53 protein-coding genes and 1 rRNA gene are annotated in these 50,709 nt (G+C 63.3%); 12 read left to right on the top strand and 42 right to left on the bottom strand.

Annotation, left to right across the window (positions count from 1 at the left end; genetic code table 11):
* Both I8J29_RS27170 and I8J29_RS27165 read right to left on the bottom strand, forming a co-directional pair.
* Window positions 1-306, bottom strand: a 16S ribosomal RNA gene (locus tag I8J29_RS27170); the annotation flags it as partial.
* A gap of 335 nt (window positions 307-641) precedes the next feature.
* Window positions 642-1,508: a nucleotidyltransferase-like protein gene (locus I8J29_RS27165; RefSeq protein WP_338113296.1), complete on the bottom strand. Its 867-nt coding sequence runs from the start codon at window positions 1,506-1,508 to the stop codon at window positions 642-644.
* A 145-nt stretch (window positions 1,509-1,653) separates the two neighbouring features.
* On the opposite strand from I8J29_RS27165, the gene I8J29_RS27160 reads away from it, so the two are divergent.
* Window positions 1,654-2,031, top strand: a complete 378-nt coding sequence (locus I8J29_RS27160; protein ID WP_208850495.1) for a YgzB family protein — start codon at window positions 1,654-1,656, stop codon at window positions 2,029-2,031.
* Between the two features lie 72 nt (window positions 2,032-2,103).
* Here I8J29_RS27160 and I8J29_RS27155 read toward each other — a convergent pair whose 3' ends face one another.
* The 6 genes from I8J29_RS27155 to gatC all read right to left on the bottom strand — a co-directional run bounded on the left by I8J29_RS27155 (window position 2,104) and on the right by gatC (window position 9,823).
* On the bottom strand, window positions 2,104-3,840 hold the full coding sequence (locus I8J29_RS27155; protein WP_338113295.1) for a glycosyl hydrolase family 18 protein: 1,737 nt from the start codon (window positions 3,838-3,840) through the stop codon (window positions 2,104-2,106).
* 142 nt (window positions 3,841-3,982) lie between these two features.
* Window positions 3,983-4,420, bottom strand: a complete 438-nt coding sequence (locus tag I8J29_RS27150) for a Fur family transcriptional regulator (RefSeq protein WP_090644375.1) — start codon at window positions 4,418-4,420, stop codon at window positions 3,983-3,985.
* Window positions 4,421-4,500: 80 nt separating this feature from the next.
* On the bottom strand, window positions 4,501-6,438 hold the full coding sequence (locus I8J29_RS27145) for a DUF4097 family beta strand repeat-containing protein (protein ID WP_208850494.1): 1,938 nt from the start codon (window positions 6,436-6,438) through the stop codon (window positions 4,501-4,503).
* A 130-nt stretch (window positions 6,439-6,568) separates the two neighbouring features.
* Window positions 6,569-8,011, bottom strand: coding sequence for an Asp-tRNA(Asn)/Glu-tRNA(Gln) amidotransferase subunit GatB (gatB, locus tag I8J29_RS27140; protein WP_208850493.1), 1,443 nt, complete (start codon window positions 8,009-8,011; stop codon window positions 6,569-6,571).
* 30 nt (window positions 8,012-8,041) lie between these two features.
* Window positions 8,042-9,499 carry an Asp-tRNA(Asn)/Glu-tRNA(Gln) amidotransferase subunit GatA gene (gene gatA, locus I8J29_RS27135; protein ID WP_208850492.1) on the bottom strand — a complete coding sequence of 486 codons (1,458 nt, stop codon included), beginning with the start codon at window positions 9,497-9,499 and terminating at the stop codon, window positions 8,042-8,044.
* Window positions 9,500-9,535: 36 nt separating this feature from the next.
* A complete protein-coding gene (gene gatC, locus I8J29_RS27130) occupies window positions 9,536-9,823 on the bottom strand; it encodes an Asp-tRNA(Asn)/Glu-tRNA(Gln) amidotransferase subunit GatC (protein ID WP_208850491.1) in 288 nt (95 codons plus the stop codon).
* Between the two features lie 376 nt (window positions 9,824-10,199).
* On the opposite strand from gatC, the gene I8J29_RS27125 reads away from it, so the two are divergent.
* Entirely contained in the window at window positions 10,200-11,024 is an 825-nt protein-coding gene (locus I8J29_RS27125) for a hypothetical protein (protein ID WP_208850490.1), read from the top strand.
* Window positions 11,025-11,271: 247 nt separating this feature from the next.
* Here I8J29_RS27125 and I8J29_RS27120 read toward each other — a convergent pair whose 3' ends face one another.
* The 14 genes from I8J29_RS27120 to I8J29_RS27055 all read right to left on the bottom strand — a co-directional run bounded on the left by I8J29_RS27120 (window position 11,272) and on the right by I8J29_RS27055 (window position 22,683).
* The gene (locus I8J29_RS27120) at window positions 11,272-11,652 is read right to left on the bottom strand and encodes an ATPase (RefSeq protein ID WP_208850489.1); all 381 of its coding nucleotides are present in this window, start codon (window positions 11,650-11,652) and stop codon (window positions 11,272-11,274) included.
* 88 nt (window positions 11,653-11,740) lie between these two features.
* Entirely contained in the window at window positions 11,741-12,523 is a 783-nt protein-coding gene (locus I8J29_RS27115) for an ABC transporter permease (RefSeq protein WP_208850488.1), read from the bottom strand.
* Window positions 12,520-13,497: an ABC transporter ATP-binding protein gene (locus I8J29_RS27110; protein WP_208850487.1), complete on the bottom strand. Its 978-nt coding sequence runs from the start codon at window positions 13,495-13,497 to the stop codon at window positions 12,520-12,522. Before I8J29_RS27110 ends, I8J29_RS27115 begins: the two co-directional genes overlap by 4 nt.
* Window positions 13,498-13,511: 14 nt before the next feature.
* The gene (locus I8J29_RS27105) at window positions 13,512-13,715 is read right to left on the bottom strand and encodes a PLD nuclease N-terminal domain-containing protein (protein WP_208850486.1); all 204 of its coding nucleotides are present in this window, start codon (window positions 13,713-13,715) and stop codon (window positions 13,512-13,514) included.
* Between the two features lie 87 nt (window positions 13,716-13,802).
* On the bottom strand, window positions 13,803-14,048 hold the full coding sequence (locus I8J29_RS27100; protein WP_208850485.1) for a sigmaY antisigma factor component: 246 nt from the start codon (window positions 14,046-14,048) through the stop codon (window positions 13,803-13,805).
* A complete protein-coding gene (locus I8J29_RS27095; protein WP_208850484.1) occupies window positions 14,045-14,383 on the bottom strand; it encodes a DUF5345 family protein in 339 nt (112 codons plus the stop codon). The genes I8J29_RS27100 and I8J29_RS27095 overlap by 4 nt, the downstream gene beginning before the upstream one ends.
* The gene (gene sigY / locus I8J29_RS27090) at window positions 14,370-14,921 is read right to left on the bottom strand and encodes an RNA polymerase sigma factor SigY (RefSeq protein WP_208850483.1); all 552 of its coding nucleotides are present in this window, start codon (window positions 14,919-14,921) and stop codon (window positions 14,370-14,372) included. Before sigY ends, I8J29_RS27095 begins: the two co-directional genes overlap by 14 nt.
* Before the next feature lie 177 nt (window positions 14,922-15,098).
* Window positions 15,099-15,881, bottom strand: a complete 783-nt coding sequence (locus I8J29_RS27085; RefSeq protein WP_208850482.1) for an SDR family oxidoreductase — start codon at window positions 15,879-15,881, stop codon at window positions 15,099-15,101.
* Window positions 15,882-15,912: 31 nt separating this feature from the next.
* Window positions 15,913-16,851 (bottom strand): AraC family transcriptional regulator, encoded by a 939-nt coding sequence (locus tag I8J29_RS27080; protein WP_240546525.1) that lies wholly within the window; start codon window positions 16,849-16,851, stop codon window positions 15,913-15,915.
* Between the two features lie 34 nt (window positions 16,852-16,885).
* Window positions 16,886-17,962 carry a Gfo/Idh/MocA family protein gene (locus I8J29_RS27075; RefSeq protein WP_208850500.1) on the bottom strand — a complete coding sequence of 359 codons (1,077 nt, stop codon included), beginning with the start codon at window positions 17,960-17,962 and terminating at the stop codon, window positions 16,886-16,888.
* Between the two features lie 8 nt (window positions 17,963-17,970).
* Complete coding sequence (locus tag I8J29_RS27070; RefSeq protein WP_208850481.1) at window positions 17,971-19,116, bottom strand: Gfo/Idh/MocA family protein; 1,146 nt, start codon at window positions 19,114-19,116, stop codon at window positions 17,971-17,973.
* The gene (locus I8J29_RS27065; RefSeq protein ID WP_208850499.1) at window positions 19,113-19,988 is read right to left on the bottom strand and encodes a sugar phosphate isomerase/epimerase family protein; all 876 of its coding nucleotides are present in this window, start codon (window positions 19,986-19,988) and stop codon (window positions 19,113-19,115) included. Before I8J29_RS27065 ends, I8J29_RS27070 begins: the two co-directional genes overlap by 4 nt.
* A gap of 13 nt (window positions 19,989-20,001) precedes the next feature.
* Window positions 20,002-21,048, bottom strand: a complete 1,047-nt coding sequence (gene uxuA / locus I8J29_RS27060) for a mannonate dehydratase (RefSeq protein ID WP_208850480.1) — start codon at window positions 21,046-21,048, stop codon at window positions 20,002-20,004.
* Window positions 21,049-21,453: 405 nt separating this feature from the next.
* Entirely contained in the window at window positions 21,454-22,683 is a 1,230-nt protein-coding gene (locus tag I8J29_RS27055) for a M24 family metallopeptidase (protein ID WP_338113294.1), read from the bottom strand.
* Between the two features lie 325 nt (window positions 22,684-23,008).
* Between I8J29_RS27055 and uraA the strand changes: the two genes are divergently transcribed.
* Complete coding sequence (gene uraA, locus I8J29_RS27050) at window positions 23,009-24,319, top strand: uracil permease (protein WP_208850479.1); 1,311 nt, start codon at window positions 23,009-23,011, stop codon at window positions 24,317-24,319.
* A gap of 76 nt (window positions 24,320-24,395) precedes the next feature.
* On the opposite strand, the gene I8J29_RS27045 is transcribed toward uraA, so the two are convergent.
* From I8J29_RS27045 to I8J29_RS26975, 15 genes are all read right to left on the bottom strand, one after another.
* Window positions 24,396-24,878, bottom strand: a complete 483-nt coding sequence (locus I8J29_RS27045) for a hypothetical protein (RefSeq protein WP_208850478.1) — start codon at window positions 24,876-24,878, stop codon at window positions 24,396-24,398.
* A 27-nt stretch (window positions 24,879-24,905) separates the two neighbouring features.
* Window positions 24,906-25,337, bottom strand: coding sequence for a hypothetical protein (locus I8J29_RS27040; protein WP_208850477.1), 432 nt, complete (start codon window positions 25,335-25,337; stop codon window positions 24,906-24,908).
* Window positions 25,334-25,480 carry a hypothetical protein gene (locus tag I8J29_RS27035; protein ID WP_208850476.1) on the bottom strand — a complete coding sequence of 49 codons (147 nt, stop codon included), beginning with the start codon at window positions 25,478-25,480 and terminating at the stop codon, window positions 25,334-25,336. Before I8J29_RS27035 ends, I8J29_RS27040 begins: the two co-directional genes overlap by 4 nt.
* A 31-nt stretch (window positions 25,481-25,511) precedes the next feature.
* Window positions 25,512-25,664, bottom strand: coding sequence for a hypothetical protein (locus I8J29_RS27030; RefSeq protein ID WP_208850475.1), 153 nt, complete (start codon window positions 25,662-25,664; stop codon window positions 25,512-25,514).
* Window positions 25,665-25,677: 13 nt separating this feature from the next.
* On the bottom strand, window positions 25,678-26,568 hold the full coding sequence (locus I8J29_RS27025) for a hypothetical protein (RefSeq protein WP_208850474.1): 891 nt from the start codon (window positions 26,566-26,568) through the stop codon (window positions 25,678-25,680).
* A gap of 18 nt (window positions 26,569-26,586) precedes the next feature.
* Entirely contained in the window at window positions 26,587-27,534 is a 948-nt protein-coding gene (locus I8J29_RS27020) for a type II secretion system F family protein (protein WP_338113293.1), read from the bottom strand.
* On the bottom strand, window positions 27,519-28,994 hold the full coding sequence (locus I8J29_RS27015) for an ATPase, T2SS/T4P/T4SS family (protein WP_208850473.1): 1,476 nt from the start codon (window positions 28,992-28,994) through the stop codon (window positions 27,519-27,521). Before I8J29_RS27015 ends, I8J29_RS27020 begins: the two co-directional genes overlap by 16 nt.
* A complete protein-coding gene (locus I8J29_RS27010; RefSeq protein WP_208850472.1) occupies window positions 28,994-29,857 on the bottom strand; it encodes a CpaE/TadZ family protein in 864 nt (287 codons plus the stop codon). Before I8J29_RS27010 ends, I8J29_RS27015 begins: the two co-directional genes overlap by 1 nt.
* The gene (locus tag I8J29_RS27005; protein ID WP_208850471.1) at window positions 29,854-30,579 is read right to left on the bottom strand and encodes an SAF domain-containing protein; all 726 of its coding nucleotides are present in this window, start codon (window positions 30,577-30,579) and stop codon (window positions 29,854-29,856) included. Before I8J29_RS27005 ends, I8J29_RS27010 begins: the two co-directional genes overlap by 4 nt.
* Window positions 30,580-30,752: 173 nt before the next feature.
* A complete protein-coding gene (locus tag I8J29_RS27000; protein WP_208850470.1) occupies window positions 30,753-31,424 on the bottom strand; it encodes a hypothetical protein in 672 nt (223 codons plus the stop codon).
* Window positions 31,425-31,440: 16 nt separating this feature from the next.
* A complete protein-coding gene (locus I8J29_RS26995) occupies window positions 31,441-32,133 on the bottom strand; it encodes a hypothetical protein (protein ID WP_143089048.1) in 693 nt (230 codons plus the stop codon).
* A 193-nt stretch (window positions 32,134-32,326) separates the two neighbouring features.
* Complete coding sequence (locus tag I8J29_RS26990) at window positions 32,327-32,677, bottom strand: type II toxin-antitoxin system PemK/MazF family toxin (protein ID WP_090644310.1); 351 nt, start codon at window positions 32,675-32,677, stop codon at window positions 32,327-32,329.
* 2 nt (window positions 32,678-32,679) lie between these two features.
* A complete protein-coding gene (locus I8J29_RS26985; RefSeq protein WP_090644307.1) occupies window positions 32,680-32,961 on the bottom strand; it encodes a CopG family ribbon-helix-helix protein in 282 nt (93 codons plus the stop codon).
* A gap of 374 nt (window positions 32,962-33,335) precedes the next feature.
* Window positions 33,336-34,526 carry an alanine racemase gene (gene alr, locus I8J29_RS26980; protein WP_208850469.1) on the bottom strand — a complete coding sequence of 397 codons (1,191 nt, stop codon included), beginning with the start codon at window positions 34,524-34,526 and terminating at the stop codon, window positions 33,336-33,338.
* 165 nt (window positions 34,527-34,691) lie between these two features.
* On the bottom strand, window positions 34,692-36,056 hold the full coding sequence (locus tag I8J29_RS26975) for a DUF4367 domain-containing protein (protein ID WP_208850468.1): 1,365 nt from the start codon (window positions 36,054-36,056) through the stop codon (window positions 34,692-34,694).
* Window positions 36,057-36,500: 444 nt separating this feature from the next.
* Between I8J29_RS26975 and I8J29_RS26970 the strand changes: the two genes are divergently transcribed.
* The gene (locus tag I8J29_RS26970) at window positions 36,501-37,418 is read left to right on the top strand and encodes a Rossmann-fold NAD(P)-binding domain-containing protein (protein ID WP_208850467.1); all 918 of its coding nucleotides are present in this window, start codon (window positions 36,501-36,503) and stop codon (window positions 37,416-37,418) included.
* Window positions 37,419-37,556: 138 nt separating this feature from the next.
* Here I8J29_RS26970 and I8J29_RS26965 read toward each other — a convergent pair whose 3' ends face one another.
* Window positions 37,557-37,976: a DoxX family protein gene (locus I8J29_RS26965; protein WP_208850466.1), complete on the bottom strand. Its 420-nt coding sequence runs from the start codon at window positions 37,974-37,976 to the stop codon at window positions 37,557-37,559.
* 309 nt (window positions 37,977-38,285) lie between these two features.
* Here I8J29_RS26965 and I8J29_RS26960 point away from each other — a divergent pair, with 309 nt between their 5' ends.
* From I8J29_RS26960 to I8J29_RS26950, 3 genes are all read left to right on the top strand, one after another.
* Window positions 38,286-39,815, top strand: a complete 1,530-nt coding sequence (locus I8J29_RS26960; protein WP_208850465.1) for an MDR family MFS transporter — start codon at window positions 38,286-38,288, stop codon at window positions 39,813-39,815.
* A 452-nt stretch (window positions 39,816-40,267) separates the two neighbouring features.
* The gene (gene trpS, locus I8J29_RS26955; protein ID WP_208850464.1) at window positions 40,268-41,254 is read left to right on the top strand and encodes a tryptophan--tRNA ligase; all 987 of its coding nucleotides are present in this window, start codon (window positions 40,268-40,270) and stop codon (window positions 41,252-41,254) included.
* A gap of 239 nt (window positions 41,255-41,493) precedes the next feature.
* Entirely contained in the window at window positions 41,494-41,805 is a 312-nt protein-coding gene (locus tag I8J29_RS26950) for a putative quinol monooxygenase (protein ID WP_208850463.1), read from the top strand.
* Window positions 41,806-41,894: 89 nt separating this feature from the next.
* On the opposite strand, the gene I8J29_RS26945 is transcribed toward I8J29_RS26950, so the two are convergent.
* Window positions 41,895-42,935, bottom strand: a complete 1,041-nt coding sequence (locus tag I8J29_RS26945) for an ABC transporter substrate-binding protein (protein WP_208850462.1) — start codon at window positions 42,933-42,935, stop codon at window positions 41,895-41,897.
* A gap of 151 nt (window positions 42,936-43,086) precedes the next feature.
* Window positions 43,087-43,617, bottom strand: a complete 531-nt coding sequence (locus I8J29_RS26940) for an SgcJ/EcaC family oxidoreductase (RefSeq protein ID WP_208850461.1) — start codon at window positions 43,615-43,617, stop codon at window positions 43,087-43,089.
* A 74-nt stretch (window positions 43,618-43,691) separates the two neighbouring features.
* Here I8J29_RS26940 and I8J29_RS26935 point away from each other — a divergent pair, with 74 nt between their 5' ends.
* From I8J29_RS26935 to I8J29_RS26920, 4 genes are all read left to right on the top strand, one after another.
* On the top strand, window positions 43,692-44,801 hold the full coding sequence (locus I8J29_RS26935; protein WP_208850460.1) for an undecaprenyldiphospho-muramoylpentapeptide beta-N-acetylglucosaminyltransferase: 1,110 nt from the start codon (window positions 43,692-43,694) through the stop codon (window positions 44,799-44,801).
* A gap of 273 nt (window positions 44,802-45,074) precedes the next feature.
* Window positions 45,075-45,356 carry a chorismate mutase gene (locus I8J29_RS26930; RefSeq protein WP_090644287.1) on the top strand — a complete coding sequence of 94 codons (282 nt, stop codon included), beginning with the start codon at window positions 45,075-45,077 and terminating at the stop codon, window positions 45,354-45,356.
* Window positions 45,357-45,530: 174 nt separating this feature from the next.
* The gene (locus tag I8J29_RS26925; RefSeq protein ID WP_208850459.1) at window positions 45,531-46,403 is read left to right on the top strand and encodes an AraC family transcriptional regulator; all 873 of its coding nucleotides are present in this window, start codon (window positions 45,531-45,533) and stop codon (window positions 46,401-46,403) included.
* A gap of 90 nt (window positions 46,404-46,493) precedes the next feature.
* Complete coding sequence (locus tag I8J29_RS26920; protein ID WP_208850458.1) at window positions 46,494-47,900, top strand: ADP-ribosylglycohydrolase family protein; 1,407 nt, start codon at window positions 46,494-46,496, stop codon at window positions 47,898-47,900.
* Between the two features lie 136 nt (window positions 47,901-48,036).
* Here I8J29_RS26920 and I8J29_RS26915 read toward each other — a convergent pair whose 3' ends face one another.
* Together I8J29_RS26915 and I8J29_RS26910 are read right to left on the bottom strand one after the other, a co-directional pair.
* On the bottom strand, window positions 48,037-48,567 hold the full coding sequence (locus tag I8J29_RS26915; protein ID WP_208850457.1) for a hypothetical protein: 531 nt from the start codon (window positions 48,565-48,567) through the stop codon (window positions 48,037-48,039).
* Window positions 48,568-48,685: 118 nt separating this feature from the next.
* Window positions 48,686-49,828 carry a CobW family GTP-binding protein gene (locus I8J29_RS26910; RefSeq protein ID WP_208850456.1) on the bottom strand — a complete coding sequence of 381 codons (1,143 nt, stop codon included), beginning with the start codon at window positions 49,826-49,828 and terminating at the stop codon, window positions 48,686-48,688.
* A gap of 182 nt (window positions 49,829-50,010) precedes the next feature.
* Here I8J29_RS26910 and I8J29_RS26905 point away from each other — a divergent pair.
* Window positions 50,011-50,709, top strand: a 699-nt coding sequence (locus I8J29_RS26905; RefSeq protein ID WP_276316340.1) for a GTP-binding protein, incomplete at its 3' end; no start/stop codon positions are given.

Raw genomic sequence — 50,709 nt, 5'->3', positions numbered from 1 at the left:
TCACCCTCTCAGGTCGGCTATGCATCGTCGCCTTGGTGAGCCGTTACCTCGCCAACTAGCTAATGCACCGCAGGCCCATCTGCAAGTGACAGCTTGCACCGTCTTTCCCAGTCTCCCCATGCGAGGATACTGCGTATCCGGTATTAGCATTCGTTTCCGAATGTTATCCCGGTCTTGCAGGCAGGTTGCCTACGTGTTACTCACCCGTCCGCCGCTAACCTTCCCCGAAGGGAAGATCCGCTTGACTTGCATGTATTAGGCACGCCGCCAGCGTTCGTCCTGAGCCAGGATCAAACTCTCCATAAAAGTGATCAGCCGAAACCGATCAGTTTCAGGATGGCTTGTTAGCTCATCGCTGACTTACTCGTTAAAACCTTTTGACAGGTCGCTCATTGTTCAGTTTTCAAGGAACAAATGTTTCTTGCTCGTTCGCCTATGTCTCAGCGGCGACTTGATTAATATATCACATCCGGCGACTTCGATGCAAGCTTTTTTTAATCTTTTTTCGAGCTCGCTTGGCAGCTTTATGCTGGTTTACCGTATCCCGGACGCGGTAATAAAGAATTTAGCATACGCTCAGCCAACGCGTCAAGCACTTTTAGCAAACAAAAAAACGCATGCTTCTCGCATGCGCGTTATCATCAATGATACCGAAGTTCTAAGAATTCCATATCCCCGGCAGTGGGCATGTAGGCGACTTCTTTAATATATCCCCGCATGACCAGCTTCTGCAGCAGCAGCGACAAATCCACATGAAGGTCCGCAAGCATCGGATGACGCCGAAGTTCCATGACGCTCCACGGTTCTTCACGGCTTTCCAAGATCGAAAGCAGCAGTCCGCACGAAGATTTCATTTTGCTCATGACCGAGAATTCGCAGGCCAGCAGAACCAGCTGGACTCGTTTCTCCAGCGACTCCGGCGATACGGTCAGTTCTTCGTAAAGCTTGTATATGCCGGGATTGAACCGCCGCATTTGGCGCCAAACCGTCAGCTCGGGATGCACGCCTTCCTCGATAAAGGCGATATGCGCCCAATGGTGAAGCGCGGCCAGCACGTTACTGTACGCGTCGAGCAGGTTGTTGTCCTGCAGATCCTGCTTGGCCTGCAGGTACGTCCGGAGGAACCCGGAGAATTCCACCAGTTCTTTCTGTTCGCGGAGCACGGTCGGAAACGCAAGCAGTTTGTCGCGCAATTGCGCCAAATAATTATCCCGGTCCAACAGGATTTCCCCCCGAGCAAGCCATTGTATGATGCTACGGTTCTCGCCGCCGGCCGTCCATTGCTCCAGCAGCTCCGGCGTGACCGTTCTGATCTGAACCCGTTCGCCGCCGGCGCGGATATGCTCGGTTCCCTTGTCGGGCTCCAAGCGCTCCGTCACGGCGAGCACTAGAAGGTCCAAACCGTCGATCAGCGGATTGTAAGGAAACGGATTCTCGATGGCCGCCAGGCTGATTAAGCGCTCGTCGCGCTCGTATACGGCTTTGAATTGCGATTTTATATGGTCCACGTCGGTCCCCCGTATAGCTTCAGGCATTTGTTTAAGCTATAATAATTTGGCAGTTGTCTATTTTATTTGTTCGACAATGTCCGTGCATTTTCCTGCCTAAAGTCTTAAGAAACAACTGGGAAGCTTCAGAAAGGACTGAATCGCCATGTTCGGGAAATCAAGTAAAATCAATGAATTTCGGCTTTGGGGACTACTCTTCACCCTGTTCGGGATGGGTCTAATGATATTGGGCACGGCCGGGATCGTCTTTTGGGGACAAGCCGGCAAAGTATTCGCCGCCATCTTCATGGTCATCGGCATGATCGCCATGCTGGTCAGCGTCGCCGTGTATTTTTGGGCGGGCATGCTCTCCACCAGCGCGACGATCCTGATCTGCCCGGAGTGCAACCGGCATACGAAGATACTCGGTAAAACCGACCGCTGCATGTACTGCAAAACGAAACTGACGCTGGATCCCAAACAGGCCACGGACCTCGGCGACGATGAATCCGCGTCGGAAGAAGTCGGCCAACCTCAAACGTAATCGAGCGGTCGCAAAAAAGCCAGTCCAACGGATTCGCCGTTCGGACTGGCTTTTTTCGGCCATTTTCGGTCATTAAGGAAGACTCGTTAAAGATTGATGAATGATGCCCCAAATATCGTCGGATTGGAACTGGCGCTGCCACGTCGCGGCCCCGGCCAGCTTGTACTTCTTCACTAACGCGACTCTCGCCTTCATGGACAACGAGTCTTCGATCCAGATGCGCTGCCGCGCGCCGTCCTGTTGGAACTCCACGTAACGCTGTCCCGCTTGTTCGTCGTAGGTCGGCTTCAAGCCCCGCTGCCGGATGAGGTTCTGCACGGCTTCCATGCCGAGCGTCTTGGAGGTGACGACGGTCTTGCCGTTCTGGTCCTTCTTCTCCGTCCATTGCCTCGTGTACAGCGGCATCCCCAGCACGACCTTGCCCGGAGGCACCCGATCCTCGGTCAAGATCTTCTTGACCGATTGCTCCGTCCACGGCAGCGAAGCCACCGAGCCCGCATCCGGACTCGACGCCCAATGCTCGTCGTAGGCCATGATCATCATGTAATCCACGACTTTGCCAAGCGCCTCCCGGTCAAAATACAACGACCACATCTCGCTGTTCGACTTCGGCGTCACGTCGATGGAGACCACGACGCCCATTTCGTGCATGTACGGGGTCAACTCGCGCACGAATTGAACAAGATTGGCTTTGTCGGCCGTATAGATGTTTTCGAAGTCGAGGTTGATGCCCTGAAGCTTGTACATCTGCGCGAAAGCCGCCAGCTGCTGGATCATTTTCAGGCGGGTCGCCGCGCTCGCGAGCGCCTTCGTCGTTCGGTCCGGTTCGAAGCCGTTGCTGAATACGGCCCATACCTGCATGTTCTGTTGGTGCGCCCGGCTGACGTAGGCCATGTCGGCCTTGCCCTTGATGCTGCCGCTGCCATCCAAGAGCTCGAACCAGGTCGGCGCCACGACATTGACGCCGTTCAGCGCATCGACTACCGCGGGATCCGGGGCTTTGGCATAGACGGCCTCCCACGTCAGATTGATCTTGGAGCCGATGGCCTTCCAAGCCGGAAAGACGGGCTCGTCCTTCAGCGGCTTGATCTGCTCCCGCTTGGTCAGCGCGATCGCGGATTTGTCCGCGTACCCGACGGTGCCGTCCGGGCTCTGAACGAGGTACCAATGCTTCTCCTCGCCCCAAATCCGGACTTCCGCCCCGGCGGCGACGCGCTCATAGATCGGCTCCTTGATCGACGGCCCGCGACGTATCGTCAATTCGCCCTTCGGCTTGGCGCCGAGCTGAATCGCATCGCCCGCGGTGAGCACGGTCACGAGATTTTGCGCCGCGTCGTGCTCGATCTGAAGGCCGAACAGCTCCTTGAGCGGCTCGACCGGAATATAGGCAACCTTGTCCACGACCTGAGCGGCGACGCGGAGCTGATAGGGCTGCTTGTTCAACTTGGCCGTCAGCGCGTTCGTCTGCATGCGCAGCACCTTGTTCGCCGTCGTAAGCACGATGGACCCCGTCTTGCTTTCGTAATAGACCTCTTCCTTCAACCCGAGCTGGTTCTGCACGAACGCGATGGGAATGCGGATCCGGTCTCCGTCCACCAGGGCGCCGTTCCGCACGGGCTTGCCGTCGTACAGCAGCGGATGCTCCGCCCCGTAATCCGGCTTGACGACTGTATCGTTCGGCGCGAGCCGCTGCCAACCAACCCAAATGACGATGATCATCGCGGCCAATCCGCTGGCGACGACGAGCCCTTTCAAGCCGCCGCCACCGCCCCGGCGTCTGGGCCGATAGCGTACCGTTTCCACGTTCACGATGTAAAACGACTCCTTTCCATAAGACAAGCTATGCGCGCGGACAAGCAATCATTCAAAATAAAAAACGCGCAGCCGGTGAGCTTCCTCCACCCTCGCGCGTTCGTTCGGTCCTGGTATCGGTCATCCGGTCCGGTCTCGATCAATTGGCTCTATGCCGGGTTGCGCAGTTCGCGCACTGCCCGTAAATTTCCATGCGGTGCCCTTCCACCTTGAACCCCGTCTCCTTGGAGGCCGCGTCTTCCACGTCCGTCAGCGGCGGGTAATCAAAGTCGACGATCGTCCCGCACGTGCGGCAGATCGCATGGTAATGCTCCGACATGTCGGCATCGAACCGGCTGGAATCGTCGCCGTACGTCAATTCCTTGATCAATCCCGCTTCGACGAACAGCCGAAGGTTATTATATATGGTCGCCACGCTCATGCTCGGGAACGATGGCGAAAGCGATTTGTAAATTTCGTCCGCTGTCGGATGAGTCATGGAGTGCATGAGAAAACTTAGGATGGCGTGACGCTGCGGGGTCATACGGACGCCGGTGCTTTTCAATTGTTCCAAGGCCTGTTCCACGGACGTTCCCATGCCCAACACGTCCTTTCCGCGTAGTTTAGAACCATTGTACGTGGATCGTTTTCAATTTGTCAATGAAAGAGGCAATCATTCTACGGCTTGTAACGATTTACCGCGATGCTGCTGTTGGCGTCGATGTTGATGCGGTACGCGCCTTCGCCGATGCTGCCCCGGATCGTTTTTTTGTTGATCGCGAGCGGCAAATCGCTGCTGATATCGCCGAACGTGACGGAGCCGTTCACCGAATAATTGCCGGCCTCCGGAATCATGACTTGAATCTCGCCGATGGAGCTGTCGATGTCCCAGTCGCCGCCGACAGCGCCGCTCGCGACGCGTATGTCGCCGTTCAGCGTGTCGGCCCGAACGGCTCCAAACGCTTCCTGAATGCCGATCTGCCCGTTCTTCGTATCCGTGTCCACGTCGCCCGAAACGCGCTTCAAATCGATGCTGCCGCTCAGCGTCGAACCGTCGAAGCCGCCGCCGATGTCGGACGCTTCGATATCGCCGTTGTACGTGCTCAGCTTCACGTCGCCTTCCATGGTCCGCGCGGTGATGCTGCCGTTCTTCGTCTCGGCGTCGACAGGACCGCGGATCTGGCGGACGGAAATCTCGCCCGTCGTCACCTTGACGGTCAACCCGCCGGTCACAAGGAGGTCCGCCGCGTCGACGGAGCCGTTCACCGTACTGATGTAAAGCACGGTTTTCGGCGTCTCCGTATGATTAGACGAATCATGTCCCGCCGAAGTTGCGGATTCGTTCGCGGCGCCTGCTGTTCCGTTCCCCGAAACGGCATTTCCCGAGCCGGCATTCCCCGCTCCGCCGTTAGCGGGAACGGCGTTCCCCGCGGTCTCTTCGCCTTCCGTCCCGCCGGCCTCCGGCTGCATGCCCGGGCCGGGCGGCTGCGCGGCCATGCCGAACGCGGAATTCTCCGGAATCGTGACTACCATATTCATACGCGGCTTGCGTTCCCCGTTAGTACCGTAGGGCTGGCCCTGCGCTTTGATTTGCACTTTCTGTCCGCCGTTCACGTCGACGGCCGACTTCTCGGCCGTCTTATCCGCTTCGGCCTTATCCTCCGCATCCACCCATACGACCGTCTCGATGACGAGCTCGTTCACGCTGCCCTTCTTGACCGTCACGTTCCCGTTCAGGTTATCGATCGCGATGCTCGTCGTCTCCGGCAGCAGCGGCTGATGAATCGCGTCTTTGGCGTAATGGAAACCTTTCTCCTCGCCGAGCTCGCTCGTCCCGGTGAGATTGACCTTGAACTCGTCGAGCCACTTGAACGGCATGGCGGCGTACTGCGTCACCGCGAACGCCGTCACCGCGACGACCGCCGCGATAAACGCGCCGCCGACGTCGAACGACGGACGACGGGCGGCCCGCCGGTACGCGAGGCTGGAAACGACGACCTCGATGCCCAGCAGGACGAAGGCCGCGGGCCACCATTGCCCCAGCAGCCCGATGTCGTTGCGCCCTTTCAGCTGGTCCCAGAGCAGCAAGGCGCCGACCCCGACGAGCACCGCCGCCGCCGTAAACCGGCCGATCTTAAACATAGCATTCTTCCTCCTTAACGCGATCGCGAGCGCAAGCGCCATCAGCAGCGGCCCCGGCGCGTAAGTTCCGAACGATTCGATGAGCGTGGAGAAATCCGCGGACGTCTGCACGAGCACCCAGAGCACGCAGGCCAGCGCGATCGTGGCCATGCCCTGCGCAACCGCCAACAGCCCGCCTGACCGTTCGCTCTCCTCCGACATTCCTTCCCTGCGAATTCGCGCGGCCAACTGCAGCGCCCCGAAGACGCTGTAAAACCAAAACGCCGGCAGCCCCAGGCCGAGCAGCAAAATGAAAAGCGCAAACTTGCCGCCGCTTTCGTCCGCCAGCCGAATCATCGCCGCGATGTCCGTCAGCGTCCCAAGCAGCAGCAGCAATCCCGGTCCCGGCCTGCCGAGCAGCAGATGCCCGCCGCCGGGAACGAGAAACGCGAGCAAGGGCGCGACGGTCGTCTTGAATCTCGATGGTTCGCGCATAGGCACCCTCCTGCCGAAAATGAGTCGTTATCCATATTGTAACATAATCCGGATACGACAAAGAGGCATGTCCGCCGATGACGGCGGGCATGCCTCCCTGGAAAGCGATATCGCGAAACTCCGCTTGCGCTTATTGGTTAAGACGGGCGAGCAGCAGCTTGTTGACCAGCGCCGGATTCGCCTTGCCCTTCGTTTCCTTCATGACTTGGCCGACGAGGAAGCCGATCGCCTTCTCCTTGCCCGCCTTGAAATCTTCGACCGATTGCGGGTTCGCGCCGACGATCCGGTCGACGACTTCCGCGATCGCGCCTTCGTCGCTGATCTGGACGAGTCCTTGCTCCTCGACGATTTGCTGCGGAAGCTTGCCGGTCTCGAGCATCGTCTTGAAGACCGTCTTCGCGATTTTGCTGCTGATCGTGCCTTTCTCCATCAGACCGATCATCTCGCCAAGGCCTTGACCCGTCAGCTTGATGTCGTCGAGCTCCAGCCCGCCCGCGTTCAGGTAGCCGAGCAGGTCGCCCATGATCCAGTTGGACACCGCTTTGGCATCTTTCGTGTAGGCCAGGCTCTCTTCGAAGAAGTCCGCGAGCTTCTTGGACGACGTGATGACTTCCGCATCGTAGGACGGCAGGCCGTACTCGGACGTGTACCGCGTTTTGCGGGCATCCGGCAGCTCCGGGATGGACGCGCGGACGCGTGCCTTCCATTCGTCGTCGATGTGGATCTGCACGAGGTCCGGATCCGGGAAATACCGGTAGTCGTGCGCTTCTTCCTTGCTGCGCATCGTAAACGTCTTGCCCTGGGTCTCGTCCCAGCGGCGCGTCTCCTGCACGACCTTGCCGCCGCCGTCCAGCACGTCGGCCTGGCGCATCTCCTCGTATTCCAAGCCGCGCTGCACGCCGCGGAACGAGTTCATGTTCTTCAGCTCCGCGCGGGTGCCGAATTCCTGCTGGCCGAACGGCCGGATGCTGATGTTGGCGTCGCAGCGAAGCGAGCCCTCCTCCATCTTCACGTCCGACACTTCGCAGTACAGCATGATCGCCTTCAGCTTCTCGAGGTAAGCTTTCGCTTCTTCCGGCGAGCGGAGATCCGGCTCGGACACGATCTCCACGAGCGGCGTCCCGACGCGGTTGAAGTCCACGAGCGACCCGAAGCCGCCGTCGATGTGCGTCAGCTTGCCCGCGTCCTCTTCCAAATGAAGGCGCGTGATGCCGATGCGCTTCGTCTGCCCGTTCACTTCGATGTCGATCCAGCCGTGCTCGCCGACCGGCTTGTCGAACTGGGAAATCTGGTACGCCTTCGGCGAATCGGGATAGAAGTAGTTTTTGCGGTCGAACTTGCTGACGTCCGCGATCTGGCAGTTAAGCGCCATCGCCGCCTTCATGGCGAACTCCAGCGCCTGGCGGTTCAAGACCGGCAGCACGCCGGGGTGTCCGAGGCAGACCGGACAGGTATGGGAATTCGGCGGCGCGCCGAAGGAGGTCGAGCAGCCGCAGAAGATTTTGCTCTTCGTGTGCAGCTCGACGTGGACCTCCAGGCCGACGACCGTTTCGTATTTATTCGGTTCAAACATGGTTTCGCCCTCCTGCTTCCTGACCGTCCGCTACAGCCGCGGACGCTGGTTGTGGTGCTCCGTTTGCTGCTCGTACGCATGCGCGGCGCGCAGCACCGTGCGCTCGTCGAACGCCTTGCCGATGATTTGCAGGCCGACCGGCAGACCGTCCGCGAAGCCGCATGGCACGCTGATGGCCGGCACGCCCGCCAGGCTGACCGGAATCGTGCAAATATCGTTCAAATACATCGTCAGCGGATCGCCGATCTGCTCGCCGATCGGGAATGCCGTCGTCGGCGCCGTCGGTCCGACGATGAGGTCGAACTTCTCGAACACGTCGTCGAAATCCCGTTTGATCAGCGTGCGCACCTTCTGCGCCTTCAAATAATACGCGTCGTAGTAGCCGGAGCTGAGCGCGTACGTGCCGAGCATGATGCGGCGCTTGACTTCCTGGCCGAACCCTTGGCTGCGCGACTTGCGGTACAAATCGAGCAGGTTGTCCGGATTGTCCGCGCGCACGCCGTAGCGGACGCCGTCAAAGCGGGCCAGGTTCGAGGACGCTTCGGAGGACGCGAGCAGGTAGTACGTCGCGACCGCGTATTCCGTATGCGGCAGGGACACTTCCTCCCATGTCGCGCCGAGGCTTTCGAACCGCTTGAGCGCTTCGAGCACCGCTTCCTTCACTTTCGGGTCGATGCCTTGGCCCAAATATTCCTTCGGCACGCCGATCCGCAGCCCTTTCACGTCGCCGCTGAGCGCGCCGACGTAGTCGGGGATGTCCACGTTCGCCGACGTGGAGTCGTTCGCGTCGTAGCCCGCGATCGCCTGCAGCACGTAGGCCGAGTCTTCGACGTTCTTGGTCAGCGGCCCGATCTGGTCGAGCGAGGACGCGAACGCCACGAGGCCGTAGCGCGACACGAGGCCGTACGTCGGCTTCAGGCCGACGATGCCGCAGTAAGCGGCAGGCTGGCGAATGGAGCCGCCGGTATCGGAGCCGAGCGCGAAGTAGACTTGTCCCGCCGCGACCGAAGCCGCGGAGCCGCCGCTCGAGCCACCGGGCACGTAGTCCGTGTTCCACGGGTTGCGGGTCGGATGGAAGCCGGAATTCTCGTTGGAGCCGCCCATCGCGAACTCGTCCATGTTCAGCTTGCCGATCGTCACGGCTTGCGCGGACTTCAGCTTCTTCGCGACCGTCGCGTCGTAAATCGGATCGTAGTTGCGCAGAAACTGGCTCGCGCACGTCGTCCGCAATCCTTCGGTAACGATGTTGTCCTTGATCCCGGCGGGCAGGCCGAACAAGAGGCCTTGTTCGCCGCCGTCCGCCAATGCGCGGTCGAGCTCCGCCGCCGCGGCCCGCGCGCCTTCCTCGTTCAAGGTCAAGAACGCTTGAACGGATGCGTCCGTCTCGGCGATGCGCGCGTAGGACGCGTTCACCAGCTCGGCGACGGACAGCTCCTTATTCCTCAATCGGTTATGTACTTCCTGCAGGCGTAAATCGAAAAGTGCCAACAGCCGTTCCTCCCTTCAAATCTGCGCGAGCGAAATTTATTCCAGCACGGCCGGTACTTTGAACTGGCCGTCTTCGTCGTCGGGCGCGTTGCGCAGCGCGGTCTCGTTGGTCACGGATGCCTGGACCTCGTCCTCGCGCATGACGTTGCGTACCGGCAGCACGTGGGTCGTCGGCTCCACGTCGTCGGTTTGCAGCTCGTTCAGCTTCTCCGCGTACTTCAAAATCGCGTTCAGCTGGCCCGCGAACTGCTCTTTCTCCTGCTCGGACAGCTCCAGCCGGGCCAAATTGGCCACGTGCTCGACATCTTTGATCGTGATGCTCATCGTCTCGTCCCGTCCTTTCCATCCAAATGGCACACATTCTACCCATTATACCGCATGGCCGGAAACAAACTCAACGCATTTGCGCAAGGCTTGCGCATGGCCGGGAATCGTTCGCGCCGGGATAATCAAGCCGCCGGGCATGCCGCCGGACCGCGGCGCTATGGGTGAGGCGATAAACCGGAAGTATGCGGAGAGGCCGCGCCGGGCAGGATGGCGAATTCGGAGACCCGGAACGCCCAACGTTTTTTCCAATATGAAGAAAAATTTCACGCCGAGCTAAGGATAGGCTTACGCGGCTTTAAGCTTCTATTAAGGTTGGCTGTCCATACTGGGCCGTGTAAGCGAGTTTCAACCAAACGCACTGGAGGTAACCACGATGAAAATGAACAAAACGATGAAAGCCCTGACCCTCGCGGGCGCTCTCGCGGTCATGATCCCGCTCAGCGCGTATGCGGCGACGAACAGCTCCTCGACGACGACAGCCGCGGATTCCGCCGCTTCCGGCAGCACCCTGACGATTCACAAAGGCAAGGCGCTCGCGCCGAAGGACAGATCGGAGGGCTTCGGCCGCGGCATGGTCGGCCAAGAGGTGCTCGATCTGTTGAAGCTGGACGCCAAGACGCTGAAGGAGAAGCTGGCCGCGGGCAAAACGCTCGCGCAAATCGCCGAGGAACAAGGCGTATCGCGGGACGCGCTGAAGCAGGCGATGACCGCGGCGTTCGAGAAGCGCCAGGCGGAAGAAAAGCAGGCTTTCGCCGACAACCTCGACAAAACGCTTGACGGCCAGCTTCCGCTCGGCCGCGCCGGCGGCAAGGGCGGGTTCAAAGCCGGCTTCGGCAAGCTCGACCTTGAAGCGTCGGCCAAGCTGCTCGGCGTGACGACGGACGCGCTCAAGCAGGAGCTCGCGGGCGGCAAGTCGCTCGCGAACGTGGCGAAGGAGAAGGGCGTGGACGTCCAAAAGCTCATCGACGCGCAGAAGCAAGCGATCGTCGACGGGCTGAGCGCCGCCGTGAAAGCGGGCAAGCTGACGCAGGAGCAGGCGGATAAAATCAGCGCCGAGGCCGGCAGCATCGCGGAGAAAATCGTGAACGGCGCAATGCCGCAAGTCAAACGCGAAGGCTGGAGCACGCCGCTTAAGAAGAGCGCCGAAAGCGGCGGCGCGGCAGGCGCCGACGCGGATTCGGCTGCGGAAGGCGCGTAACGACGCAATTCGCGAAGTCGGCGCTTGGCGGCTCGCGCGGAGGGCGTTCGGCCTCCCGCGCGGCCGGCTTGCGTCTGCCGCGCGGACGAAACAAAGAGCCTCGCGCCCACAACGGGCGCGAGGCTCTTCTCTCTATTAATCTCGCCGTTCGTCGAACAATCTAGTTATTCCCATCAAGCAGTCTAGCCATTCCATCTAGCAGTCTAGCCATCCCATCAAGCAACCTAGCAATTCATCAAGCTTGTACTTAAATCCAAGCCTTCAAACGGACCTGGCGCATGAAATCCTCGCGGGACTGCGGCTCGCCGCCTCCGCCTTCTTCGTCGGACGTCTCTTGCTCCCCGTTCATGATCCGGTGGAACAGCTCGGCGTTATGCGTCGCCAGCGCGAAATCGATCAGCGCCTCGCGCTCCAGCTTGTCGACCTCCTGCTTGATCAGCACTTCTTCGAGCTCGACGTCCGCGGCCGGCACGTAGAAGTTCCGGTTCGCCTTCGGCACGCGGATCACGTAGTCGAACGCGTTGTCCGCGTTCCGATCGTACGCGATAATATAGCCATACTCCCCGATCGGGAGACCTTGTTCGAATGCATCCGACAGCACGACAATGCGTTGTCCCAGTTTAAACAACTCTATCAACTCCCCGTTACCCATTTGCCGATTCTCTATCCCTCTATCCTACTAAAAAAAAGAAAGGAAGTCCAATAGAGAAAACGGCTTACGCCGCATCGGGGGCGGGGTGCCTTCGGAGCACGAGCGCCGCGGCTTCCAGGGCGGCCGCGATGACGGCCAGCGCGGCGACGACCGCGGGCCAGCCGCCGGCCGGACCGCCGCCGAGCAGCCGCGCCGAAGCCAGCTTCGGCAGCAGGCCGGGACTCGCGGCGAACGTCTCGGGCAGCAGCGACGCGGACAGCGCGAGGCCGGCCAGCAGCGCGAGCGAGCAGGCCGCCGCGGCCGCGCCGCTTCGCAGCAGCGCGCTGAACAAGAGCGTCAGCGTGCCGGCGAGCGCGAGCCATAGCCCGTAATAGAGAAACGCGGCGAGGCTGTCGCGCCAAGCGGGCGTTTCGAACAGCACGGACGTGTAATAATACGCCGCGCCGAAGCCTCCCGCGAACGCAATGCCGGTCAACGCGAGCAGCGCCGTCCATTTGGCCGCGACGTAGCCGCGGTACGATACCGGCTTGACGAGCAGCATCGGCGCGAGGCCGCCGAACCGTTCCGCGGAGATGCCGTTCATGGCGGCGAGGGCGATGAGCAGCAGCCCGACCGTGTTGAACTGCCCCAGCGTCTGCGCCAGCACCTCGTCGGCGCTTGGAACGGGAATCGAGATGAGCGCGCCTTCCGGCAGATTGCCCGCGTGCGCGAGAATATCGGGCAGAAAATACGTCGTGACGGGCTGCATCGCGCCGAACAGCACGAACGCGAGCGGAAGCCAGAGCAGCTTCCACGTCCGAACGAGCTCCAGCCATTCCTTGCGCACCATGACGCGCCATTGTCTCATGGGCCTTGCACCGCCTCCCGGAAAATGTCCTCGAGCGAGGTATGCCCGATCTCGAGTCTCGCGAACGGCAGCCGGCTTTCCGCCAGCTTGCCGAGCAAATACGCCCGCGCCTCGTCCGCGTCGCGGACTTCGAATCTGACGACGCCGCCCTCGGGCTGAAGCGAGGCTGACGCGATGGCGGGATGCGCCAACTCGGCCTGCCAGGCCGCGAGCCGCTCCCGCGCGGGTTCGCCGGGCTCGACCTCCAGCGTCACGACCGGCGCGCGGTAGCGCGACCGAACCGCTTCCATGGCGCCGCCGACGACGATGCGGCCCCGCTGAAGAATGAGGACGTCGTCGCACAGCTCCTCCGCGTCGGGCAGCACATGCGTCGAGAACAAGACGGTCGTCTCGCGCTTCAGCTCGCGCAGCAGCTCCATGACCTCCCGCCGGCCGATCGGATCGAGCGCGGACACCGGCTCGTCGAGGACGAGCAGCCGCGGCCGGTGCACGAGCGCCTGCGCGAGGCCGAGCCGCTGCTTCATGCCGCCGGAGTAGCCCGCGATCCGCCGCTTGCCGGCCGCGGCGCCGAGGCCGACGCGCGCCAGCAGCCCGTCGCCGCGCAGCGACGCTTCCCGGGCGGACAAGCCGCACAGCTCGCCGGCGTATTGCAGAAATTCCTTGCCGCTCATCCAGCCGTAGAACGCCGGGAGCTGCGGCAAGTAGCCGATCAGGGCGCGCGGATCGCCCCCCGGCGGGAGGCCGCGGAAGCGTACCTCGCCCGACGTCGGCCTGAGCAGGCCGGTCAGGATGCGGAGCAGCGTCGTCTTGCCCGCTCCGTTCGGGCCGAGCAGCGCTGAGCAGCGGCCTTCGCGCAGCGTGAAGCCGACGCCGTCCAGCGCGCGGACGGCACCGAAGCTTTTGGCCACGCTTGCGGCTTCGACGATCGCTTCCGCTTGGAAGCCGGCGCCCGCCTCAGTCGCGTTCGCCTCCATCGGCGCGCGCCCCCTCATGCCGGCTTCCGCCCGAACAGAAAGAAGGCGATCGGCCCGAACGTGCTGACGAACAAGATGACCAGCAGGCACAGCCACTTGGGTCCGCGCGTGCGTTCCGAGCGAACGCACGCGACGATGGCCGAAAGCTTGAGCGCGAGCTCGATGACGACGAGCGGAAGCAAAACGGACAAAAGCTGCGCATGCGTAAGTTGATCCATGACGATTCCCCCCTACGAAATGTACCGCAAACGGCGAGGCTTGCTGCCGGCTCAGCCGGTGTCGTCGATGCCGCCGGCCGCGCCGGCTCAGCCGGACCGGCCGCTTCGCTCTCCGGCGTCGCCATCGGTACGGCTGCGCCCGCGCCCGAACGGCCAAGCCCGGCGGACGATGAGCCAATACAGAATCAGCGGCAGCGGGAAATTGATCAGCCCCCACAGCCCCCAAAACCAAGGAATGCGGCTGTGCTTCCGGGCGTCCGCGAACAGCCAATTGGACTGGCACAGCAGCACGATCGCGACGGCGGCGAACAACGCGATTTCCCATCCGTTCATGTGCGCCGACGCCCCTCTCCGCCCGGCCGGAAGCCGGCGGCGAGCACGCCGACGCCGACCAGCAACGCGGCGCCCTGCAGCGCGGCGAACGCGGCTGGGCTGCGCTGCCACAGCAGCGTCAGCAGGCCGAGCACGAGGACGCTGATGCCGAGGAATACCCAGCGCTCCCTCCGCCGGCGGCCGCGCACCGCTTCCTTATGGTCGCGCACGAGCCGCGCGAACGCGTCTTCCCCGGGAATCGGCGGTTCGATATCCGCATCCCATTGCTCCACATGCTCGCCGAGCAGCTCCTTGAACGCCCGCTCCCGTTCCGCTTCCCCGTCATGTTTCTTCATCGTCCTTCAGCTCCTTTCGCAATCGTCCCAGGCCGTTATGCAGGCGGGACTTGACCGTGCCGACGGGGATATCCATCCAGGCGGCGATCTCTTCGTACGCATAGCCGTATACGTATTTCAGCAGGATGGGCACGCGCATCTCGTACGACAAACCCCCGAGGGCGTCGAGCGCATGCGGCCATTCCTGCCGCCGCGCGGCGGCCTGGAACCGGAGACCCTGCAGCGCCTGCTCCTCCGACTGCCATTTCCGCGACCGTTTCTCCTTGCGCATCTCGTCAAGATACCGCCGGGTCGCGATGGACACGAGCCAGGTGGAAAACTTGCTCCGTCGCTGGAACGTCCCGATGCGCTCGATCGCCCGCAGCATCGTGTCCTGCACGAGATCTTCGGCCATCGCCTTGTTCATCGTGACCTTGAGCATATATTTGTACAGCATGCCGTAATGGGCGCGAAGCAGGCTCGCAAGCGCTGCGTCGTCGCCGCGTACGGCACGGGCGATCCATTGTTCTTCTTCCGGCTGCGGCTCTGCGCTCGACATGCTGCGGCTCCTTCTTTCGCTTCCCGCGAAGCGGTTTTGTTGTTCGGTATCGGCTATAGGACGTCCGGCTATGCGCGTTTGTTCATTTCCCCGCAAAAAAATCGCGGCCCGCTCCCCGGATTCGGGAAACGAGCCGCATGGCTCCGATCTATCACGATCATCATCGGCAAACGCAAGCTAGATGGTCATGGCGCCGAAGCCGCCGTCCACGCGAACGAGAGCGCCGGTCACGAAGCCGGACGCCGCCTCCGACGCAAGCCAGACGGCCGCGCCCTGCAGCTCCTTCGGATCGCCGAAGCGCTTCATCGGCGTATGGCCCATGATGCTGTCGATCCGCTCCGGCGACAGAATCGCGCGATTTTGCACGGCCGGGAAGAAGCCCGGCACGATGGCGTTCACGCGGATGCCGTGAGGCGCGAACTCCCTGGCCAAGTACTGCGTCATGCCGTTGACGGCATGCTTCGAGGCCGAGTAGGTGAAGACGCGCGACAGCGGCGGCCCCGACGACACGGAGCTGACCGTGATGATGCTGCCGCCCCGGCCGTCCTCGATCATCGCTTGGCCGAACACCTGGCAGGCGAGCATGACGCTCTTCGCGTTGACGTCCATGATGCGGTCGAACTCGTCCTCCGCGATGTCGAAGAACGGCGTCGCGCTGTTCGTGCCCGCCGTATGGAGCAGGATGTCGCCGCGGCCGCTCGGCGACCACGCCTTGATCTCGTCCGCAACCCGCTGCAGGTCCGTCTTGGCTACGGCGTCCGCGCGGAATACCGCGGCCCGGCCCGTGGCCAGCAAAGGCGCGAGCTTCTCCTCGGCCTTCTCCGGATCGCGGACGATGAGCGCCGCATGGGCGCCGTGGCCGATCAGGGCTTCCGCCATGACGCTGCCGAGCGTGCTGCCCGCGCCGATGACGACCGCCGTGCGGCCGGTCAAATCAAATAACTCGCTCGTAATGCCCATGGTCGGGATGTCTCCTTCGCTTGGCGGCGCATCAGGCGGAGCCGCCGCCTTCCGCGGCCGATTGCCGCAGCATGCGCTTCCGGTACGCTTCCGGGCTTTCGCCGACGGTCGTCTTGAACAATCGGCTGAAATGCGGCAGCTGATGGAAGCCGACGGCACGGCACACCTCGGACACGGTTTGGCGGGGCTCCAGCCGAAACATCATTTTCGCCTGGTTGATGCGCCGGTTGTATAAATATTTGAACACGGTCGTGCCCGTCACGTCTTTGAACAAATTGGACAAGTACGGCTTCGTCAGATGGAGCGCGCCGGCAATGTCGTCCAGCGTGATCTCCTCGACGTAGTGGTCTTCCAAGTACGTGATGACGCTCTGCACATGCTGTTCCTTCAAGGAACGATGCTCCCGCTCGTACACGGGTGCGACGCACCAGTCCCGGATGAGATGCAGCAGCTCGATGACGCGGAGGACGAACCGCTCGTACGCGGTGCGCACGCCCGCTTCGTTCGTCCGCGCGTACAGCCGGTTCATCTCCGCGAGCAGCGCCTCCAGCTCCGCCTGGTCCGCTTCGTTCAGTGAGATGCGGATGTTGCGCAGGTTTTCGAACGGCTTGAGCAGCATCGCCGCCGCGTCGGGCTGCAAAATTTTGTGCACGTACGCCGGGTCCATATGGATGATCGTCCGGACGTACGGCTTCTCCGGCGACGGGTTCGGACAATGCAGCGTCATGCCGTGCATGAGGATCAGATCCCCGGGCTGCAGCGTCAGCAGCTTGTCGCCGATGAGGTAATTGCACTCGCCCTCCTGAAAATAATACATCTCGTAGAAGGCGTGCGAATGGAACTGCGCGCCGTTCATCGGCGCGTCGTTGCGGTACATCAGTTCGATGGGCTGCTGCCATTGCAGCGTGAGCGGCATGTCCGACCCCTCCATATGGACCCCCGTGCCTTCCGGGTGAGCTACTTCGCCCATTGTACCACGCCGCCCCTTTCGAGCCCATATCGGCTTACAGCCGGACCGCTTGCCGCTGCGCCTGAAGGCACAGCTCCGCCGCCTTGAAGGCATGCGCCTGCGTCATCGCGTTTTCCGTCCGGTGCAGGCAGTCCAGGATCAGCTCCCCGAAGAACGGGAAGCCGACTTGGCCGCCGACGGACAGATGATGCTCGCCCTCGTGATTGACCAGATAAACCTGGTCGCCGCGCTTGTCCCGGGCGATGTCGATGTATTTGCGCAGCTCGATGAACCCGTCCGTGCCGAGAATGATCGTCCGGCCGTCGCCCCAGGTGCCGAGCCCGTCCGGCGTCAGCCAGTCCACGCGAAAGTAGTTCGTCGCGCCGTTGTCCCCAATCAGCGTCGCGTCGCCGAAATCTTCCAGCTCCGGCACGTCGGGGTTGTTGTAGTTCGCCACCTTGCTGCTCGCGACCGTCGCGTCCTTGCAGCCGGCGAAGAACAGAAACTGCTCGATCTGATGGCTGCCGATGTCCGCCAGAATGCCGCCGTACTGCGCCTTGCGGAAAAACCAATCCGGGCGGGACGGCTTGTTCAGCCGGTGCGGCCCCGTGCCGATGACCTGCACGACGCGGCCGATCGCGCCTTCCTGAATGAGGCGCCCTGCGTAGATCGCGCTTTCCACGTGCAGGCGCTCGCTGTAGTACACCATGTATTTGCGCCCCGTCTCCTCGGCGGCCGCGCGGGCGTCGTCTAACTGTTCCAGCGCCGTGAACGGCGTCTTGTCGGTGAAATAGTCCTTGCCGTGCCGCATGACCCGGACGCCGAGCGGCCCGCGCTCGGACGGAATCGCCGCCGCGGCCACGAGCCTGACCTCGGCGTCTTCCAGGATGACTTCCGGCGAAGCCGCGGCCTGCGCCTGCGGGTAGGTCTTGACGAATTGCGCGACCTTCGCCGGATCCGGGTCGTACACCCACTTGAGCGTGGCCCCCGCTTCCAGCAACCCGTTCGTCATGCCGTAGATATGGCCGTGGTCCAGCGCCATCGCCGCGAAGACGAATTCGCCCGGCCCCGCGACGGGCGCCGGCTTGACGATGGACACCGGCGCGTAATTCATGCCGTCGCCGCGATTCACCGCCGCCATCAGTTCCGAGCCTCCGCCGGCTGCGGCCGTTTGAACTTGGACGACGCGATCCGTTTGTTGAGCTCCGCCTCGTGCACCGCTTCGTCCAGCGGCAGGTCCACCCAGTCGTCCAGCCACGTGGACAGATGGATCGCGTTCGACAGCGTCAGGCCGAGAATCCCTTCTTCGCCCGGCGCGACGAGCGGCGCGCCGTTCAGCACGGCGTCCGTGAAATTCTGGAGAATGCCCGCGTGCTCGGGGCTCGGACCGGCCTTCGGCAGCTCGATCTTCCACACTTCCGGCGACGCGAACGGCACCGTGTTGCGCGCGTTGAAGTCCGCTTCGTCTTCGCGGAGGCGGTACATCGTCATGCGGTCGTCTTCGATGACGATTTTGCCGCGGCTGCCCGTCACCTCGAGCCGGTTCGTGCCCGGCGCGTCGGACGTCGAGGTGATGAACACCGCCGTCGCGCCGTTCGCGTATTCCGCGTACGCCGTCACGTCGTTCTCGACCTCGATGTCGCGGTGCTTGCCGAATTGGCAGAACGCCCGGACGCGCGTCGGCATCATGCCCGTCGTCCACTGCCACAGGTCCAAATTATGCGGGCATTGGTTGATCAGCACGCCGCCGCCTTCGCCGGCCCACGTCGCGCGCCACGTGCCGGAATCGTAGTACGCCTGCGGGCGGTACCAGTTGGTGATGATCCAGTTGATGCGACGGACGTCGCCGATCTCGCCGGTCGAGATCAGGTCGCGGAGCTTCTGGTAAAGCGGGTTCATGCGCTGGTTATACATGATGCCGAACGTCTTGCCGCTCTTCGCCGCGGCCTCGTTCATCTCCCGCACCTGCTTCACGTACACGCCGGCCGGCTTCTCGACCAGGACGTGCACCCCTTGGGCGAAGGCCGCGATCGCTTCCGTCGGATGATCATAATGAGGCGTGGCGATCACGACCGCGTCCACGAGACCGGAGCCGATCATCGCGGTCGCGTTCTCGAACACCGCGACGCCCGCGCCGTACTGCTCCTTCGCCCATTCGCGCTTGCTCTCGAAGGCGTCGCAAACCGCGGTCAGCACCGCGCCTTTGATTTTGCCCGACGTCAGGATCGCCGCGTGCCCCGACCCCATGTTGCCAATGCCGATGATGCCGTATCTGACCTGATTCATAGGATTTCCTCCATCCATCGATTCATTTGGTTGGCATACGCGCGCAGCATCGTCCGCGTGTCGAACGTGCCGCTGAAATCTTCCACTCCATACCAGCCGTCGTAGCCGACGGCCTTCAAATCCCGGAGCACCTGCTTCCAAAGGACGACGCCGTTCGCGATCGGCGCCCAGCCGCTGGTCCATTCGACCGTCTCCAGATGGTCGGTCGCTTCGCCGCTCGCGGCAGCCGGCCGCCAAGCCGCGTTCTTCACGTGCACGTGCGCCAGGTACGGGCCGAGCAGCTCCATGCCCATCCGGTAATTCTCGAAGCCTTCGTGCACCATGTTGCCGGGATCATAGAGCACGCCGATCGCGTCTGGGTTAAACGGGGACACGAGCCGGTGCGCCAGCGAGGCGCTCGGGGCGATCGTGACGTGATGCGTCTCGACGAGCGCCTTCACGCCGTAATTCAGCGCGAGCCGCTCGACCTCGCGCAGATAGCCGATCGCTTGCTCGTACAGCTCGCCGTACGGCTTCGTCCGGTCGTAGCCGGGCACGCCGACCCGGACCATCGAGGCGTCCAGGCTGCGGGCGAGCCGCATGATCCGCTCCGTGCCCTCGACGTCGCCGCAGCTTAAGTACGGCGTGACCGCGATCGCCTTGCGTCCGCTGCGGGCCGCGGCCTGCCGGAAGCGGTCGATGTCGGCTTCGCCGGCGTCCGGCGGGATCGTGCACTTGTTGTTGCCCCAGAAGGAAGGCGCCTCGTTCAGCAGCTCCGCCGGCGTCTCCTTGCAGCGCCATTCCAGTCCCGCGATGCCGGCGGACGCCGCCGCCTCGCCCAGCTCCTCGGGCGACAGATCCGGCGCCGCTACGGTGAATACGGATAATTTCAACATGTCGGCAGGTTCAGCTCCTCGTCTTGGATATGGCTTCCCAGATGCCGTTCAAATACGCGGCGCCGAGCGCCCGGTCGTACAAGCCGTAGCCGGGACGGCCTTCCTCGCCCCAAATCATCCGGCCGTGGTCCGGTCGCAGCGGCCCTTCGAAGCCGGTCTCGTAGAGCGCCTCGAGGACGCGCGTCATGTCGATGGAACCGGCCGACGACAGATGCGCCGATTCCTGGAACGAACGCGGGCCCGTCCGCAAAATATTGCGCGTATGCGCGAAATGCAGCTTGCCCTGCGAGCCGAAGTGGCGAATGATCGCGAGCAGGTCGTTGTCCGGGTTCGCGCCTAGCGAGCCGGAGCAGAACGTGATGCCGTTCGCGCGGCTGTCGACGCGCTCCGTCAGGCGGCGAAGCTGCGCCATGCCGCTGACGATGCGCGGCAGGCCGAAGATCGGCCACGGGGGATCGTCGGGATGGATCGCCATGACGACGCCGGCTTCTTCCGCGACGGGAATGATCCGTTCCAGGAAGTAGGCGAGGTTGTCGAACAGCACGTCTTCCGTGACGTCGGCGTAGGCCGCGATCAACTGGCCCATCTCGTCCTTCGTGTAGCTCGAATCCCAGCCCGGCAGGGACAAATCGCCGTTCACCGGGTCCATGCGGGAGATCGTCTCGTCCTCGAAGGTAAGGGCCGACGAGCCGTCCGGCAGCACATGCGCCAAATTCGACCGGGTCCAGTCGAACACCGGCATGAAGTTGTAGCAGATCACGGGGACGCCCGCCGCGCCCAGCCGGCGGATCGTTTGACTGTAATTTTCGATCAATCGGTCGCGGGAAGGACGTCCCAGCTTGATGTCCTCGTGCACGGGAACGCTTTCGATCACCGCCAGCCGCAGGCCGGCCGCCTCGATCGTCTCTTTCAGCGACCGGATGGACGACGCCGGCCACGCCTCGCCGACCGGCACGTCGTACAACGCGGTCACGATGCCGTGCATCCCGGGAATTTGGCGGATATTTTGCAGCGTAACGGGGTCGCCCTGGCCGAACCACCTGAACGTCATTTTCATGGCACAAGCACCTCTTGTATCGATATTGGCATGGCTTTCGTTTGCAGTAATCGCAAGAATCCAGACTCATTGTAGCACAGGCCATCCCGAATACGATCTCAACCGGCCAGGAGGTTAATCACAGTTAAACGTTTGAGGGGATTCGGTTGTTTGAATCAAGGGGCGCTAGCGGAAAAGCAGGTTATTTCGCGGGAAGTTCGGATGAAGGGGACTGCCTGAGGAGGGGAGCGGCGGGAAAACCATGGACTGGCATGCTGCTGCCCGAAAAGCCGCCGCGGCATGTCTATTGTTAGGGAACCGCTCGCAGAGCACCAAAACCGAGGATTTCTAACGAGCTACCTTGCGGGGAAGACGCCAAAAAGCCGCCCGCGGGATCAGAGATCCGGCGAGCGGCGCGGGCATCAATCACAGGACGATGAGGCCTTCCGGCGATTTCGTGAGCTGCCGGCAGCCGGCGCCCGTGATGAGGTAGCTGTTCTCGATGCCGACGACGCCGCGGCCGGGGAACGTGAACTTCGGCTCGACGGCGAGCACCATGCCCGGCTCCAGCGGCTGTCCGAACCCGCGGGCAAGCACGGGCCACTCGTCGACCTCGAGGCCGATGCCGTGGCCGAGGAACTTCACTTGATTGACGCCATGGCCCATGAAGTGATCGGCCAGGCCGGCGGCATCGGCGTCCGCGAGCGAGGCGGCGTAAATCGCGTCAGGCGCCGTGCCCGGCGCCATCAGCCGTTCGGCATGGCGAATGATCCGCTCCGCTTCGGCATAGGCGGCCGCGAGGTCCTGCGGCAGCGCGCCGATGACGGCGGTCCGCGTCTGGTCGATGACGTACCCGTCGATGCAGCAGCCGATATCGATCAGAATCGGCTCGTCGCGGCGGACGGTCCGCCGGCTCGCGCTCTGGGGCAAGGCGGGGCCGAGGCCGAGCCCGCCCGCCGGGCCGTCGAACGCGCTCGGCACGGCCGCCGCTTCGCCGGAGCCGAGCATCCCCGTGACGATTTCCATGTTATAGCTGCGCGTCCGCATGAGCCCGATATGGCCGCGGATGCGCATTTCGTATTCCAGGCGAGCCATCAGCTCCAGCTCCGCGACGCCTTCCTTCAGCACGGGAAGCGCGGCTTCGAGCGCCTCCGCCGCGACGCTCGCGGCCGCCTCGATCCGGCCGATCTCCCACGCCGACTTGACCGTCCGGACGCCGCGGACGAGCGCGGAGCCGTCCGTAAGCGAGCAGCCCGGGCTGCCGCCGAGAGCGTCGGCCAGCCTTGCGTGCGCCGCGGCCGGCAGCACGTCCATCTCCGTGGCGACGACAACTTGCCCGGCGCCCTTCCCCGCGAACACGGCCGGATGGCCGCCGGCCAGCCGCGCGCGGAAGCCCCTCAGCGAGCCCATCGGCTCGATGCGGACGGCCGATTCCTTCACGGCGCGTTCCAGGCTTCGCCGTACGTAGAAGACCGGATCTCCGACCGTCGGAATGAACGCGTACCCCGCCTGCATCGAGCCCGTGAAATAATACAAATCGACATGCTGCGTGACCAGGAAAGCGTCGACGCCCGCCTGCGCCATGCGCGCTTGCAGCCGTCTAATGCGTTCCAAGATTTCGTCCTTCGCCACCGTTTCGAACGCCAATCCGTTCACCGTACCCGCTCCTCGCTACCGTGGTTTGCTTTCCCCATTACAACAAAAGAACGGGCGACCCGTCAACTCGGCGGGAGCCGGGTCCCGGAGCATAGGCGGCCTAGCCCCGGCGCGAGGGCAGCCAAGGTCCTTGCGGCTTCCGCAAGCCCGTCCGGCTCGTCGCGGCCGACGGCGAGAGGGTTCCGCGAAAACCGCGAAGTCCGCGTGCGGCGCGGTTTGAGAAAGTCCTTGTCAACCTACACTAGACTATGTAGAATCGATAAAAGTTGCGCGCGAACGATTCTATCCGGTTCCATCGAACCTACCACTGGAGGCTTACGGCATCATGAAGCAAAAGGAAATCGGCATTGACGAAAGACCCCCGCTCGGGCAAAGCCTGATGCTCAGCATCCAGCATCTGTTCGCCATGTTCGGCTCGACGGTGCTCGTCCCGAACCTGCTCGGGGTCGACCCGGCGATCTGCCTGTTAATGAACGGCATCGGCACCTTGCTTTATCTGTTTATCGTGAAAGGAAAAATTCCCGCTTATCTCGGTTCCAGCTTCGCGTTTATCGCGCCGGCGGGCGCGGTGATCGGCAACAACGCCGTTCCGGCCGACGGGTATGCGGCCGCGCTCGGCGGCTTCATCGCGGCCGGCGTCGTCTTCATAATCGTCGCGCTGATCATCAAGGCGGCGGGCACCGGCTGGATCCACGTCCTCTTTCCGCCGGCCGCGATGGGCGCGATCGTCGCCGTCATCGGCCTTGAGCTCATTCCGACGGCCGCGGGGATGGCCGGCTGGATCAAGCCGCCGAGCGCCGCGCCGGCCGACGTCTGGACGCCGGATTCGACGGCCATTACGATCTCGATCGCGACGCTGCTCGTCACCGTGCTCGGATCGGTGCTGTTCCGCGGCTTCATGCGCATCATTCCGATCCTTGTCGGCATCGTCTGCGGCTACGTGCTGGCGTACGCGCTCGGCTATACTTCTTTCGACGCGGTAGCGGATAAAGGCTGGCTGGAAGCGCCGGCCTTCACGCTCCCGACGTTCGAATGGGCCGCCATCCTGACGATCGTGCCGGCCTCGCTCGTCGTCATCGCCGAACATATCGGCCATCTGATCGTAACCGGCAACATCGTTCGCAAGGACCTGTCCAAGGATCCCGGCCTGCATCGCTCCATGCTGGGCAACGGCGTCTCGACGATCCTCTCCGGCTTCCTCGGCTCCACGCCGAATACAACGTACGGCGAGAACATCGGCGTGCTCGCGATCACCCGGGTCTACTCGACCTTCGTCATCGGCGGCGCGGCGGTCTTCGCCATCGTGCTGTCGTTCCTCGGCAAATTCTCCGCGCTTATCTCGGGCATTCCGGGCCCGGTCATGGGCGGGGTCTCGCTGCTGCTGTTCGGCGTCATCGCCGCGTCCGGCCTGCGGATGCTCGTGGAGTCGAAGATCGACTACAGCAAGCCGACGAATCTATACTTGACGACCGTCGTGCTCGTCACCGGCCTAAGCGGCGCGAAAATCACGATCGGCGACTTCTCCCTCTCGGGCATGGCGCTCGCGACGGTGACGGCCATCGCGCTCAGCCTGCTGTTCAAGCTGTTCGAAATCACGCGCATGTCCAACGACGCCGAGGCGTCCTCCGGACATTAATCCCTTACTTCTAGCGCCGCAGCAAACAGGCCGCGCGGGCCCCCGTCCCGCCGGCCTGTTTGTTAGCGCTTCGCTTCTACGACGTCAGCTCCGCCGTCCCCTTGATCGTCCACGTGATCGGATCCATGACCGAGAACACGCGCGGGTACGCCAAGCGAACGATCAGCACGACGCCCGGACGCTGCAGCGTCACTTCGTAATCGTAGTCCTCGTTCCGGTATGTATACGGATACGTCAGATCGTCGTTCAACACTTGAAAATCCACGACCTCGACCCGCTCCTTCCAATAGGTGCCCGGCAGCGGCAGTCCGTTCTCGTCCAACTGCAAATTGCGCCGCAGGTACTCGCCGGCTTCCGCGCGGGCGGACGCTTCGTCGATATGCAGCCGGCCGTCGGCGAGCGCGGCGGGGTCGATCTGCTGGGCGGCGGCATGGGCGGCCCGGTTGACGGCGTGCTTCCCTTGGAACAAAGCGGCCACCGCCATTTCCTCGTCCGTCTGCAGCGCGTGCAGCAGCATCCATACGACCGCCATCAGCATCACCAGCACAAGCTTGTACATGACACTCGGTTCCTTTCGCCGAATCGTCTACCGCAAGGGCACGTATTCGCTCATCTTCGTGCCGGATGCTCTTAGCCTGGCATCGTCCGCGGGCGGCGCGACGCCGATCAGGCGATCGATGTTGAACAGCCCTTCGACGGGATAGCTGGCCGTCACCGTGAGCGGCGCGCCGCGAAGAAGCGGGCGCGACGGATCCGTGGCGGTCGCCCCGCCGTCCGTGACGATCTCGAAGCCGACGGACGCGGGATCGAGCCCGTACGCGGCCAGCCGCTCCTTCGCCGCCTCCAGCATGGCGGCATCGACATAGCCGTAGTCGCCGCTCGCGCCGACCTCCAGCAAGTAATCGACTTCCTGCTGAAGCACGGCTTGGCGTACGATAAGCACGTGCTTATAGATGGGACTGAACATGAACCAGCACATCATGGCGGACAGCAGCACGAACACGAGCAGGCTCTTCACGGACTCATCCTCCGGATGCCGTCGCTCATTTGATGGCCGGACCGCTCCAGCTGGCGGTTCATGCCGCCGTCGCCGCCCGTCACCTCGTCGTACACCACGACGGCGACGATGATGAGCAGCAGCGTCATGAGCAAGGATCGCATGGCGTCGCCTCCTTCTTGCGCCGATGCGCGGTTACGGGGTAAGCAGCGTGCCGATTTTCGTATTGGCGTTATCGCCCTGCGTTTGAATCTGGGCCTTCGTGCCCGTCGTGTCCTTCGCGACGATGGCGTTGAACAGCAGGATGACGACGACCAGCATCATGACGGTAATCAAAATATTGCGCATGCGCTCACCTCCTTCAATTCAGCGATTGGAACAGCTTCTGTCCTTCCCGAACCCAGGGATAGATGAAGATCTGGAACGTGTACATGATGGGAAGCCCCGCCAGCACGAACAAAAAGTACGACGTCGATTCCTTGCGGCTGTCCTTCGCGAGCTCCAGCTTCTCTTTGTAATCCTGGATCCGCTCGCGCAGCAGCTCGTAATAATGCTCGCTCTCGTGCAGCCGGAGCGAATCGATCGTCTCGACGAAGCTGAGCCCTTCCTCCGTGCCGAGCCGCAGCTTCAGCCGCCGGAGCGATCCCTCAACGTCGTGGTACCATTCGCCGAGCAGCGTCTGCAAATCGCCCCGCATCGTGCGGGTGAACGGCAGGCAGCGCATCAGCTTCGTATGGATGTGCAGCGACGACCCCGCCAAGTAAAGCAGCTGATTGCTGACGATGTAAATTTCCTTGGTCATGCGCTCCGCCCGCGCCTTGCGGAACGCTTCCAGCCATGGCTGGTCCCAAAATAAAAGCAGCAGCAGCATGGCTAGCGCGAGCGGCGCGCCCGCGGCCGGCACGGCGCCGAGGCGAAGCAGCGAGATGCCGTAAGCGGCAAGCGCCCACAGCGGCGTGCCGGCAAGGACGAATCTGCGCAGCAGCAAGTACATGGCGGCGTCGCCCGTAAATCCGCAGCCGGCCAGCAGCCGTTCGCGCTCCTTGAAGGCCGCGGAGCCGCGGTCCAGCCGGGCCAGTCGCAGCCAGCGGTCGCCGAGCCGGTGCGTCCGCCATCTCAGCAGCGCCAGATGCGCGAAGCGCGGCCGCTTGAAGGAGGCGGCCTTCAGCAAAGAGACGATCAGCGCGACGCCGAGCGCGTATTGGACGGCGAGCGCCGCCCACAGGAGAAGCTCGCCGAAACGGTCGTTCATCGAAGCGGCACGCCCCTTTCACATTTTTTTGCGGGACAGCCACAGCCCCATGACGAAGGACAGGAAGATCATGACCGCCGCGTTCAGCAGCATGTTCCGGCCGCCGGGATCAAGCACGTAATATCGGTACGCGTTCTCCGGATTGTAATGAAAGTTGATGCCCATGAAGAGCGCCAGAAACAAGATCGGAGTGAAGTTGGCCACGCGGATCTCCAGCAGCTTATTGCGTTCCTGCTGGTTGGCTCTGCGCGCCTTGCGCATGTCCGTAATCAGGTCCCTCAGGTTGCCCGCGATGGGATGGCCCTCCGCGAGCCCCGCCCGCACGATGTTGACGAAGTAATCCGCCCAGACGTGGCCCAGCGACGCCGCGAAAACACGCAAGCTGGCCTCGTCGTCCCCGCGGACGGAGAGATTGCGGTACAGCTGCTCGAACACCTCCTGCATCGGCCCAAGCATCCGCTTCTCCTCCACCGTGCGCTGCAGCGCCGTGCGGATCTGCCGCCCGCCGCTGACGAGGCAGCACTGGTAGAACAGCTCGATCGCCGGCAGGAAATCGATCCGCGTCTTCATCTGGCGGCGCACCTGCATCATGCGCAGCAGCAGGTACGGCAGCGTCCCGAGCACGCCGGCCGTCAGCAGCAGCCCCTTCGGGCTGCGGAAGAACATCGCGCCGAACGCGGCGCCGACGATCAGCAGCAGCAGACTGAGCACGACGATCGAACCGGGCCGCAGGCTGACCTGCAGCGATTCCAGCAGCTCGGCGAGATGCCGGTACGCCCGGTCGTAGCGCTGCAAATACCGGGCCAAGCGCTCGCCGAGCCGCTGCTCCCTGCGGTAGCTGAGCCGGCCGATGACCTGCTGGCGCTGCGCCCAGGCGTCCAACAGGCCGCGGACAGCCACGAACAGCGTGCAAAAGAGCGCCGCCGCGAACAGCATCGTGGTCAGCCGCATCATGGCGCGTTCCACGCCCCCGCCTTGCGGAGACCCGCGGCTCCGGCCTGCGCCGGCACGGGAATCTGCGCGGGAGCAAGCGCGGACGCCGCGCCGAGCTCGGGCCAGGCCGCCGCTCCCGCCAGCGGCGCGCCGAGCTTCAGCCGGGCCGCAGCGGAGGGCGAAGGCGAGTGCGGGTACCGCCAATTGCCCGCCGCTTCGTCGAATACCGCCCATTCCCGCACGGCCGGCGCGCCGTCGGCCCAATATAGCTCCGCTAAGCGCACAAGCCGGCGGCGTCCCCCGGCAAACCGCATCTCGATGCCGACCTGGGTCACGTATTCCGTGATCCGCTTGGTCAGCCGCTCGGGATTCAAGCCCCGCCCGTCTTGGAGGCACATGTCCGAGATGGCTTCCGGGACGTCCTCGAGCGCGTTGGCATGAAGCGTCGTCATGCTCCCTGCGTGGCCCCGGGTACACGCCCGCACGTAGATGTTAGCGTCCTCGTCCCGAATCTCGGCGTGGATGATCCGCTGCGGCGACTGCCGGAGCGCGAGCTTGAACGCTTGGGCCGAGCGATGCTGCGGATCGTCTTCGTCCACCTCGTACTCGATGACGTTCTTCGCCGGGAAATCACGCTGCAGCATGAGTTCATGCCGGCTCTCGATCGTGACGAGCCGTTCCTCGTCCGGCATTTCGCCGATCAGCGCCTTGATCAAATTCGTCTTGCCCGAGTTCGTCGGACCGATCACGACGACGTTGAGCCGGGCGTGCAGCACGGCCAGCAGCATGTGCCGGACGCGGTCGCTGATCGTGGCGTATTCCGGCTTGCTCAGCTGCGCGAGCTCGAAGCGCCGCACCGTATAGAACCGCAGCGTGAGCGTCGGCTTGGCCGTGAAGCCGAACCCCGTTATCGTCACCCGCGTGCCGTCGCGGAGCATGACCTCCGCCCACCGCTTCCGCGGATTGATCCGGTCGTTGTTGTACAAGACGAGGTTCTGCTGGATCCGCTCCACTTCGCGCAGCGATTCGAACGCGTAGGCCGACGGGCGGGCGACGCCGTCCCGCACCTCGAACACCGACGTGCCGACGACCTGGATCTCCTCCAGCCCTTCCCGCTTCAGCAGCACGAGCTCCAGCACGTTCATGCCGATGACTTCGGCGAACAACGCTTCCGCCAACGTCGCGTACGGGTGCCGGAAACCGGGCAGCTCATGGATCCGCTGGCGGAGCAGCCGGTCGGCGATGACGGCCAGAATCCGCTCGCGGTCCGCGCCATAGCCTAGCACGGCGCGGTTCAAGCACTCGTTGTACTCCCGGCGCTCTTCCTCCGTCTCACCGCGCGGCTGGGCCAGATACGTGCGCACGTCTTCCGCCAGGCGCCGGAAATCGCGCATCGCGTCGTGACCCGCGGCAGACGCCGCCGCCGGCGTCTCTTCACCCGCCCACAGCTTGGCCGAATAAGCGGCCGGCGAAAATCGAACGTCCTTATTCATTACGAGCTCACCCCGCCGCGATGCGCGAGCAGCTTCTTGTACCAGGGCTGCATCGCCGGCTTGGGCCTGCCCCGCAGGCCGTAGACGTCGGCGATGGCCTTCGCCGGCGCCTGCATCGTCCGCTTCCCCCGCTCGCTCCCGGCCAGCCATTCGTCCAGCGTTCCGCTGTCCAGCTGGGCGAGCAGCTCCTCCGTCAATGCGAGCTCGCCCAGCAGCGGCACGCCCAGCTCGTTGCAAATGTCTTTCACTTGATATCCTCCTTTACCCCGCGGGGATTGAATCACGATGCCTTGGAAGGAATCGGCCGGAATGCCGTAGAGCGGCGCCAGCTGCTTCAGCCAGCGCTGGCCGTCCTCCTGAAAATGGGACAGCGCCCCCGTCGTCGCGACGATGCGCGTGCTCGCGCGGCGCAGGACGCAAATCGTCGCCGCGTTGTCCCAGTACGCGCCGACGTCCGCGACGACGACGTCGAACGTCCGCGCCGCGACGGCGAGCAAATGCTCCATCTCCTCCATCGCGTAAAACTCCGCCTGGTCGCGCAGCAAATTGCCGAATAGTACCCGCAGGCCGGGCACGCCGCGGCACCGATGCGTCGAGCGCAGCAGCTTCTCGGCGTTCAGCGAACGCGTCGCCAGCTCCGGCCGCAGCTCGTCGAGCGTCGTCGACGGTTCGTCGACGCCGAGAAACCGGTGCGTCTTCGCGCTCTTCAGGTTCAAGCAGAGGAAGCCGACGCTGCATTCGCGTTCCGCCGCGAGCCGGCAGGCCGCGGCGAACGCGGCGGTCGTCGTGCCGATGTTCGGCGTCGTGCCCACGAACGCGATCAGCGGCGCCGCCCCCTCGGCGGACGGGCCGGACGCGCTCATGGCGTGCCCTCCGCGGGCGGGGAGCCGACGTCGAGCGATTCCGGCGAATATGCGATCACGAGCTTGCTTTGGCCGCCCTTGCACAAGGAATCGAGCTTCAGCCACTCCGCCTCCGTCAGATTGAGGTTAATGTAATCGATCATGCCGTTGGCGTCCCGCCTGGAGGCGTACATCGCCTCCTTGTCCCCGCTTGCCATCGACAGCAGGCTGGAATTGTCGGCGTCGTCGATCTCCACGTTGCCCGCGGTCTTGACGGACGCGACCGTGACCGCTTCCGGGAACAGCCGCTCGGACCCCGCGGCTTCGCCCGAGACGTACACCATCACCTTGTCCCCGGCCCGAATGCCGTTCGACACGGACAGCACGTAATCGCGCGGGATGCCGAAGGTGGACTGGCTCTGGCTCGGCAGCAGGCGGAATTTATCGACCTTCCAGCGCAGCAAGGGCTCGTTCGCGCCCAACGGCACGACGACCTCCATGCCGGCCAGCTCGTCGCGGCTCATCGCCATGTCGTCCGTAAACGACGCCTTCGCGATCTGCTTCTGACCCAGCATGTCCGGCGCGAGCCGCTCGCCGGCGGCGACGAAGCGCAGCGGCACGACGACGTTCACCGTTTCCTGGAATTTCACCTGGCGCAGCTGCAGCATGTAAACGCCGTAGACGAGCAGGCCCGACAGCAGCGCGGCCGTCACGGATAGGAGCAAATGTCGTTTTCGGTTCATGGCCATCCCTCCGGCAGCTTCCTTAGCGAAAACAAAAAGAACGCAAGCCGGGCGTATAGCCCGAGCTTGCGTTCTTCGCAAAGCGTTCGCTAGTGATCTGCACTAGTAATATTGACCTCATCATAGCAGACATTATTTTGGCTGTCTACCGCAAAATTGTCAGTTCTTGTCGTTCATCGTCTGATTTCGGCGTCGATCCGCGCGTCTCCGAGCCGCTTCAGCTGGTCGCGGTATTCGACGAGCCCGATCCGGCAGCCCGGGCCGATCGTCACGTTCGCGCCCCGCACGACGTCGGCGGTCGTGTTTTCCAGGTAAACGTACTCGCCTTCGATCAGCTCGGCCGTCAGCGACAAAGGCCCTTGTCCCGAGAACAGCTGCTTCAGCCCACCCCACTTGCTCTGGCGCACGACCACGCGCCGGCCGCCGATTTCCTTCGCCCTGCACGGCCCCCAGGTACGGATGTCGACCTCGCCCGCGTTCAGCAGCCCGCGGATGGCGAAGCCGCCCCTCGCTTCGAACCGTTCGGCCTCGCACTCGCCCCGCACGTCGAGCTGGCCCCGCAATCGTACCGAACGTCCGCGCACGCTGCCCTGCACGTCGAGCCGGCCCACGACGTTCAACTGCTCGCCGACCAGATCGCCGTTCACGACGACTTCCCCGATTTGCTTGTAACGCCCGGCGGCCAAGGTGTCCGTCACGTCGAGCGTGCCCATGCAGTGCACGGATTCGCATTCGGTCGGTCCGAGGATCTTCGCCTCTCCCATAACCCGGACGTGACGGAAGCTGCCGCCGTGCATCGTGCCGTTGCCCGTAATGTTAATATTGCGTTTCATCGCCGCATGCATGCCGGTTCCCCCCTCCTTAAGACTCGATCCGATAGCTCGCGCGCACTTGCGCCTGCGGATGCACGACGAGGTCGGACGAATAAGCCACGCAGTCGATGCTGCAGCCCGGGCCGACGATGACCGTGCGGCCGCGGACGGTTTCCGCGGTCGTCTCCTCGAGCTCGACGATATCTCCTTCGATGACGCGGGCGCGGAGACGGGCCTGCCAGGCCGGCAGCAGGGAATCGAGCAGCTTCCGCAGCCCGCCCTTGCCGGAATGCCGGACGGCGATATGCCGCGCGCGGATGCTCTCCGCCTCGAACGGACCTTCCAGCTTCACGTCGAGTTCGTCCCCGGTCAGCCGGCCTTCGATTACCAGCGCGCCGCGAACCTTGGCCTGCAGCGCTTCGCAATCTCCGCGGACCTTCGCGTAGCCGTTCAGGTCCAACCGTTCCGCCTGCATCGGCCCGTTCACCGTTATTTGCCCTTCCAGCTTCATGCCCCCCGACCGCAGGCCGCCGCGGCAGGTGAATTTGCCGTTCGATTCCAGCCGCTGCTCCGCGCGCACGTCCCCGTCGACCGAGGTCATGCCGTTCGCTTCGAAGGTCAAGCAGTCGACGGTGCCGCCGACCTTGCAGACGCCGTCAAGCTTCACGCCGTAATATTCGCCGCCCCCGGCGTGGCCGATGCCCGAAATTTCCAAATCCGGCCGGCTTGTCGTTCTCATCATCGTTCATTCCTCCGCTTATTCGTTCTTATGTTCCCATTATGCGCCGCAAGCGTCGGCGCAGACAGCGGCGGGAGATGGAACTTGCGCTCCGTCCGCAGACGGATGGGCGGCCGGGAGCCGCGAAGCTTGTCCCGCGAACGCAAAAAAGAGCCCGTGCAAGGGCCCTTGTCTCCGTGATTATGCGATTGGGAAACTAAAAATCGATGAGACCGACGCTGATCTGGAGCGCTTCGTCCACCTTGCGCATCATTTCGTCGTCGAGATGCGTGATTTTGTCGGTAAGCCGCTGTTTGTCAATCGTTCGAATCTGCTCGAGCAGCAGCACGGAATCCCGGTCGAAGCCATGGGACGCCGCGTCGATTTCGACATGCGTCGGCAGCTTCGCCTTTTGGATCTGGGCGGTGATCGCCGCCACGATGACCGTCGGGCTGAAGCGGTTGCCGATATCATTTTGAATCACCAAAACAGGACGCACGCCGCCCTGTTCGGAACCTACGACAGGTGACAAATCCGCAAAAAACACATCGCCGCGTTTTACGATCAAGCTTACACCCCGCTTACGAGTCGGCCGAGCGTGTCGCCGGCATCTTCCTCCGCTTGAAAAGCTTCCGAAGCCATTACCAGGTTGATCTTCGCCATCTCCAGATAGCCGCGCTGCATGGAATCCCGAATTTGACGCTTCTTTCGTTCAATCAAATACAGCTTCATAGCCTGACGAATGAATTCGCTTCGGTTCGAGTTTTCTTTGGCGACGATTCCGTCGACTTCCTCCAGCAAATGATCCGGTAAACTGATCATAATCCTTTTGGTATTTTGCAAATTGGCCACCGAACTCGCACCTCCAAAACATTTCCAGCAAGGTGAAACGGCCGTCGCCGTCCCGAAGAAGGCGAAACGCGTTTCATCCCGGAGAAACATAAGCCGCAGACAGGCAAAAAAGGCTTATATTTCAAAAAACAGTAACAGTATGTCATTGTTTGGTCCGTCTTATACACCCTCATATGTATGCAACCCGTATATCAAGTATGCTGCATCCATAGCTGGCGGGACATGCCGGCAAGGAACCGGCGGCCGTCTCGTCGCGGCGCCCGAACCTCCCGGACTAACGATAAACAAAGTCTGACGAAAAGTCTACCCGTTCTTACTATTTCGTGATAAGACGATAAAATCCTCTTGCGACAATCGCATCTAATGCATGGAAATTATTCCTTCGCCCGCAGCAAAGGGTTCGCGACGGCGACGATGTTCCCGTCCCGCGTATAGACGCGCGGCACCCGCGCGGCGACCATGCACGTCACTTCGTAATTGAGGGTGTCGAGCTTCGCCGCCACTTCCTCGGCGGTGATGGACGCTCCGCCCTGCGCGCCGATCAGCACGACTTCCTCCCCGTTCCCGACGGGGCTGTCCCCGGCGAAGGCCTCGAGCGAGACCATGCATTGGTCCATGCAAATCGTCCCGAGCACCGGCACGCGGCGGCCGCGGACGAGCACCTCCGCCCGGCCCGTCAGCATCCGGCTGTAGCCGTCGGCGTAGCCGACGGGCAGCGTGCCGATCCGCTCGCCGGCCTTGGCGAAATAACGCGTGCCGTAGCTGATGCCCCAGCCCTCCGGGGCTTCCTTCGTCATGACGACCGCCGTCTTGAGCGTCATGACCGGCTTCAAGGCGATCCGGCTGCCGTTCACTTCCGTCGACGGATACAAGCCGTACATGCTGATGCCCAGGCGCAGCATGCCCCCGCCCATTTCCGGCGTGTCGATGCCCGCGGCGCTGTTGGCCGCATGGACGATCGGGATGCGAATCCCTTCCGCCTTCAGCTGCCGCACGACCGTCTTGAACCGGCCGTATTGCAGCTCGGTATAACCCTTGTCGGCTTCGTCGGCCCGCGCGTAATGCGTGAACAAGCCTTCGACGTTCACGTTCGGGGCCGCGACCGCCCGGCGGACGAACGGCACCGCGTCGCCGACCGCGAGACGGCCGAGCCGGCCCATGCCGGTGTCGACCTTGACGTGGACAGAGAGCCGCTTGCCGTTGTCCGGCAGGGACGCGGCCGCCTCGAGCACGTCGTCGCGGAACAGCGCGATCGCGACGTTCGCATCGCGCGCGGCGGCGAGCGCTTCCGGGGGCACGTAGCCGAGCACGAGAATGTTCGTCTTCACGCCGGCCTCCCTCAGCTGGAGCGCTTCGTCCAGGAACGCGACGCCGAGATAATCGACCCCGCAGCGCTCCGCTTCTCTCGCCACTTCGACGGCGCCGTGGCCGTACGCGTTCGCTTTCACGGATGCCATCAGCAGCATCCCTTCCGGTATGGCCGCGCGAAAAGCTTGCAAATTATGCTTCAGCGCGTCTAACGATATTTCGGCCCGCGTCGGGCGATAATAGCCAGCCGTAGTCAACTTGCTCCACCTTCATTTCCACAAAAGTAAACGCCCCCCACGAATGGGCAGGCGTTTATCTCGTTAACCCGTAACCTTTATGTTATACGGTACGGCTTGGTCGTGTCAATGAATTCGCGGCCGCGCGGCCGGAGCAAGTGTTGGAAATCAGGCTTGCCGCCGGTACTATTTGGACATCTCGCCTTGTACGGACTGGGCGACCTTGATCATCTCTTCCTCCGGCAGGTTCGCGCTCGTAATTCGGAACTCCGTGCCGTCGTACGTCCAGGTCAGCGTGCGCTGTTCGTCCTCCTCGCTGCCGCTCAGCAGACCGTACGTGAAGCCCAGATCCTTCAGCTCGCCCTTCGTCGCGGATACGGCGACGTCCTTCGGCTGCGTCTCGATGAGCGTGTAATCGTACGTGCCCGAATAGCGGATCATGATGCCCGGATTGCCGCCGAACACGATGCTTTGGTTATCCTTCTCCGACACGCCGTCCGGGAAGTACGCCGGATCCATGCCGGTAAAGGTGCCGTCCGCGTCTCCGCCGCCGGCCGGCGCCATCGTGTCGTCCGAATCGTCGGCCGCGTTGCCGTCCGCCGAATTGCCGTTGTCGTTCGCGCCGGTGCTGGCGTTGTCGTCCGGGTTGTTGCCGCTGGCGTCGTTCGTGCCGCTTCCGTTATCGGCATTGCCGTTCGTCGCCGCGTCGTCGGCATTTCCGTTGGTGTCGGCATTTCCATTGGTGTCGGCATTGCCGTTCGTCGCCGCGTTGTCCGCGTTGCCGTTCGTCGCCGCGTTGTTGTCCGGCGAAGCGGACGCGTTGTCGCTGCTCGCGTTCGTATTGCCGGTATTCGCGTTGTCCGCGTTGCTGCCGTTGTCCGGGTACGCCATCGTCGGCTGGTCGCCGCCCGTTGCCGGCGTGCCCATGTTTTTCTGGGTATCGAAGACGCTCTTCTCGAGCTTGGAGCCGAACTTGAACGTATCGAACTTGACGGAAACCATGACCGCGTTGTTGGCGTCGCTGACTTCCACTTTGTTCGGCGCGTAATCCGATTTGTTCAGCCAGATTTTCTGCCGGGCCAGGGAGCCGTTCTGATAGTTCGCCATGACGTCGAACACGTATGCGTCGTTGTCGATCGCGAACTGGCGGGAGTTGTCCAGCAGAATGCTTTGAACGAGCGTTTGGTACAGGTACACTTGGCCTTGGTTCGCCGGCCAGTCGCTTTGGAAGCGGAATACTTTGTTCAGGCGCGGCGTCAGGACGAACACGCCTTCGTCGTTGCGCAGCACGATCTGGGTGATGTCCTTCTTGGCGTTCGTTAGGGCGATGCGGTAATACTGCGGCTTCTGGTAGGAAACGTCCACTTGATATTCCAGCGGCTGCTGGCCCGTGTAGAGCGTCATGACGCCTTTGCCGGTGTAGCTGTCCAAGCTGCTCAACGTTTTGTCCAAATCCTTGACTACCGATTCCGCGTCCTTCGTCCCGCAGCCTGCGAGCACCGCCGTGAGGCATAGCAAGATCGCTGCGAGGAAACTGAATCGACGACGCATGAGATCAACCCCTCATCACAATTTTTAAACGTATCCGGAGTTGTACGGCAGCCCGCGCGGATATCGCGCGCGGGTCGCGTACGGGACAAGAGCCGTTTACGCTTGACTTGTACCATTTGTATGAGGGGACTTGGACGAATATGCAGACAAGTTGCGGCTTGGACGTTTTTGCGTACGGGCCTGCCCGCCGGAAAGGCGCGCTATAATGTAGAAACGCTTCGGACGGCTCCGGGCGCTTCCCGAAGCCGCGCGGAAGGACGGAACGCGAACCGCGGACCCGCTCTCGCGCCTCCGCTGCATAATCTGAATATTTATTCACACCGCAAACCCTTGGCGCGATCATGTTAAGGTTAAATGAACGATATTGACAACGGGGACGCAACAGCCTAGTATGAATATTAATTCACACGAACGAATTATAATTCATTCCTGGGGGTGCCCGTTTTGAAACACTTGTTATCGTTGAAAGAACTGAACCGCGCCGAGCTGCTCGGGTTGATCCAAAAAGGCATCGCGATCAAGAAGCAGCCCGATCGCTTCGCGAACGCCTGCGAGCGCAAAGGCGTCCTGATGCTGTTCCAGAAGACGTCCACCCGGACGAACCTCTCTTTCCAGTCGGGCATCAACCAGATGGGCGGTTATGCCGTGCCGATGGATTGGAACGCCAGCAATTTCAGCATTTCGCCCATTCAATACGAAGCGCGCTACGTCTCGCGCAACATCGACTTCATCGTGGCGCGGCTGAAGAAGCACTCCGATCTGCAGGAGCTGGCCCGCTACGCGACCGTCCCGGTCATCAACGGCTGCTGCGAACGCTATCACCCGTGCCAGGCGCTCGCGGATCTGATGACGATCTACGAGGTGTCGGGCTCGTTCGAGAACGTCACCGTCACGTACGTCGGCATTCAGAACAACGTCGCGAATTCGTTGATCGCGGGCTGCCTCGCGCTCGGCGTCCGGCTGCTGCTCGTCACGCCGATCGTGAACGAAGCCTCGTGGGACGGCGAGCTGATGGACGAAGCGTTCGCGAGCGGCCGCATTATGCGCATGGATTCGCTCGAAGAGGCGGCGGCCCAATCCGACTACGTGTACACCGACACGTGGATCGACATGGAGCATTTCCACAGCGCGGATTACGCCGCGGTCAAGGATTTCCGCATGAAGACGATGCTGCCCTTCCAGCTGAGCCGCCGCGCGCTGAACGGCCACGCGCCGTACATCATGCACGACATGCCGATTCACCCCGGCTTCGAGATCGAAGAGGAGCTGATTGAATCGGCGAGCTCGATCATTTACCAGCAGGCGGAGAATCGCATGCACGCGCAGAAGGCGCTGCTGCTCCATCTCATGGAGCAGGCCTGACGCGATTCGGCGCTCCGCGCGAGCCCTGGCTTCGGACGACGAAGCCGGGGCTTTTCGGCATGCGCGATTCGCCGGACCTCCGTATAACCGTTTGATGACCCGGACCGTTTGATGACCCGGCATTCTGCCAGTAAGGAGTTAGTAGCCTTGAAGTTCGCCGTTGGCTTTATTCACGCGCCGCGTTTCGCGCGATAAGCCCGATTTCGATCTTTGATGATAATAAAAATAGGAGCCTGCGATCATGATGTATCCGATCAGGAAAATCAAACCGCTCGCAAGGCCGTCCACGGCGATCGTTGAAAACATCGCGCCTGATAAATCGAAAAACAGTCCGGCAAATGCCCATTCTTTGATTCGCGGAAAGCCTGGAATAAGGATCGCCGCGACCCCCAACAATTTGGCGATTCCAAGAAACGGAAGGAGATAGTCGGGGTACCCCAAATGCTTGAAGAGTTCAACCGCGTCGCTGGACGAACTAACATCGGGAATCGCCCCGATACCCATAAATACCGCAAGCAGCCCGGTAAAAATCCAGTAGGGAATCAACGTTTTTTTCATTGCATTAGCCTCCTTAGAATCCTCATTGATTGGTTGACGCCTATTCAAACCTCGAATCAGCACCTTCTAGCGAGCCGCGCTTCACATGCCAATTGCGCATGCCAAATATACCCTATCAGGAATATTCCCGTCAAGGAATATTTAAAGCGGTTATCTTGATTGCATGATGGCGAACGCGCCGTCTCCCTCTCCGGGTCCCCGCTGCCTCGGCCCAATGGACGTCGCCCGCCTCGGTCTCGCGATCGATTTCCCGCCGCGCGGCATGACCTATAATCATGACAGCCGATAAAGACAGGAGAGATTCTCGACATGGTTGCCACGACAAACAACAAAGGGCTCGTCCTCGCGGGCCTGATGCTCGGCTTGATCTTCGCCGAGCTCGACGAAACGGTCGTCTCTACGGCGATGCCGACGATTATCCGGGAGCTGCACGGCTTGTCGCTCTACGGCTGGGTCGCCGGCGTCTACATGCTGGCCGTCACGATGTTCATGCCGATTCTCGGCAAGCTGGCCGATCTGTACGGCCGCAAACGCGTTTATCTGAGCTGCATGGCCTTGTTCATGGCGGGCTCGATCGTGGGCGGCTTGGCCGATTCCATGACGATGCTGCTCGTCGGGCGCGGCATCCAAGGCATCGGCGCCGGCGGGCTCATGCCGCTCGCCCTCGTCATCATCGGCGACACGTACCCGCTCGAGCAGCGTGCCAAGATTCAAAGCCTCTTCGGTCCGCTGATGATCCTGCCCCAGCTGCTCGGCCCGACGGTCGGCGGCTACATGGTCGGCCACGTGAACTGGCACTGGGTGTTCCTGATCAACATCCCCGTCGGCCTGCTGTCCGCGGCCGTGCTGGGGATCGGCATGCGCGAGTCGCGCGGCGAGGAGAAGCGCGCGATCGATTGGACCGGCGCCGCGACGCTCGTCGCCGCCCTGCTGTCCCTGCTGATGGCGCCGGTGCTGATCGACAACCGGGGCCTGTCCTGGTCGTCGCCGCTCATCGTCGGCCTGCTGGCGCTGTCCGCCGCGCTGACGGCGCTGTTCGTCTTCATCGAGCGCCGCGCGAAGGAGCCGATCATTCCGCTGCGGCTGTTCCGGCACCGTTCGGTCGTCGTGCTGTCCTGCATCGTGCTCATCCTCATGCTCGGCATTATGGGCGGCATCGCCACGTTCCCTTTTTTCGCGCAGAACGTCATGGGGCTGACGCCGACGGCGGCCGGCTACCTGATGCTCGCGTTCATGGCCGGCGCGATTCCGTCCAGCATCGCGAACGGCTTCCTGATCACGAAGGTGCCGTACCGCAATCTGTTCATCGCCTGCTTCACGCTGCCGGTCGTCGGCTTCTACCTGCTGACGCGCATCGGCCTCGACACGAGCGTCCTCTATGTCATCGTCACGTTCTTCATCCTCGGCCTCGGCATCGGGGTCCTGTTCGGCAGCGACAACCTGATCGTCCAGGAGTCCGTCGACAAGGCCGACAGCGGCGCCGCGCTCGGCACCGTGCAGCTGTTCCAGTCGCTCGGGGCGACGATCGGCCTCAGCGTCTTCGGCAGCCTGCTGGCCCGCCACATCAACCAAGGCGTATCGGGGATGGCCGACCGGCTCCCGGCGGGCACGGCGAACACGATCGCGACCGGCGGCATTCCGCAAGGGCTCCCGCACGACCTGCTGATCAAGGTGCAAACCGTGTTCGCGGACGCGTTCCAAGGCATTTTCGGCATCTCGTTCGTCTTCGTCATCGCGGCGTTCGCCGCCTGCTGGTTTCTGAAGAAGGAAGTGCTGCAAAAGCGCGAGGAAACGCCGGGGGCCGAGACGGTCGCGGCGACGGCGGCTTCCGCGGAATAAGCGGGCGGGCTGCCGAACGGTTCCGGCGCGGCCGCGTCGCGGAGCGGTCGTTCGCACGGGGCGAAGCGCCCTTGACACCTAACCGCTTTCCCGCTAGAGTTAGGTCTAACCATCACCAAAAACAGATATGCGACAGCTATGAACGGAAAGAGTACCCGCGACCATCGATGGTCCCAGCGAGCCGGCGGACGGTGCAAGGTCCGGCACGATCGAGCGCGGCGAATGGCTCCGTTCGCTTCAATCCGAACGCCGTTTCCGCGAAACGGCAAGTAGGCGTTGACGGCAGGTCCCTCCGTTATCCAAGGGACGCATGTTAGTCGTTTTGACATGCGAGAGTCGCGGCGCGCTTGCGCCGAATTCGGGTGGCACCGCGGAGTCCAGCACTTCGTCCCTTTGGGGACGGGGTGTTTTTTGTTTTGGAACGCGATGATATCGACCGGGGAGGAATGAACGTGAACCGAATCATTTCGGGCATCAAACCGAGCGGGGAGCTCAATATCGGCGGCTACGGCGGCGCGCTGCATCAGTTTCTCAAGCTGCAGGACGACTGCGAGTGCTATTTCTTCGTGCCGGATCTGCACGCCGTCACCGTGCCGCAGGACCCGCGCCTGCTGCTGCGCCGCTCCAAGGAGATCGCGGCGTACTACGTCGCGGCCGGCGTCGATCCGAAGAAAGCCGCGATCTTCATGCAGTCGCAGGTGCCGGCGCATGCCGAGCTGAGCTGGCTGCTGGAGACGCAGGCGCATTTTGGCGAGCTCGGGCGGATGACGCAGTTCAAGGACAAGTCGCACGGAAAGGACGCCGTCAGCTCGGCCTTGTTCACCTATCCGGTGCTGATGGCCGCGGACATCCTGCTGTACCGGGCCACGCACGTGCCCGTCGGCGACGACCAGAAGCAGCATCTGGAGCTGACGCGGGACCTCGCCGAGCGGTTCAACAACCGGTTCGCGCCGGTGTTCGCCGTGCCCGAGCCCGTCATTCCGGAGATCGGCTCGCGCATCATGGGCCTCGACGATCCGTCCAAGAAGATGAGCAAGAGCAACCCGAATCCGAACGGCTGCGTGCTGCTGCAGGACGACCCGGACCTGATCAACAGAAAATTCGCCAAGGCCGTCACCGATTCCGAAGGCGAGGTACGCTACGACTGGGAGCGGAAGCCGGAGATCAGCAACCTGATCGAGATCTACGCGGTGTTCGCCGGCGCCGGCGTTCCGGAGATCGAGCGCCGCTTCGCCGGCGTCGGCTACGGGGCGTTCAAGCGCGACATCGCGGAAGCGGTCATCGCCAAGCTGGCGCCGATCCAGCGGCGGTTCGCCGACATCGTCGATTCCGAGGAGCTGCTGGCGGTATTGCGGGACGGCGCGGAACGGGCCGCGGCGACCGCGGACGCGACGCTGCGGAAGGCGAAGCAGGCGATGGGACTGCTCACGTTCGGATAAGCGGCGAGGCGCCGCGAGCTTCATGATCATTCCGAACGGCATAAGCGGCAGGAGCGCTATGAGCCGTACGAACTTCACGAGCGGCAGGAGCCGGCGAGGAACCCTCCATTGCCGGCGCGGGCGCGGACCGGAGTCGGGCGGGGCGCAAGAGCATGGCCCGCCGCCTTCTTCGCTGACTGGTTTTGTCAGCCATCGTTCGGTATGATGAAGGCAAGTCCAAGAGAACAGGATGTGTGGGTATGAGCAAATTCGGCTTATCCGGCAAAATGATCGCGCAGCCGGGCAAACGCGACGAGCTGGCCGCGATTCTGATGGAGGCGGCCGCCGGCATGGATGCCGTCCCCGACTGCCAAATCTACGTCGTCAGCCTGCTGCCGGAAGAACCGGACGCCGTCTGGATTACCGAGGTGTGGGACAATGCCGAGGCGCACCGGGCTTCGCTCTCCCTCGAGGAGACGCAGGCGATGATCGCGCGCGCCAAGCCGCTCATCGCGGGCTTCGACCAGCAGGTGAAGCACGTGCCGCTCGGCGGCAAAGGCATGCGCGCGTAGCGGCCGCCTCGCGCTGCAATCGAAACGCCAACAACCGCCCTGCCTCCGAACGGAGACAGGGCGGTTGTTCATGCGACCATGAAGACCGCTTACTTGGACTGCGTCAAATCCTTCACCGCTTCGTCCATGATTTGCTCGCCGGCGATCTTGCCGGAATAGAGCCAGCTGCTCGTGCTCGGAATTTCGAACACATGGCCGTTCTTCACGGCCGGAATGCCCTGCCATACCGGATCCTTGAGCGAATCCTCGCCCGCGTTCTTGTCGCTGTTCACGAGGAAGACGTAATCCGCGTTCAGCGTCGCGAGCTTCTCGAGCGAGATCGGGTTCCACACGGCTTTGGATCCCTCCGGGAGGTCGCTGACGAGATTCGGCGGCGTCAAGCCGAGATCCTTGTAGAGCACCGCGCCGCTCGATTGCGTCTCGTCGACGAGGTAGAAGTTCTTGGACACGAGCCACAGCACCGCCGCCGTCTTGCCGCCGATAGCCGCGGACAGCTTCGCTTTCGCGTCCGCCGCCTTCGCGTCGTAATTCTGAAGCGCCTTGGCCGCTTCGTCCTGCTTGCCGAGGAGATCGCCGATCGTCGTCAGCGCCGCGCGCCAGTCCTTGTTGACTTTATCCCCGAGCACGTAGGTCGGCGCGATCTTCGCGTACTGCTCGTAAAGCCCCTTCTGCACCGACGACTCCGAGCCGATGATGATCAGGTCCGGCGAGAAGCTGAGCACGGATTCGACCGGCAGATCGTAGGCGATCGTCGGCACGTCCTTCAGCTGCGGCGCCAAATAATCCTGAATGCCGTTCGCGACGGACCACTGCGCGACGGGCTTCTTGCCCAGCGTCACGACCGGATCCTCCAAATACGATGCGAGAATGCGCTGCGGATTCGCCGGAATCGTCACTTGATGCCCCATGCCGTCCGTGACCGTCCGCTCCGCCGCCGGTTCGCCGCCCGCGTTCGCGCTATCGTTGGCGCCGCCGTTCGATTGACCGGCGTTCGCGCCGGTGTTCGCTTGATTGCCGGCGTTAGCCCCGCCGTTGTTGCCGTTGCCGCCGCATGCCGACAAAACCAGCATGACCGCCAGCAAGCCGGCGAGAAGAACTCCCGTTTTCCGTACCGTTCGTGCGTTGCGCATATTCGATGTTACCCTCCTGATTGATGGACAAAGTCTATCCCAAATGATAATGAATCTCATTATCAAATGTCAAGAGCAACAATTGGCAGCGGCGCGTTCCGGAAGGCGAATGCCTCCGCGAACGCGCCGCTGCCGTTCGGACGCCGCGCCTTTACCGCAAGCCCGCGATCGGGAGCAATGCCCGCAGCGCCGCGGTGATCTCGGCCCCCCGCTCCGGCTCCATATGGAACTGCGCCGGCGTGTTCTGGAAGAGCGCGATCGCCCACCGGCCCTCCCGCTTCGCCGCGGTCAGGGCATGCTGCGCGTTCAGCTTCGGATCGATGTCGGCCGCGCCGTCAGGTACAAGGCCGGAATAAGCGCGAAGAATCGCGGCGTCCGCGGCGATCAGCTTGACGGATGCCACGATGACGCAGTATCGGGGCGTCTTGTGATGCGCGAAGATCGGCGCCAGGTGCGCGAGAATGCCGGCTCTGCCCGACGCCTCGCTGCCGTCGAAGCCGATGAGCTCGCCTTCCTCCGCGAACGGAGCCGCCATCGCTTCCGCGCTGCGGTCGTTCCAGCCCGCGAGCATCGCCGCGTACAAGCGAACGATTTCGAGCTCGTCCGGCCGCGGCGTTCGGTCATGCGCGGCGCGGCTCTCCGCATATTGTTGAAGGACGTAATCGAATGACGATGCGGACATTTACCTTCCCTCCCGGACTCCATGCGGAATTTGTGTTACGCTGTTCATAACGATTTTAACAAGGAGAGCCGACTATGCCAAATGCAACCTCGCCTCGTCCGCCGGACGAGAAGCCGCGCCGGATCCTCTTCACCGGAGGCGGATCGGCGGGTCACGTGACCGTCAACCTGGCGCTGATCCCGCTCCTGCAGGACCAAGGCTGGGACGCCGTCTACATGGGTTCCAGCGGCGGCATCGAGAAGCAGCTGATCGCCCGGCTGCGCGATGTCGATTATTACCCGATTTCGACGGGCAAGCTGCGCCGCTACCTCGACGTGCAGAACGTCAAGGACCCGTTCCGCGTCATGAAAGGCGTGTTCCAGGCGTACCGGACGATCCGGAAGCTGCGCCCCGACGTCGTCTTCTCCAAGGGCGGGTTCGTCTCCGTTCCCGTCGTTCTCGGCGCCTGGCTGAACCGCGTGCCGGTCATCATCCACGAATCCGATCTGACGCCGGGCCTCGCCAACCGGATCGCCAACCCGTTCGCCCGGAAAGTGTGCGTCACGTTCGGCGAGACCGCCGCCCATATCAAGGGAGGCAAAGCGGTTCATGTCGGCCCGATCGTCCGCCGCGAGCTGCTGCGCGGCAGCGCCGTGAAGGGGCTGCAGTGGAGCAAGCTGCTTCCCGGCAAGCCGGTGCTGCTCGTCATGGGCGGCAGCCTGGGCTCGAAGCGGATCAACGACGCGATTCGCCGCAACCTGCCGGAGCTCACGAAGACGTTTCAGCTCATCCACCTGTGCGGCAAAGGCGAGTTGGACGACAGATATGCCAAGGTAAAAGGGTATCGTCAGTACGAGTACGTCCACGACGAGCTGCCCGACCTGCTCGCCTGCTCGGAGCTCGTCGTCTCGCGCGCCGGGTCCAATTCGATCTTCGAATTCCTAGCCCTGCGCAAGCCGATGCTGCTGATCCCCTTGTCCAAGGAGGCGAGCCGCGGCGACCAGATCCTGAACGCGGAGTCGTTCCGCAAAGCCGGCTTCTGCGAAGTGCTGCAGGAGGAAGAGCTGACGGACGAAGCGTTCCTTGCCGCTCTCGGCCGGCTGTACGCCGAACGCGACGCCGTCCGCGCGCGCATGCGGCAGCGCGATGCCGGGGACCCCGCGGGCAGCATCGCCGCGCTCATCGCGTCGGCGAGCCGGCGCTGAGGCCGGGCTTTCGCTAAGTAGGAGCGTGCGCAGCGCCGCATCCATGGAGCCGCCATTTCCGCTTCTCGGTATGGCGGTTTTTTCGCTCTCGGCGGCCGTCGGCCCCCGTTTCGTCTCGCCGGCATGCGGCCCGCAAGCCGGACGAGCCGCGCAATATTTTTGCCGGATTGGAAACGGAACCCGTTTACAGCTCTCGGCGGACTATGGTAATGTGGTGTTGAACTTTATTGCGTAGAAGCGTCTAAGTGCGAAAACTTGCGAGGAGTGCATCAGATGGCAGATTTGGCTGAACTGAGAGCGAACATCGACGAAATCGACCGGCAGATGATCGCCTTGCTGGCAGACCGTTTCAAATTCACCGAAGAGGTCGGCGTCTATAAAGAGCGGCACGGCCTGAACGCCCAGGACCCCGACCGCGAAGCGCAGCAGTTCCGCAAGCTCGCGACGTACGCGGAGCAGTGCGGGCTCAATCCGGCGTACGCGGAGAGCGTTTACCGGCATATCATGGATCTCGTCATCGCGCGGCACGTGGAGCTGCGGACGATAAAGAAGTAACGCATCGCCGCGGGCGCGGACGACGCGGGCCGTTTCCGAACCTGTTCGGAGGCGGCTTTTTTCATGCCGCGGCAATCGTCCCGACGAATTGTTGAAAGCGCCGTCATGGTGTATTCTAGTGGCAACGCGATGCGGCGAGCCCTCGCCGCATCCCGCAAGGAGGTCCTGCCGCGCATGAAGCTGACCATCACGTACGAACACGACGTGTCCATCAACGCGTTCCGCTGGACGCCGCACGCGTACCGGCAGCCGCTCCATGCCCATGCCAGCTTGGAAATCGGGCTTTGCCTGTCGGGCACGGGACGGTTTTATTTCGGGCGCAAGGCGTACGAGGTAAACCGGGGGGACGTGTTCCTCGTCAACAATGAGGAGCTGCATATCGCCCAATCCGACCCGGACGACCCGAGCCGCTACCTGTTCCTGAATTTCGACGGCGCCCTGCTCCTGGCCGAAGACCCCGGCCTGCTGCTGCCGTTCGCCTACCGCTCGTCCCGCTTCCATAACCTGATCCCCGCGGGATCCGCGCTCGCGGAGGCCGTCACTCCGTGGATGCTGGCGGTCGAACGGGAGCTGCGGGACCGCGAGCCCGGCTGCCTGGCAATGGCCAAGAGCGCCCTGATCCAGCTGTGCGGCCTGCTGCTGCGCCACTATACCCGCGAGCTGTCCGCCGAGCAGCAGCTGTCCGCCGCGCGGTCGGCGAACCAGACCAAGGCGCTCGCGCAGCTGGTCGAGCAGCGCTACCGCGAGCCGATCGGCCTGCGCGACGTGGCGGAGGAGCTCGGCATCAGCATGTCCCGCGCGAGCCGCGTGTTCCGCGAGACCACGGGCCGGCGCTTCGCCGATTACGTCGCGCTGCTGCGCGTGCAGGAAGCCAAGCGGCTGCTCGCCGGCAGCGACCGGCAAGTCGCGCATATCGGCTTCGACTGCGGCTTCCAGAGCCTCGCGACGTTTTACCGCGCCTTCAAGGACGCTACGGGCCTGTCGCCGGTCCAGTTCCGCCAGACGTTCGGCCTCGGCGCGCCGGATGCCGCCCCCACGCGCAAATAGTGAGAAGTCCGCGCCGCCTTCCTGAGAAGAACGCCGTCCGCCCATCCCGTACAATGAAAGCATTACGGACAAGAGAGGACGGTCGAAAACATGGCAGGTTGGGATACGCTTCAGGCGCTGGTGAAGGAAGAAGTGAAGCAGCGCGGGGAGGAAGGCTGCGACGTCGCGGGATTCGCGGAGCGCGCGGAAGCGGCGGGCGCGGACGAGGCGGAGCTGATGCGGCTGTACCGGGAGCTGGCGGCGCTGCCGGTCGCGGCGGATTTCCCGTACGACGAGCCGTCGGAGCTCGAGGAGATTCGGGCGCTGCGCCCGAAGGCGGCGGCCCCGGTCGCTTCGCCCACGCATACCGACGCGCAATGGCTGGATAAATTCCAAGGCGCGTGGCTTGGACGCGCCGCGGGCTGCGCGCTCGGCAAGCCGCTGGAATCATGGCCGTTCATGAACGGCTCCGGCGGACGGTCGGGCACCGCGAACGTGAGGCTCTGGTTCGAGGGCGCGGACGCGTGGCCGATCGCCGGCTACACGCCGCTGGAGTCGGGCGCCGCGCAGCGGTATCCGGACATCCACATCGCCCAGTGGTGCAAGGCGAGCACCCGCGAGAACATCCGCTTCATGGAAACCGACGACGACATCCGCTACACCGTGCTCGGCCTCGTCATGCTGGAGGAACGCGGCCTCGGCTTCGACTCCTGGGACGTCGGCAAGCTGTGGCACGAACGGCTCAGCTACGCCCAGGTCTGCACCGCCGAAACCCAGGCGTACCTGAATTTCGCGCAAATCACGTCGCACGTGCGCGGCGGCGAACGCGAAGGGCTGACGCCGGAAGCCAAGGACTGGGTCCGCACGCATCTGAACCCGTACCGGGAATGGATCGGCGCCCAAATCCGCGTCGACGGCTACGCCTACGGCGCGGCGGGGAACCCGGAGCTGGCCGCGGAGCTGGCCTGGCGGGACGCGTCGTTCTCCCACGTCAAGAACGGCATCTACGGCGCCATGTTCTGCGCCGCCATGATCGCCGCCGCGTTCGCGGAGACCGACGTGCGCCGCATCGTCGAAATCGGCCTCGAAGCGATTCCGGCGAGCAGCCGGCTGGCCGCCGACATCAAGCACGCGGTCGCCATCGCCGACGGGACGGACGACCAGGTCGAGCTGACCCGGCGCATCTGGGACGCGTTCCGCCACTACCATCCCGTGCACACGAACAATAACGCGGCGCTGTGCGCGGCGGCGCTCATCCACTCCGGCGGCGACTTCGAGAAGGGGATCGCGACCGCGGTGCTCGGCGGCTGGGACACGGACTGCAACGGCGCGACCGTCGGCTCCGTCCTCGGGGCGATGCTCGGGAGCGACGCCCTGCCGGCCTCGTGGACCGCGCCGCTGAACGACCGGCTGTACGCCGCCGTGAACGGCTTCCATCCGATCGCGATCTCGGCGTGCGCGCGCCGCAGCTACGAGACGTTCCGCAAGCTGCAGGCCGCGTCGGCCGCGAGCGTCTGAACCGCAAGCAGGGCCGTCATCCCGCGATGACGGCCCTGCTTGTCGTATTCGATCGATCGTGATGCGCGCCGAAACGGCGATTCGCCCGGTTGCCCCGGGCTCGGCCGCTCTGCGCTTGCGCCGGCTGCGCGCTTGGCTACGCGCCCGGCTTGGCTTCCGGCTTGGCTTCCGGCTTCAAGTCCGCGGACGGCTTGCCGCCTTTCTCCTTGATCATGCGGTTCTTGCAGGCTTCGCGGATTTCGTCGTGCAGCTGCTTCGCGGTCTTGCCCTCGGTCGAGATGCCGAGCCGCTTGGCCGTGTCCTGCAAACGGGCCAGGCGCTGCGCCTTCTTCGCCGCGATGAACTTGTCCCATTTGGCCGGGTTCGCGTCCTTGGCCGCCTTCAATTCCTTCTTCAACTGCTCGGCCGTCTTGCCTTCCGTGGAAATGCCGAAATATTGCGCGGCTTCCTTCATGAATTCCAGCTTGCGGGCTTCGCGCTCGCCATGCTTGTGGCCATGGCCGTGACCGCCGCCGAAGCGCCAGTGGTCGCGTTCCTGCTCGTGCTGCGCCTGCAGCTGTTCCGACGGCGGCGTCGCCGCCTGCGCGTATACGGGCATCGCGGTCAGCAGCAGCGCCGCCGCCGTGCCGAGCGCAGCGATTTGCTTGCGCCAGGATGGTGTTTTCATTTCAAGTCAGCTCCCTTCGCGGGCCATGGTTCGACCCATTCTGTGGTAGCTTGTCCATCGGCGATCGCTTTTATCCAACAAAACCCAATTTATTTCGACGCTGAATCGCGGTTTCGTCCTACGATTCGAGGCCGGCCAGCTCGGCCAGCAGCGCGTCCTTGTCGAAGTGCTCCCCGATGAACACGGCCACGTCGTGCACGTCCCCCTGCGGCGTGATGCGGATGAACTCCGTTTCGCGGTACGCGAATTGGAACAGGAAGCGGCTGTTCGTGTCGCTGAACGTCACGATGCCTTTCGCCCGGTAGACGTCCTGCGGCAGGCGGTTCAGCAGCGCTTCGAACGCGTAGCTGTCGATCGGCCCGGCCAAATAATGCGTCAGCGTCATGACGTGCGCATGCGAGTCGTGGGCATGCGAGTCATGCGCGTGCGCGTCATGGACGTGCGACTCGCGTGCGTGCTCGCCGTGCTCGTGCCCGCGGTCATGCCCGTGCCCATGCTCATGTGCATGATCGTGCTCGCCGTGCCGGCAGTCCGCCCCGCAGACGTGGCTGCCCGCGGCCTTCGCCCGGCCGGTCCCCGCTGCCGCCTCCGGCCGGGGCTTCGGATCCGCGCCGTCCGCGAGATCGAAGATCGCGAGGTCGATCGCGCTGCGGACCGTGACCGTGAGCGGCGCGTACGCGTTCAGCCCGCGCACGAGCTGCTGCGCTTCGACGAGCTCCTCCGGCGACAGCTTGTCCGCCTTGTTCACGATCAGATCCGTCGCGCAGCGGATCTGCTCCTGCATCAGCTTGAACGTGCGCCCGCCGCGCTTGCCGCGCGCGAGCAGCTCCGGCCCGTCGACGACGGTCGCGATCGTGCGCAGGTCGATGCGCAGGAGCAGCGCCGCTTCCGTCACGGCGTCGATGATCTCCATCGGGTTCGCCGCCCCGGTCGATTCGATGAGCACCACGTCCGGCGCGTGCTCGTCGATCAGCGTCTTCAGCTCGAGGCTCAGGTCGCCGCGGATCGTGCAGCAGATGCAGCCCCCGAGCATTTCGGCCATCGGCACCTCGCCGCCGAGCAGCTGCCCGTCCAGGTTGACGTCGCCGAGCTCGTTCATGACGACCGCGACGTTGATGTCCTGCGCTTTATAGTAATCGACGACCTGGTTCAGGAGCGTCGTTTTGCCGCTGCCGAGAAAGCCGGACAGCAGGTGCACGGTGACCGCGCGCCCCTGCGGCCCGTTCGCGGACCGGTTCGGTCCGCCGTCTGTCGTTGCCATTGCGATTCCTCCCGCCTGTAAGCTGGCCTCATTATACCGCTCCAGCCGCGTTTTTAACAGCTTCGGCGAAATCGGTGTTAATTCCGGGCGCGGCCGCATACAGTTCTGGAATGTGGCGGCGTAACGGCGTTCAAGCTTGGATGCCGGCGCGCCGCCTGGACCTGGAAGGAGGACGTGGCCAAATGGAGCAACGTGCAATACCGGTGATCGTCTTGAGCGGCTTTCTGGGCAGCGGCAAAACCACTTTGCTGCTCAGGCTGCTGCGGCATGCCCACGCGAGCGGACTGCGCGCATCCGTTCTCATGAACGAAATCGGCGCCGTCGACGTCGACGGCACGCAGGTGAGCCGCGAATCCGCCTACGCCCTGATGGAGCGCATCACGGAGGGCTGTCTCTGCTGCAGCAAGAAGAGCGAGCTCGGGGGCTGTCTCGAGCGGCTCGCGCTGATGCGGCCGGACGTCATCGTCATGGAACTGACGGGCGTCGCGAATCCCGAGGAAATCGTCGAGGCGATGACCGAGCCCGAAGCGATCGGCAAAGTCGCGCTGCACCGCATCGTGACCGTGCTGGATGCCGAGCATGCGCTTGATTATAACAGCATCTTCTCGGCGGACCGGGAGCTGATCCGCACGCTCCGGCGTCAGCTCGAGGTGGCCGACGTCATCGTCGCCAACAAGTTCGACCTGATCTCCGACCGCACCGCCGACAAGGTGCGGTCGCTCGCGCGGGACCGCAACCCCGCCGCCGCGTTCGTCAGCGCGGTGCGCTGCGACTTCGATCCCGCCAACGTGTTCGCGGGCATCGCCCCCGCGGGCGAGCTGCGGCCGCGCTTCCCGTGCTCGCGCCTGGCTGAGCGGCGGCGGGCATTGCGCCAGGGTCCT

It is taken from the genome of Paenibacillus artemisiicola, from assembly GCF_017652985.1.
In the GTDB taxonomy this organism is placed as follows: Bacteria; Bacillota; Bacilli; order Paenibacillales; family Paenibacillaceae; genus Paenibacillus_Z; species Paenibacillus_Z artemisiicola.
The sequence above is the reverse complement of the archived record's forward strand: the minus strand, read 5'-3'. Positions and strand labels throughout refer to the sequence as shown.

What these genes read in the sequence shown, in the direction of transcription:
- I8J29_RS27160 (WP_208850495.1), top strand. Translation starts at nt 1,654, where the DNA reads ATGTTCGGGAAATCAAGTAAAATCAATGAATTTCGGCTTTGGGGACTA.
- I8J29_RS27150 (WP_090644375.1), bottom strand. Translation starts at nt 4,420, where the DNA reads ATGGGAACGTCCGTGGAACAGGCCTTGGAACAATTGAAAAGCACCGGC.
- I8J29_RS27145 (WP_208850494.1), bottom strand. Translation starts at nt 6,438, where the DNA reads ATGCGCGAACCATCGAGATTCAAGACGACCGTCGCGCCCTTGCTCGCG.
- gatB (WP_208850493.1), bottom strand. Translation starts at nt 8,011, where the DNA reads ATGTTTGAACCGAATAAATACGAAACGGTCGTCGGCCTGGAGGTCCAC.
- gatC (WP_208850491.1), bottom strand. Translation starts at nt 9,823, where the DNA reads ATGAGCATCACGATCAAAGATGTCGAGCACGTGGCCAATTTGGCCCGG.
- I8J29_RS27125 (WP_208850490.1), top strand. Translation starts at nt 10,200, where the DNA reads ATGAAAATGAACAAAACGATGAAAGCCCTGACCCTCGCGGGCGCTCTC.
- I8J29_RS27115 (WP_208850488.1), bottom strand. Translation starts at nt 12,523, where the DNA reads ATGAGACAATGGCGCGTCATGGTGCGCAAGGAATGGCTGGAGCTCGTT.
- I8J29_RS27110 (WP_208850487.1), bottom strand. Translation starts at nt 13,497, where the DNA reads ATGGAGGCGAACGCGACTGAGGCGGGCGCCGGCTTCCAAGCGGAAGCG.
- I8J29_RS27105 (WP_208850486.1), bottom strand. Translation starts at nt 13,715, where the DNA reads ATGGATCAACTTACGCATGCGCAGCTTTTGTCCGTTTTGCTTCCGCTC.
- I8J29_RS27100 (WP_208850485.1), bottom strand. Translation starts at nt 14,048, where the DNA reads ATGAACGGATGGGAAATCGCGTTGTTCGCCGCCGTCGCGATCGTGCTG.
- I8J29_RS27095 (WP_208850484.1), bottom strand. Translation starts at nt 14,383, where the DNA reads ATGAAGAAACATGACGGGGAAGCGGAACGGGAGCGGGCGTTCAAGGAG.
- sigY (WP_208850483.1), bottom strand. Translation starts at nt 14,921, where the DNA reads ATGTCGAGCGCAGAGCCGCAGCCGGAAGAAGAACAATGGATCGCCCGT.
- I8J29_RS27085 (WP_208850482.1), bottom strand. Translation starts at nt 15,881, where the DNA reads ATGGGCATTACGAGCGAGTTATTTGATTTGACCGGCCGCACGGCGGTC.
- I8J29_RS27080 (WP_240546525.1), bottom strand. Translation starts at nt 16,851, where the DNA reads ATGGGCGAAGTAGCTCACCCGGAAGGCACGGGGGTCCATATGGAGGGG.
- I8J29_RS27070 (WP_208850481.1), bottom strand. Translation starts at nt 19,116, where the DNA reads ATGAATCAGGTCAGATACGGCATCATCGGCATTGGCAACATGGGGTCG.
- uxuA (WP_208850480.1), bottom strand. Translation starts at nt 21,048, where the DNA reads ATGAAAATGACGTTCAGGTGGTTCGGCCAGGGCGACCCCGTTACGCTG.
- uraA (WP_208850479.1), top strand. Translation starts at nt 23,009, where the DNA reads ATGAAGCAAAAGGAAATCGGCATTGACGAAAGACCCCCGCTCGGGCAA.
- I8J29_RS27045 (WP_208850478.1), bottom strand. Translation starts at nt 24,878, where the DNA reads ATGTACAAGCTTGTGCTGGTGATGCTGATGGCGGTCGTATGGATGCTG.
- I8J29_RS27035 (WP_208850476.1), bottom strand. Translation starts at nt 25,480, where the DNA reads ATGCGATCCTTGCTCATGACGCTGCTGCTCATCATCGTCGCCGTCGTG.
- I8J29_RS27030 (WP_208850475.1), bottom strand. Translation starts at nt 25,664, where the DNA reads ATGCGCAATATTTTGATTACCGTCATGATGCTGGTCGTCGTCATCCTG.
- I8J29_RS27025 (WP_208850474.1), bottom strand. Translation starts at nt 26,568, where the DNA reads ATGAACGACCGTTTCGGCGAGCTTCTCCTGTGGGCGGCGCTCGCCGTC.
- I8J29_RS27015 (WP_208850473.1), bottom strand. Translation starts at nt 28,994, where the DNA reads ATGAATAAGGACGTTCGATTTTCGCCGGCCGCTTATTCGGCCAAGCTG.
- I8J29_RS27010 (WP_208850472.1), bottom strand. Translation starts at nt 29,857, where the DNA reads ATGAGCGCGTCCGGCCCGTCCGCCGAGGGGGCGGCGCCGCTGATCGCG.
- I8J29_RS27005 (WP_208850471.1), bottom strand. Translation starts at nt 30,579, where the DNA reads ATGAACCGAAAACGACATTTGCTCCTATCCGTGACGGCCGCGCTGCTG.
- I8J29_RS27000 (WP_208850470.1), bottom strand. Translation starts at nt 31,424, where the DNA reads ATGCATGCGGCGATGAAACGCAATATTAACATTACGGGCAACGGCACG.
- I8J29_RS26995 (WP_143089048.1), bottom strand. Translation starts at nt 32,133, where the DNA reads ATGATGAGAACGACAAGCCGGCCGGATTTGGAAATTTCGGGCATCGGC.
- I8J29_RS26975 (WP_208850468.1), bottom strand. Translation starts at nt 36,056, where the DNA reads ATGCGTCGTCGATTCAGTTTCCTCGCAGCGATCTTGCTATGCCTCACG.
- I8J29_RS26965 (WP_208850466.1), bottom strand. Translation starts at nt 37,976, where the DNA reads ATGAAAAAAACGTTGATTCCCTACTGGATTTTTACCGGGCTGCTTGCG.
- I8J29_RS26960 (WP_208850465.1), top strand. Translation starts at nt 38,286, where the DNA reads ATGGTTGCCACGACAAACAACAAAGGGCTCGTCCTCGCGGGCCTGATG.
- I8J29_RS26950 (WP_208850463.1), top strand. Translation starts at nt 41,494, where the DNA reads ATGAGCAAATTCGGCTTATCCGGCAAAATGATCGCGCAGCCGGGCAAA.
- I8J29_RS26945 (WP_208850462.1), bottom strand. Translation starts at nt 42,935, where the DNA reads ATGCGCAACGCACGAACGGTACGGAAAACGGGAGTTCTTCTCGCCGGC.
- I8J29_RS26940 (WP_208850461.1), bottom strand. Translation starts at nt 43,617, where the DNA reads ATGTCCGCATCGTCATTCGATTACGTCCTTCAACAATATGCGGAGAGC.
- I8J29_RS26935 (WP_208850460.1), top strand. Translation starts at nt 43,692, where the DNA reads ATGCCAAATGCAACCTCGCCTCGTCCGCCGGACGAGAAGCCGCGCCGG.
- I8J29_RS26930 (WP_090644287.1), top strand. Translation starts at nt 45,075, where the DNA reads ATGGCAGATTTGGCTGAACTGAGAGCGAACATCGACGAAATCGACCGG.
- I8J29_RS26925 (WP_208850459.1), top strand. Translation starts at nt 45,531, where the DNA reads ATGAAGCTGACCATCACGTACGAACACGACGTGTCCATCAACGCGTTC.
- I8J29_RS26920 (WP_208850458.1), top strand. Translation starts at nt 46,494, where the DNA reads ATGGCAGGTTGGGATACGCTTCAGGCGCTGGTGAAGGAAGAAGTGAAG.
- I8J29_RS26915 (WP_208850457.1), bottom strand. Translation starts at nt 48,567, where the DNA reads ATGAAAACACCATCCTGGCGCAAGCAAATCGCTGCGCTCGGCACGGCG.
- I8J29_RS26910 (WP_208850456.1), bottom strand. Translation starts at nt 49,828, where the DNA reads ATGGCAACGACAGACGGCGGACCGAACCGGTCCGCGAACGGGCCGCAG.